We start from the raw sequence: 57,671 nt of genomic DNA on the forward strand, positions 1-57,671 counted from the left end.
TTGGCGAACCAATCAGGGGCCCTTTAGGGCCTGGTCAGTAATAAAGGCTTTCAGCCGCAGAGAAAACCACCCGTTATCACGGGTGGTCGTTATTTTAGGTTCATGACGAGTGGAATTAAATCCTTATCGACTGGCCAGAGCCTGATTTTTGTTTAATTTTGGGTGGTAAGGGTATAACAAGATTAAATAGTAATGCTACAAAAGGAGGAATAATTCATGGGAAAAACATTGCATGGTGTTTATGATTCTAGTTCCGAAGCAAACAAGGAAATCCAGGCGCTTCATTTAAAAGGATGGGATAGTGAGAAAATCACCGTAATCGCGAATAAAAAAGAAGATGTGGCTTTTGTGAACAATAGCCAGAATGAGGACGTCGATATTATCACGAACCAGGATGATGATTCATTCGTAGAAAAAGTGAAACACTTCTTCTTGAATGAAGGATCCGGTGATATCAGAAATCGTTTAGGGAATCTGGGTTTAGCCGATAGTGAAGCCACGGCTTATATAAATGAAGTTGAAGCCGGGAAGTTCTTGATTCTTCTTGACGACGAGACCCCAATAGAGACCGAAGATCATATTACCTCCCAAGAGAATAACCCACTTAAAACCGGTATCGTGAATAATCCGGATCCGAATCTTTTCCCTGAAACGACGGCGAATGCCTATCAAGCAAGTGAAGTAGAGGCACAGCCAGGTAAAGGTGAAGAACTTCATGGGAATTCAACCAACATCTATGATAATCAAGAGATGGGATCGAAACGGGCACAGGAGAAAGAGATGAAGTCGAATTCCACGGAGCAGTATAAGAAACCAAGACCAGAGGATTATGAGGGAACGATAGCGAGCGATCCCCATGTGGATCCCTTTTCCGCTGATACCAAAAATTCTCTGAATGTAGGTGACACACTAAATCAAAACACCGCTCCCCGTGACGGAAAGGTGCCTCAAGATAGTGATGAGAACCCTGACTTAACGGATAAATACATTAAAAATCGTATTAACACCGATCGCTTATAAGCCGAAAAAATAACAGCCGATGATGGCTGTTATTTTTTTAATCCAGATTCAAGAGCCGTAATCATTTCCTGCTTTTCCTGTTCGGATGAATTTTCCCAGATGACCTCGAATAATACGCCAAGACCTGGTAGCATTTTTTCCTCACCATTTTGAATCGCATCGACTATCGTATCCTCTAGCTGTTCTTGCGTATTTCCGGATACATTCTGAATAATGGCATTGCGTAAATTTAAATTCATGATTTTTCCTCCTCTAACACATAATGACTCACATAACTAGCATTTCACAAACAGGCATTCAATATGTATACGAATTACGTTATAATAGGATAATTAGCGTGAAATATTAAAGGAGCGTTTACCTTGAAATATATTGAGTCTGTAAAAAACCCTCAGGTGAAGCAGTGGAAAAAATTATTGACCAAAAAAGAACGGGATAAAACCGGTACGTATTTAGTAGAAGGTTTTCATCTTGTTGAAGAAGCATTGAAGGCAGAAATCGTCATGGAAGTAATCGTAAATGAAGAAACAGAAATGCCGGCCCATTTTTCGCTCGAAGGCACGGATGTCATCTATGTGAAAACTGACATCATGAAGGCGATTTGCGATACGGAGAGCCCACAAGGAATAGCCGCTGTCTGTGAACAGAAAACCATGAGCATGTCTTCCATCAATCCGGACAAACTACTGTTGATCGATGCGGTGCAAGATCCAGGCAATATCGGCACGATGATCCGGACAGCTGATGCAGCCGGAATCGATGCTGTCATTCTAGGAGAAGGGTGTGCCGATTTGTATAATCCGAAAGTGGTCCGTTCCACGCAGGGAAGCCTGTTTCATATGCCGGTGGTTAAAGGGAATCTTTCCGAGATCATTGATCAACTGAAGCAACAAGGCATGCCGGTTTATGGCACGGCCTTAGAAGGTGGCTCGCCCTTTGAAGAGGTGGAAAGGTCTTCGCGATTTGCACTGCTCGTCGGTAATGAAGGCCAAGGAGTTTCCAAGGAATTATTGGCGAAAACGACGAAAAACCTTTATATTCCGATTTACGGGAAAAGTGAATCACTGAATGTCGGGATCGCGGCCGGTATTTTAATGTACTATTTAAGAAAATCAATTTGAAACGGCCGTTCATTTATAATATAATGAAACAGAATTTTATAATGAAAACAACAATGACAAAGAGTAGTAACTTAAGACATCCATAACCAGGGAAAAAATGCCGTGACTGAAAGCATTTTTATGGCACTGCTTAAGGGAATTCACCTTTCGAGTTGGCATTGGGAAGACAGAGTGTCTGAAAAATGTTCCGGTGAAGAGCCGTTATTTTTTATGAGTGAGTGCTTCATGCTTTTTAGCAGATAGCACTAATAAGGGTGGTACCGCGATACATAAACCTCGTCCCTTTCTGGGAGTGGGGTTTTTTTGTGTTCATTTTTACAAAAGGAAAACTAAAGGAGGAAGACATGATGCAGGAACGTTTACTAGAACTGCAGGAAGAAGCGTTGCAAAAAGTTGCCGCAGCTTCCGAACTAAAAGAACTGAATGAAGTCCGTGTTGCTTATTTAGGGAAAAAAGGGCCGATTACAGAGGTATTACGCGGAATGGGGAAATTATCAGCTGAGGAACGTCCGAAAATCGGAGCGCTAGCTAATGAGGTCCGTGGAGCCATCGCGTCGAAAATCGAGGAAAAACAAGCGGCATTAGAAACAGCTGCCATTAATAAGAAGCTTGCAACAGAAACGATTGACGTGACATTACCAGGCCGTCCGGTTAAGAAAGGAAATCTTCATCCGTTAACACGGGTCGTCGAGGAAATTGAAGACCTATTCATCGGTATGGGATACACAGTGGCTGAAGGTCCTGAAGTCGAAACGGACTATTACAACTTTGAGGCATTGAACTTGCCGAAGAGCCATCCAGCACGTGATATGCAAGATTCATTCTACATAACGGATGAGATTTTGATGCGTACCCACACGTCTCCAGTACAAGCAAGAACGATGGAAAAACATAAAGGCCAAGGTCCGGTTAAAATCATTTGTCCAGGTAAAGTGTATCGTCGTGATAATGATGACGCAACGCACTCGCATCAATTCCAGCAAATTGAAGGCTTGGTCATCGATGAAAACATCAGCATGAGCGACCTGAAAGGAACACTTGATGTATTTGCTAAGAAAGTATTCGGCCAAGACCGGGAAATCCGTCTTCGTCCAAGTTTCTTCCCTTTCACGGAGCCATCAGTAGAGGTGGATATCTCATGTAAAATCTGTGGCGGTAAAGGTTGTAATGTATGTAAACAAACAGGATGGATCGAAGTGCTGGGTGGAGGAATCGTTCATCCGAATGTCCTTGAAATGGCTGGATTCGATTCGAAGAAATACTCCGGATTCGCTTTTGGAATCGGTGTAGAACGGATCGCGATGCTAAAATACGGCGTGGATGATATCCGTCACTTCTATACAAACGATGTTCGTTTCTTAAAACAATTCCATCATCATGAAGCATAAATTTTAATTTTAAAGAGGAGGACCTACCATGTTTGTATCATATAAATGGTTGCAGGAATATGTAGACCTTTCCGGCATCAATGCAAGTGAGCTTGCGGATAAAATCACGAAGAGCGGCATTGAGGTTGAAGGGGTAGAAAAGAAAAGTGAAGGGCTTAAAGGGATTGTCATCGGACACGTACTAGAACGCGAACAGCATCCGAATGCCGATAAACTGAATAAATGCCTGGTTGATATTGGAGCGGAGGCCCCTGTACAAATCGTCTGTGGAGCCCCGAACGTGGATAAAGGCCAAAAAGTAGCCGTAGCGACTGTTGGCGCTGTACTTCCAGGTAACTTTAAAATCAAGAAAGCCAAGCTTCGCGGAGAAGAATCTCACGGAATGATTTGCTCGCTTCAAGAATTAGGTTTCGAATCCAAGATTGTATCTAAAGATTATGCAACAGGCATTTTTGTATTCCCTAATGATGTGGAAGTTGGCAAAGATGCACTAGAAGAACTTGGTTTAAGCGATGAAGTGCTGGAACTTGGTTTAACGCCAAACCGATCAGATGCTTTAAGCATGCTGGGTGTTGCTTATGAAGTCGGAGCCATTCTTGGTCGTGACGTGAAATGGCCAGTCATCGAAAAAGAAGAAGCAACGGAAAAAGCCACTGATTATATCAACATCAAAGTGGAAGCAAAAGAAGATAATCCATTATACATCGCTAAAATCATCAAGGACGTAAAAGTAGGTCCATCTCCACTCTGGATGCAGACCCGCCTTATGTCAGCAGGCATTCGTCCGCATAACAATGTGGTCGATATTACGAATTACATTTTACTTGAATATGGTCAGCCACTACATGCCTTTGATTATGATCGTTTGGGTTCAAAGGAAATTGTCATCCGTAAAGCGAACGAAGCAGAAAAGATCGTTACTTTGGATGAAACGGAACGTACATTATCGCCATATCATCTGGTCATCACGAACGGCACCGAGCCAGTTGCGATTGCAGGAGTAATGGGCGGGGCAAACTCAGAAGTGAAGAATGATACAACGACCGTCATTATCGAAAGTGCTTATTTTTCCGGGACAGTTGTACGTAAAGCTTCGAAAGATCATGGATTACGTAGTGAAGCAAGTGCCCGTTTTGAAAAAGGCGTCGATCCAGCTCGCGTGCGTGAAGCTGGAGAACGTGCAGCTCAATTGATTGCACAATATGCAGGCGGAACGATTCTACAAGGAACGGCAGAGGTTGATGAACTGACAATGGAGCCAGCTGTCATTAGCATTACCCTTGAAAAAATCAATACGCTTCTTGGCACGGATATGTCTGTCGCTGAAGTGGAATCCATCTTCAAACGTCTTCAATTTGGAGTGGCTCTGGACAATGAAACGTTCACGATCACCGTTCCTACACGCCGTGGAGATATTACGATTGAAGCGGATTTAGTGGAAGAAGCTGCCCGTCTTTATGGATATGACAACATTCCAGCAACATTGCCGGTTGGTGCCGCTACTCCTGGCCAATTGACGGATTATCAAATGAAACGTCGTAAAGTCCGCCGTACCCTTGAAGGAGCAGGACTGTATCAAGCGGTTACGTATTCGTTGACAAGCGAGGACAAAGCGGCTCAATTTGCATTGAACGCCCGTGATTCCATCCGTTTGGCCATGCCGATGAGTGAAGAACGGAGCCAGTTGCGTTTAAGCATCGTTCCACAATTATTAGAAGTCGTGAAATATAATAATGCTCGCCAGCTTGACTCACTTGCTCTATATGAAATTGGTTCTGTCTTCTTCAAAAAAGACAATCAAGAGCTTCCTGAAGAGAAGGAGCATGTAGCTGGAGTTATTACAGGACTATGGGAATCTCAACCTTGGCAAGGCGAAAAGAAATCGGTTGATTTCTATGTAGCAAAAGGCGTGATCGAAGCAATTTTCGATACGCTGGGGTTAACTGATCAAATCAGCTATCGCCAAGCGGAAATCAAAGATATGCATCCAGGACGGACAGCGGAAGTACTGTTGCATGGTGAGGTAATCGGCTTCATCGGCCAAGTGCATCCAACCGTTCAGAAGGATTTGGATATAAAGGAAACATACATCTTCGAACTTTCATTCAAAGCTATGGCTGAAGCGGAAGTGGCGCCGATTGCATATCAAACGATCCCACGCTATCCATCGACCACACGCGATATCGCGTTAGTAGTCGAGCAAGCAGCGAAAGCCGGCGACATCCAAAATATTATTTTGGAAGCGGGTGGCAAGTTATTGAAAGAAGTCAACATCTTTGACTTATACGAAGGCGAAAAAATGGAAGAAGGCAAGAAATCCATCGCTTTCTCATTGAAATACTTCGATCCGGAACGTACATTGACGGACGAGGATATCACCAAAGCGCATGAAAAAGTGCTTGCAGCGGTTAAAGAAAAAGCCGGAGCAGAATTACGAGGATAAGATAAATCGCATCAAAAAAGGCAGCCTCCTGGCATTTCAGGAGGCTGTTTTTCTGGGTGTAACGCCTTCGTTTGATAGCATGCAAATTTAAAAGAAGACTCTCACTCACTTCTCTAGAATGAAAGGTGGGTGAGAGTCTTCTATTAGGATATGTATCAGTTACTTTGCAATCATGATGGAACTTGCTTTGATGATTGCTGTCGCCTGATCATCCACTTTTAGATCCATCGATTCTGCAGAAGCCGTTGTAATGCTGGATACGATGTCTACACCATTGATACTCATGGTTATTTCCGTTGAAATAGGTCCTGTTTTAACTTCAGTGATTCTTCCACTTAATTGGTTTCTTGCTGATAATTGCATGAAGACCGCCTCCTAATAATATGTACTTTCTTATAGTCGACAAGATCTTCTGAATACATTCATCTTACTATCATAAGAAGCAAGCCCAAAGGCATTTACGTTTCCAATTCCCGTTCTCATTTCCCGTATTTCTTGTGATATATTTTTTTTGCTTTTTCCGTATTGGCAAAATGTGTTTTCGTAAAGTCATTCAAGGCGTCGATCCCTTTTTCATGGATTAAGCGTGCCGCTGCCTCGTCGACGGCAAAGCCTGCTCCTTTGGGGATTCTAAAACCGGCCTTTTCGCTCAATAGGTCAAAGCGTTTCACAAATGCGTAACGAGCGAGAATCGAAGCGGCCGCAACGGAAAGGTGAATGCCTTCCGCTTTCGTGCATAAATAGGTAGCGTTAGCCTGAAAGGGCTCCTGGCCTTTCAAATAATTGAAAAATACATTTGGCTGGGCGAATTGGTCTATCAGGACCGCCTCCGCTTGCTCTGGCTGTATTTTTTGAATAAGGTGCTTGATGGCTTGGTTATGGAGGAGTGCTTTAATCTTTCCTTGAGACATCCCTTTTGCCTGAAGCATATTGTATTTCGGATTATCACACGTCAACAGGCTAAATGGGACAACATCCTTGATTTGTTTAGCAATTTCGATGATTTGTGGATCTTTCAGGTTTTTTGAATCTTGAACACCAAGTTCTTTCAATAAAAGTAACTGTTCTTTTTTTGCATAGGCAGCAACGACGGTGATGGGGCCAAAATAATCGCCGGTCCCGACTTCATCAGAACCAATAACCGACATCGTGGCAATGTTGGCCGGCGGCAAATAACGATGAACTTTGACTGTGGAAGTGGATGAAGAGTCCGGCTTCTTCTTCGGTGCTACTGCATCCTTTTGCCATTTTGCAGCTTCCAATTCTGCATTTTTTCCCTGAAACAGGACCTTTCCGGATTTATAACCGGTTACGGTACAGAGCGGGGGCTTGGCTGAAAATATACTCCCAGGTGGAAGCTTTGCAACTGAGCTATTCATATAATGGACTTTCATTGCTTGGATTTGGACAGGACTTGTAAGTAATACAACATGGGACATAATTAATGGACTCCTCGCTCAATTTGATTTATTAAGGGATCATTCATACTAAAGGAATTTATAACTGACAAATTATTGCAATTTTTATGCGAGAAATGACGATGTACTCTCTTTCATGACGAAAAAGTTCATGATATGATAGAAATAGGATTGTTTAGATTGGAGGCATCATTTTGTCAGACGATAAACGAAATAAAACGACAGTTGACATATACGGACAACCATATACAATCGTCGGTACGGAAAGCGCGAGTCATATGCGCCTAGTTGCTTCGATGGTCGACGAGAAAATGAGAGAAATCAGTATGAAAAACCCACATTTGGATACGAGTAAGCTTGCGGTACTGACCGCAGTGAACACGATTCACGAATATATTAAATTAAAAGATGAACTGGACCAGCTTCAACTGGAATTAAAGAGAGAGAAGGACTGAGTACATGCTTGATTTAGCAATTCTGGCCATTCTTTTAATCGGTGTATTAATCGGTTTGAAGCGTGGCTTTATTTTACAACTGGTTCATATGACAGGTTTTATCGTAGCCTTCATTATTGCCTATGTCTTCTATGGGGATCTTGCCCCCAACTTGAAAATGTGGATTCCATTCCCTTCCATAGGTGATTCTTCGACGCTTAATATGTTTTTCGAATCGGTTGGGCTTGAGACGGCTTATTACAATGCCATCGCCTTTGCCATCGTGTTCTTTGCCACTAAGATTCTTTGGCAAATGCTTGGATCAATGCTCAATTTCATCACCTACCTGCCGATCCTAAAACAGTTGAATCGTTGGGGAGGCGCGATATTGGGATTTGCCGAAGTCTATCTTATCATGTTTATTATATTATACATAGGTGCCTTGCTGCCAATGGATTCCATCCAGGAACCGCTTACCGGCTCCTTCCTGGCAGAATCAATCGTGAAACATACTCCGTTCCTATCCGAACAGGTGGAAGACCTTTGGTTTAATAAGTAAATTCATAAGCGCATTAAATTGGGGTCCATTACCTTTCAAAGTTGTAAACCGTCATCTTTGGAAGGGCGGGCCCTTTTCTGTGGATCAGCCTGGAATTACCTAATCGTTGATTCGTATAAGTAATAATCGAACGGCTTGTACTTTGGCGTTAAGAAAGGTATCTTTAAGAAAGTATCCAAGGGAGTTTCCCTACTAATTTTGGTGGTGAAAAAAATGACAATCAATAAAAAAGATATTATAAAATTATTAGAAAAGATAGCCATATACATGGAACTTAAAGGAGAAAATCCGTTTAAAGTATCGGCTTTCCGCAAGGCGGCTGGTGCATTGGAAACCGATGACCGGAGTCTAACGGCCATCGATGACTTTACGGCGTTGAATGGCATCGGGAAAGGGACGGCATCCGTTATTGAAGAATTTATCAATGAAGGGAAGTCGACCGTTCTTGAAGAGCTTCAGGAGCAGGTGCCGAAGGGCTTGATACCGCTTTTACAACTTCAGGGATTAGGCGGTAAAAAAATCGCCAAGCTACACAAAGAATTACATATTAATGATGTGAATGACCTTAAACTGGCATGTGTGGAGGGGCGTGTCGCGGCTCTGACCGGTTTCGGTAAAAAAACAGAAGAAAAGATCTTATCAGCCATTGCCGAGGCTGGATCAAGGCCTGACCGTCTTCCACTTGCTTTCATGAGACCGATTGCTGACGATATCGAGATGGCGATTGGCAATATGGAGCATATCACGCGCTCATCAAGAGCCGGCAGTATGCGAAGAATGAGGGAAACGGTTAAAGATCTTGATTTCATCATATCCACGGACCACCCCGAAGAGGTGAAGGAACAGCTTCTTTCATTGCCTGGCATTAAGCAAGTCATTGCCGCAGGTGATACAAAGGTTTCGGTCGTCCTTGATTATGAATATGATATTTCTGTCGATTTCCGGATCGTGCAGGATAAAGAGTTCACCACGACTCTTCACCATTTCACCGGTTCGAAGGAACATAATGTCCGTATGCGCCAGTTGGCTAAAGAACGGGGAGAAAAGATAAGTGAATATGGCGTGGAGGTAGCTGAAACGGGAGAAATTCTGACCTTCGAAACAGAAGAGCAATTTTACAATCATTTCGGCATCCCGCTCATTCCACCCGAATTACGTGAAGATGGGACGGAAGTGGAACAGTACAATGAAAGAGAACCGCTTATAACGGTAGAAGATATTCAGGGTGACCTGCATATGCATACCACTTGGAGCGATGGTGCTTATTCGATTGAAGAAATGGTTGAAGCATGTCGGGCCAAAGGCTATAAATATATGGCCATCACTGACCATTCACAATACTTGAAAGTGGCGAATGGCTTGACTGCAGAGCGGTTGCGCGAACAAAAACAGATCATTCATGACATTAATGAAAAATATGATGATTTTACGGTCCTATCAGGAATCGAAATGGATATCCTTCCAGATGGAACCCTTGATTACGATGATGAATTGCTGGCAGAGATGGACTTGGTCATCGCCTCCATCCACTCGAGCTTTTCTCAGCCCCGGGAAACGATCATGGAACGATTAAAAACGGCATTGAATAACCCGCATGTCGATATTATTGCCCATCCGACAGGAAGAATCATCGGCAGACGATCGGGATATGATGTCGATATGGATATGCTAATTGAACTGGCACGCGAGACGAATACGGCACTTGAGTTGAATGCAAACCCGAACCGTTTGGACTTGGCTCCGCCTCATCTACGTAAAGCGCAAGAAGCGGGCGTGACGGTTGTGATCAATACTGATGCCCATAGTATTGATATGCTTGAACATATGCCGGTTGGCGTATCTTCTGCTAAAAAAGGATGGATTAAAAAAACAACGGTTCTTAACGCGATGGATACGGATGGTTTATTGACGTTTTTAAAGAGAAATGACTAATTATTTACTCACTGAGGAGGAGTCTTAACTCCATGCATAATAAAGCTTTAAAGACATTGGAATTTGATAAAATTAGAGAACAATTGGTTTCCCATGCTTCGTCTGCAATCGGGAAGGAGAAGGCACAGCAATTAATGCCTTCCACCGACTTCGAGGAAGTATCGAGATGGCAGGATGAAACGGATGAGGCGGCTAAAATTGTCCGGTTAAAAGGTAATCTTCCATTGGGAGGGATATTCGATATCCGCCTGCAGGCTAAAAGGGCGCAAATCGGTGGCATGTTATCCCCGATGGAATTGATGGAAACGGCTAGCACCATTCGTGCTGGTCGGATCCTGACTCGATTTTTCGAAGAAATCGCGGAACAGGAGATTGAAGTTCCGCTATTGGCTGAGTTTATCGATTCGCTTCATCCCCTGATTGATTTGCAACAGGAAATTACCTATGCTATTAGCGAACATGGGGAAGTGATGGATTCGGCAAGTGATAAGTTGCGCACGCTTCGTAACCAGATTCGCACGAATGAAAGCAGGGTTCGTGAAAAACTCGAAAGCATGATTCGTTCTTCGAATGCAACGAAAATGTTGTCAGATGCCATCATTACGATTCGAAATGACCGCTTTGTCATTCCTGTAAAACAGGAATACCGTAGTGTGTATGGTGGAATCATCCATGACCAATCTTCATCAGGACAAACCCTGTTCATTGAACCACAGGTGATTGTCCAATTGAATAATGTCCTTCAGGAAACACGTGTAAAGGAAACACAGGAAATCGAACGCATTTTGGTCGAGATTTCCGAAAAAGTAGGCGAGTTCACTCCAGAACTATTCCATAACGTCAAGGTGCTTGCCCATGTGGATTTCCTTGTTGCAAAGGCAAAATACGCCAAAGCGATAAAAGGGTCGAAACCACGTTTGAACAATGAAGGCCGCGTGAAACTATTCAAGGCGAAACACCCGCTTATTCCAGCGGATGTAGTCGTTGCCAATGATATCTTCCTTGGAGAAGATTTTACGACGATTGTCATCACCGGACCGAATACAGGAGGTAAGACGGTAACACTCAAAACAATAGGCATTTGTACGTTAATGGCCCAGGCAGGTCTGCAAATCCCTGCTCTTGATGGTTCTGAAACGGCCGTATTCTCCTCCATCTATGCAGATATCGGGGATGAACAGTCAATCGAACAAAGCTTGAGTACGTTCTCTTCCCATATGGTCAATATTGTCGATATATTAAAGAATGTCGACCATGAAAGCCTTGTATTGTTCGACGAACTTGGAGCGGGAACCGATCCTCAAGAAGGTGCCGCACTGGCGATCTCCATATTGGATGAAGTCTACAAGCGTGGTGCGCGTGTGATTGCCACCACCCACTATCCTGAGCTGAAAGCCTATGGGTATGACCGTGAAGGCGTCATTAATGCAAGCGTCGAATTCAACGTCGAGACTTTGAGCCCGACCTATAAGCTCCTTATCGGTGTTCCTGGTCGGAGTAATGCATTTGAAATTTCCAAGCGTCTTGGTTTGGAAGAGAGCGTCATTAGCAATGCCCGTAGCCATATTGGCGAGGATACGAATAAAGTCGAGAATATGATAGCTTCTCTTGAAGATAGCCGTAAGAAGGCAGAAGAAGAGGAACTAGAAGCAGCCGAGCTTCTAAAACAGGCCGACATTCTGCACAAGGACCTTCAAAAGCAAATGGAACAGTATAATGAAGAACGAGATGCGATGGGTGAAAAAGCGGCCAAAGAAGCAGAGGCAATCGTTGAACAAGCGAAAAAAGAAGCGGAAGCGATCATTGCTGACTTGCGCCAACTCCGTTTTGAAAAGCATGCCGATGTAAAAGAGCACGAACTGATCGATGCGAAAAAACGGCTGGAAGAAGCAGCGCCAAAAGTGAAGAAGTCAACCAAAAAAGCAGCTAAGCCTTTGGATAAAACTCTGAAACCTGGAGATGAAGTGAAGGTTGTAAGCTTTGGACAAAAAGGTAGTCTGATTGAAAAAGTCTCAAATAATGAATGGCAGGTACAAATCGGCATCATGAAAATGAAGGTGAAAGAGTCCGACCTTGAATTCATTAAAACGACAAAGGCGAAAGAAACGAAGCCGTTAACCACGATCAAAGGAAGAGATTATCATGTTAGCCTGGAGCTAGACCTTCGTGGGGAACGATATGAAAGTGCATTGTCGAGAGTCGAAAAGTATGTCGATGATGCATTGCTGGCAGGATATTCGCGTGTGTCCATCATTCATGGTAAGGGGACGGGTGCGCTCCGGTCCGGGGTCCAAGAATATTTGAAGAATCACAGATCAGTCAAGAAAATCCGTTTCGGGGAAGCTGGAGAAGGCGGAACTGGTGTGACGGTCGTAGAATTTAAATAAAGGAAAGTGGCCATTCAGGCACGCTGCTTAGCAGGAATGGCCGAATACCGTTAGGGAGTTGTCTCATGGAGAACATATGGGAAAATGAGTATGTGTATATAGCAGCCAGATATAGTGTCGTTATATTATGCATAATTGTTTTTTTAGCCGTTTTTGAACTTGTCACCAAGTACAAAAACTGGGAGGAAATCAAACAGGGGAATTTATCTGTCGCGATGGCCACCGGGGGCAAGATTTTTGGAATCGCCTATGTGTTCCAACAGTCCATTCTCCATCAGAACTCGCTACTTACAATGATAGGCTGGGGTGTATACGGTTTTATCCTGCTACTCATCGGTTATTTTATTTTTGAATTTATGACCCCGGGATTTAAAATAGATGAAGAGATACAAAAAGATAATCGGGCAGTGGGATTTCTTGCGATGATCATTTCAATCGCCCTATCCTTTGTCATCGGCGCTGGAATATCTTAATGTCCTGCATGAGAGGGAGAAAACTGTGGAGAAGCTTGCAAAAGTTTTAATTATTTGTTGCGGAATTTTTTTTCTGCTCGGAATCATCTATATGGTATTCTTGACCTGAAAAGAAGCGGCCGTTGCGTCGCTTCTTTATTTGGGTTCTTTTTTTATATAATTATTTACGAAGCCTAGTACATGGAGGAAGAAATAATGGTTCAGCCTAAACTGATAAGGAAAATTGAAGAGCTATCAATGAACGCTTTGCCGGCATTGCAAACGCAGTTGTGTGATGGGTGGGTTTTACGCTTTGCCGATGGGTATACCAAAAGGGCAAATTCGGTAAATCCCCTTTATCCTTCTTATGAAGATGTGAATAGAAAAATAGAATGTAGTGAAAAAGCTTTCTTGGAACGGAACATCCAGGTGTCTTATAAAATCACTCCACTGGCTAGTCCGGACGATTTAGACGATACCCTTGAAGCCTTGAATTATAGTATCGAAAGTAGGACCAGTGTGCAAGCCTTGACATTAGCACATATGGAAGTACCGAGTGGAACCAATGTGCTCATATATAACGAGATGCCAGAAGCGCGGTTTGCAGATTTTTGTAGATTAAATAACATACACAAAAGAAATCAGCCCATTTTCAGGAAGGTGCTGGAACAAATCATTCCAACTACCTGTTTTATCTTTTTGACGGATGAAAAGGAGAAAACGCTAGCATGTGGACTCGGTGTTCTGGAGGATGAATACCTAGGTCTATTTAATATCGCCACCGAGGAGGCCTACCGAAACCGGGGCTATGGAACGAAACTCGTTACAAATCTCCTGTATTGGGGAAAGGAGAATGGAGCGAATAACGCCTATCTCCAAGTGGTGTTAACGAATGAACCTGCACGGAATCTTTATGCAACATTAGGTTTTAAAGAACTCTATCGATATTGGTTTAGAGTTAGAAACTGAACGAGGAGTCATGCCTAATCCCAAATGTTAATTGAATCGAAAATCCCCTCATGAATATTTTTAATATGAAGGAGTTAAATCCTCTTCAACCGGTTATCCTCCTTTATGCTTATTTTTTCTGAATACAGTAATTGTAAGAAAATACCGGTTGTATTATAATGAGTATGAGTATTAAGAATATTCAGAAGGAGGGGGCAAATGAGCAATAAGCCATGGCAAGCCATGTATCCGGAACAAATACCAACCGTTTTAACCTACGATGATAAACCTCTTTATTCATTATTGAAGGAGGCTGCAGATGAATTTCCAGATAAGGTGTCCATACATTTCCAGGGAAAGGAATTAACCTTCAAAGAAGTTTATGAATCTGCTACGAAGTTTGCATCCTACTTAAAGAGCATCGGTCTCCAAAAGGGAGAGCGTGTTGCGGTCATGCTTCCTAACTGCCCACAGGGAGTCATCAGCTTTTTTGGAATTTTGATGGCTGGTGGAGTGGTCGTCCAAACGAATCCTACCTATACGGAACGTGAATTAGAACATCAAATGAAGGATTCTGGAGCGAAGATCATCATAGCGATGGACATATTATTTCCTCGTGTCACCGCAGTCGCCCGGAGTACGGAAATCGAACATATTATTGTAACCGCTATCAAGGAGTACTTGCCTTTCCCGAAGAATCTTATCTATCCGTTCATTCAAAAGAAGGAATATGGCATAGTGGTCAAAGTGGAGCATGAAGGAAATCATCATTTATTCACGGAAATCATGAAGCGGAAAATGTCAGAAGAAATAGCAGAGCCAATCGATGTGGAGAATGACTTGGCGCTCTTGCAATATACCGGGGGGACAACCGGTTTCCCTAAAGGTGTCATGCTTACCCACAAGAATGTACTTGCGAATACGAAAATGTGCAATGCTTGGCTTTATAGATGTAAACGAGGCGAAGAGCGGATTCTGGCTATCCTACCATTCTTTCATGTGTACGGATTGACGACTGTTTTGATTCTTTCCGTTATGGAAGGAAATACGATGATCATCATGCCGAAGTTTGATGTCGAGTCTACATTGAAAACCATTCAAAAGCAGAGACCGACATTGTTTCCAGGGGCACCTACGATGTATATCGGTCTATTGAATCATCCTGACGTCTCCAAGTATGACCTGTCCTCCATTGAAGCGTGCATGAGTGGATCGGCACCCCTACCATTAGAAGTTCAGGAGCAATTTGAGAAAGTGACGGGTGGAAAGCTAGTTGAAGGTTTTGGTCTTTCGGAGACATCTCCAGTTACCCATGCCAATTTCATTTGGGATCAACCTCGGGTCAAAGGAAGCATCGGTTTGCCTTGGCCGGATACAGACTCAGTGATCCTTTCGTTGGAAACGGGTGAAGAACTTCCGCCAAATGAAATCGGTGAAATAGCGATTAAGGGGCCCCAGGTTATGAAGGGCTATTGGAATCGTCCTGAAGACACGGAAAACACATTTAAAAACGGCTGGCTTCTTACGGGTGATTTAGGTTATATGGATGAAAAAGGGTTCTTTTATGTAGTGGAACGCAAGAAGGATACAATAATTGCAGGTGGATTTAATATTTATCCACGTGAGGTGGAAGAGGTTCTGTATGAACATGAGGCCGTACAGGAAGTAGTAGTGGCAGGAATTCCTGATCCATATCGTGGGGAAACCGTCAAAGCCTATGTTGTATTGAAGAACGGGGCAAGTGTAACGGAAGAGGAATTGAATCAGTTTGTGAGAAAGAGCTTAGCTTCCTATAAGGTACCACGTCTTTATGAATTTAGAGAGGAACTTCCTAAAACGACCATTGGTAAGATCTTGAGGAGAGTCCTAATTGATGAGGAAAAGAAAAAAATCCCACCAGAAAAAAAGGAGGCGTAAACATCTTACGGAGCTGTAATAGTGAGCTCCGTTTGCGGAACAACTGGACAACCTTAAGTAATGAGGGGTAGAATGGAAAAAGGATGTTATGACTCTATGGAAGTTTTTGCTTGACAGTAGAGAGTCATCATTTTATGATAGAAATATGAATGATGATTCATTCATTTTCTGAAAGGGGACATCCAGTGAAACGCAACAAACCAAAGTATAACCAAATTATTGATGCAGCTGTTATCGTCATCGCACAAAATGGTTATTACCAAGCGCAAGTATCAAAAATTGCCAAGCAAGCAGGCGTGGCAGATGGTACTATATATCTTTATTTTAAGAATAAAGAAGATATTTTAATATCATTATTTCATGAAAAAATGGGCTACTTTGTAGAACAAATTGAAGAAGAATTAAAGGGTAAGACATCAGTTTCAGAAAAACTGTTCCTATTAATTCAAAAACATTTTCAAATCCTTTCAGAAGACGTGAATTTAGCAATTGTCACTCAATTGGAATTAAGACAGTCAAACAAAGAATTACGACTTAGGATTAATGAAGTATTAAAAGGATATTTAAATGTAATTGATCAAATCATTACCGATGGGAAAGAAAATGGTGAATTCCTGCCTGATTTAAATAACTTACTCGCAAGGCAAATGATTTTTGGAACGATTGATGAAACAGCAACAACTTGGGTGATGAATGAACAAAAATATTCACTTGCTGACCTTGCGTCAGATGTTCATCGCCTTCTACTCGGTGGTTGTGGCACGAAACGGTAAAGACAAAATAGAGGATGGCCAGAACCATCCTCTAGCCATTTGGCTACCTGCCTTTTACCGAAGTACATAAAGAATTTTCAAAAAAGTTTGACTATGATGGGGGAGATCAATATGGAATACCTTACACTCGCAATCGAAGATCGCGTTGCTATTATATCGATAAACCATGCACCTGCTAACGCTCTTTCTTCCGCTATTGTGGAAGAATTATCACAGGCTTTCGATCAAATCGAAAGCAATGAAGAAGTGCGTGTGGTGTTACTCCATGGTGAGGGAAGGTTCTTCTCTGCTGGAGCGGATATTAAAGAATTCACTAGTGTGGAAAACGGTAAAGCCTTTGTGAAACTAGCCCAAAATGGTCAATCTGTGTTTGAGAGAATCGAATCGTTTTCAAAGCCGGTAATTGCAGCCATTCACGGAGCTGCTCTTGGCGGAGGACTGGAACTGGCCATGGCCTGTCACATTCGGTTAGTAACTGAACGTGCAAAATTAGGTTTGCCTGAGTTGCAACTTGGATTGATTCCTGGATATGCTGGTTCACAGCGCCTACCACGGTATGTTGGAACGGCAAAAGCTGCTGAAATGCTATTTACGAGTGAGCCAATAACGGGTCAACAAGCTGTACAGTGGGGTTTGGCAAACCACGCTTACACTGATGAAGAATTATTGCCTAAAGCAAAGGAATTGGCCGCTAAGATTGTCAAGAAAAGCCCGCTAGCCTTGAAGTCCGCTATCGAACTATTGAATTATTCGAAGGGTGATTCCTACTATAAAGGTGTAGAAAAGGAAACCGTCCTATTCGGAGAAGCCTTTGACAGCGCTGATGCAAAAGAGGGAATCGATGCTTTTATAAATAAAAGGGAACCGGTATTTAAAGGAGAATGATCCTTAAGCCATCTTTTTGATTAGTAAATTTATTACTTATATTTAAAAAAAATGCAGGATTTTAAGGAATTCTGAAGAATACCATTATAAGTATGCCTAAAAAACACAATCTTCAAAACTCAAATTATTCGGGAGGTATTATCGTGAACATTTATGTGCTACTGAAAAGAACATTTGATACAGAAGAAAAAATTACGCTTTCTAACGGGAAAATTAATGAGGATGGAGCAGAATTCATCATCAATCCATACGATGAGTATGCCGTAGAAGAAGCCATCCAAGTGCGTGATGCTCAAGGTGGAGAAGTAACGGTTATTTCCGTCGGTTCTGAAGAGGCTGAAAAACAATTGCGTACAGCGCTTGCTATGGGTGCTGACAAAGCTGTTCTAATAAATATCGAAGACGACATAGAAAATGGCGATCAATTCACGACTGCCAAAATTATTGGAGAGTACTTAAAAGATAAAGAAGCTGATCTGATCATTGCAGGTAACGTGGCCATTGATGGTGGATCTGGACAAGTAGGACCGCGTGTAGCAGAAATATTGGATATCCCTTATATCACAACCATTACGAAATTAAGCATTTCAGGTGGAAATGTAAGCGTTATCCGTGATGTAGAAGGGGATTCAGAAACAATCGAAGCCTCACTTCCACTGCTGGTAACGGCGCAGCAAGGTTTGAACGAGCCTCGTTATCCATCTTTACCGGGGATCATGAAAGCGAAGAAGAAACCGCTTGAAGAGTTGGAATTGGATGATTTGGATTTGGAAGAAGACGATGTCGAGGCAAAAACAAAAACGATTGAGATCTTCCTTCCAGCCAAAAAAGAAGCTGGTAAAGTATTGAATGGTGAGATTCCGAACCAAGTTAGCGAACTTGTTCAATTATTACGCAGTGAAGCAAAAGTAATCTAATAGAAGGATTTCTATTGAAAATAAAACACAACAAAAAGATAAAATAGAGCACAGGAGGTTTTTAAAAATGGCTAGAAAGTTTCTTGTATTGGGCGAAGTACGCGATGGTTCTCTTAGAAATGTATCGTTCGAAGCTATCGGAGCGGCTAAACTTGCTGCAGACGGCGGAGAAATCGTAGGTGTTTTAGTTGGTGACAGTGTTCAGTCTTTTGGAAGTGAATTGATTCAGTATGGTGCCGACCGAGTGGTAGTGGTTGAAAACGATCAATTAAAACAATATACATCAGATGGATATGCTCAAAGTTTACTAGCTATTATCGAGCAAGAAAAACCAGAAGGCATTTTCTTCGGTCATACGGCATTAGGGAAAGACTTGGCTCCTAAATTAGCTGGCAAGCTGGAATCAGGTTTGATTTCAGATGTGACGTCCATTGAAGAAGAAGGCGGAAATATCGTCTTCACTCGCCCGATATATTCAGGTAAAGCCTTTGAAAAGAAAATCGTCACAGACGGTATTGTATTCGCGACCATCCGTCCGAATAACATTGAACCTCTATCGAAAGATGAGTCCCGTTCTGGGGATGTATCTACATTAAATGTGGATATTAAAGATTTACGTACAATTATCAAGGATGTAGTAAGAAAGGCAAGTGAAGGGGTCGACCTTTCAGAAGCGAAAGTGGTCATCGCCGGTGGGCGAGGTGTGAAAAGTGAAGATGGTTTCGAACCTTTGAAAGAGCTTGCTGAAGTTCTTGGGGGAGCAGTCGGAGCCTCTCGTGGTGCGTGTGATGCTGATTATTGCGATTACTCTTTACAAATCGGACAAACGGGTAAAGTTGTTACGCCTGACCTTTATATTGCCTGCGGAATTTCCGGAGCCATCCAGCATTTGGCAGGGATGTCCAACTCCAAAATCATCGTAGCCATCAATAAAGATCCTGAAGCCAATATTTTCAATGTGGCCGATTACGGAATCGTCGGGGACTTATTCGAAGTTATCCCATTGTTAACGGAAGAATTCAAAAAGTTAAAGGTGAATGCTTGATTTGTAAGTTGATATAAAAGAAAAGGCGTCTGTCAGGGAATGAACTGGCAAGCGCCTTTTCTTTTTATGACAATCTATTAGGTTCTAGGCAGTATTTTTTCTCTGTTTATGGACATGCTACCATTGAAGCAAAATAATAGCATCTGTTCCTGTTACAATGTTATACTGTCTATAGTTATTTGAGTACATTTTAGGAGGATAAAATATATGGCTATCGTAAATTCAACTGATCAAACATTCACAGCAGATACTAATGAAGGTGTCGTTCTTGTAGACTTTTGGGCTCCATGGTGTGGACCATGTAAAATGATCGCTCCTGTTCTTCACGAGTTAGATGAAGAAATTGGCGACAAAGCAAAAATCGTAAAAGTGGACGTTGATGAAAACCAAGAAACAGCTGGAAAATTCGGCGTTATGAGCATCCCTACTTTAATCGTTCTTAAAGACGGTGAAGTTGTGGATAAAGTGGTTGGATTCCAACCGAAGGAAGCTCTTGCTGAACTTCTTGCTAAACACGCTTAATTTGAATGAAGGAAGAGCTTCAGGTCTACGGACTTGAAGCTTTTTTTTGTATCTTGATATATAATTGATTGTAGAATGGGAGAACAGGAGGCTGAATGCATGAATCAACGGATAAAGAATAAACTTGCCCTTCTCCCTGATCAGCCTGGTTGTTATTTAATGAAGGATCGTCAGGGAACGATCATTTATGTTGGCAAGGCGAAAGTATTGAAAAACCGCGTCCGCTCATATTTCACGGGCTCACATGATGGGAAAACATTCAGGCTCGTAAATGAAATCGAGGATTTCGAGTATATCGTTACCTCCTCCAATATCGAGGCGCTTATTTTAGAACTGAATTTAATCAAAAAACACGATCCAAAATATAACGTCATGTTGAAGGATGACAAGACCTACCCATTCATCAAGTTGACGGCTGAAAAACACCCGCGTTTGATCATCACGAGAAAAGTCAAAAAAGATAAAGGGAAATACTTTGGTCCTTATCCCAATGCTTTTGCGGCCAATGAAACGAAAAAACTTCTGGATCGGATCTATCCATTAAGGAAATGTAATACGCTTCCAGACCGTGTCTGCCTATATTACCACCTTGGCCAGTGCTTGGCCCCTTGCGTTTATGATGTAGAGGAACGGGAATATAAGCAAATCGTCGATGATATTAACCGATTTTTAAATGGCGGTCATACCGAGATAAAGAAAGAACTCACGGAAAAAATGCTTGAAGCCTCTGAAATGCTCGATTTTGAACGGGCGAAGGAATATCGGGATAAAATTGCCCACATCGAGATTACAATGGAAAAACAGAAAATGATGACGACTGATTTCATTGACAGGGACGTATTCGGTTTTGCCTATGATAAAGGGTGGATGTGCGTACAAGTATTTTTTGTGCGACAAGGGAAACTGATTGAAAGAGATGTTTCGCTCTTTCCGGTCTACGATGAACCGGAACAGGAGCTTCTTACGTATCTCGGACAGTTTTATGAAAAGGCCAATCACTTTAAGCCAAAAGAGATATTGTTGCCGGAGTCTGTTGATGCCGAGCTGGCGGAGAGCTTGCTTGGTGTAAAAACGCTTCATCCGAAAAGGGGCGCGAAAAAGGATATGCTGCAATTGGCAAATAAAAACGCCTCCATCGCCCTTCAAGAGAAGTTCTCATTAATTGAACGGGATGAAGAAAGAACGATCAAGGCAGTGGAGAATTTAGGGGATAAGTTAGGCATCTACACTCCACATCGTATCGAGGCTTTTGATAACTCGAATATTCAAGGAAGTGATCCTGTATCTGCTTTGGTCGTTTTCATTGATGGCAAGCCGGAAAAGCGGGAGTATCGAAAGTATAAAATTAAAACGGTGAAAGGGCCTGATGATTACGAATCGATGCGTGAAGTTGTCCGAAGAAGATATTCACGCGTCTTAAAAGATGGCCTTCCACTTCCTGACTTGATCATCATCGATGGAGGGAAAGGACATGTGGAGGCCGTTCGGGACATTTTGGAAAATGAACTCGGTCTCGATATTCCGCTTTCTGGCCTTATTAAGGATGAAAAACACAGGACATCCCAATTGATGATTGGAAACCCGCTCGAACTGATTCCACTTGATTCGCGAAGTCAGGAATTTTACTTGCTACAAAGAATCCAAGATGAAGTGCATCGGTTCGCGATTACCTTCCATCGCCAGCTTCGTGGGAAAAATGCCATTCATTCACTTCTGGATGATATTCCAGGTGTAGGTGAGAAAAGAAGAAAGCAGCTGTTACGGCATTTCGGGTCATTGAAAAAAATGAAAGAGGCCTCAGTCGAACAGATAATCGAAGCGGGAATGCCTAAAAATGTAGCGGATGGAATCTTTAGAAAATTACAAGAATGACCTTGCGAGTGTCTTTTTCCTATGCTATGCTTAAAAGGGATTTTTAAACAAGACAATTTAAAGTGCTGATAGAGGTGCGGAATTCAATAGTAAAAACCTAGAGAAGTATGAGCTTCAATGAAGGGTTTTGAAAGGGAATGACGCCGAAGGAAAACAAGACTCATACCTTGTTTTTCTGGTCTGACCATTTAAAAGATGGCAGATTGTCAGGGTTGATACCTTGGAGAGCTATCTCACTGTGATTACTGAACGGATACGTAACCACAGCAATGAGATATTCTCATTGCTTTTTTTATTGCCTAAAAAAGATAGAGAGGGTGCATGAGAATGGCACTGATTGTACAAAAATTTGGCGGTACTTCTGTAGGGAGTGTCGAGAAAATCAAACATGTCGCTAATCGTGTAATCGAGGAAGCTGAAAAAGGTAATGACGTCGTTGTCGTTGTTTCGGCAATGGGGAAGACAACGGATGAATTGGTTTCCATGGCAAGAGATATTTCCGCATCCCCTAGTAAGAGGGAAATGGATATGTTATTGACGACCGGGGAACAAGTTACGATTGCCTTGTTAACGATGGCATTGGTGGAAAAGGGGCATGAAGCCGTATCCTTTACGGGCTGGCAGGCTGGGATGCAGACAGAGTCCGTTCACGGAAATGCGCGAATTTTAAATATCGATGCTTCCAGAATTCAAGCGCAGTTACAAGCAAAAAAGATCGTCATCGTTGCCGGTTTTCAAGGAATGGATGAACATGGGGAAATCACGACATTGGGTCGGGGCGGTTCCGATACAACGGCGGTTGCCATAGCCGCAGCACTACACGCAAACCGATGCGACATTTATACCGATGTAACCGGTGTTTTCACAACAGATCCACGCTACATAAAAAACGCCAGGAAATTAACATCCGTATCTTATGACGAAATGTTGGAGCTGGCCCATTTAGGGGCTGGGGTCCTGCACCCACGGGCCGTTGAATATGCAAAAAACTATCAAATCTCGCTTGAAGTCCGTTCAAGCTTAGAAAAAGAATCTGGGACCATCATTGAGGAGGAAGCGAATATGGAAGAGAATTTAATTGTACGGGGTATTGCTTTTGAGGATAGCATCACAAGAGTTACAGTGAACGGCTTGCCTCGATCACTTGGTGTATTATCCACGATTTTCACGACACTGGCGAAAAATCACATAAATGTAGATATCATCATCCAGAGCATGACATCAGAAGATACGACCAATCTCTCTTTCTCTATTAAAAGCGAAGATACAAAAGCAGCTTTAATGGTTCTTGAAAACAATAAAAGCCAGTTGGAATTTGATGGTATAGAAACGGAAGGCGAGTTGGCTAAAGTCTCTATCGTAGGTTCAGGAATGGTTTCCAATCCCGGAGTGGCCGCAGAGATGTTTGAAGTCATGGCGAATACAGGGATCCAAGTGAAAATGGTCAGCACTTCGGAAATCAAAGTTTCTACCGTCGTAAACGAAAAGGAAATGGTCAAAGCGGTCGAAGCGCTACACGAGGCATTCAAACTTGGACAGCACGCCAAAGTCCTTGCCTGATTGATTAAAACTGATGAAAAGATGTACCTAATGCTTTTATAAAGAAAAAGGGCACCTAAAAAAAGGTTGCCCTTTTTCGGTGCCCGGACTCTATGGAAAGATTAAGATTAAAGATAATAGACGGCTAGAGAGAGTAGCATGATACACAACATGATAAGGCCTAAGACCAGGGAAAAGGAAGAGGAAAGGGAGATGATATCGGAAAGTTTAGGGATATCTTCTTTCTCCTCTCCTACATGCTGATTTTGTATTTGGAATACTCTCCGGAAACTATAAAAGACTACGTCGAAAAATCCTCGTTGGACGACGAAAGTAACCAATGCTAGAAGAATCAGTCCTCCACTGATGTAAAAGGTCATATTAATAAAATTCAATAGAGAGAGATCTTGATGGAATATAAGGGATAACAAAATGGATAGCACGATACCAAATCCCGTACCTATAAGTATTTTTTTCATTCTTTTTACCTCGATTTTCTTTTTATAAGTATATCAAAAACACTAAATAAACAAAAATGATTTTTTGAAATAGTATGAAAAAGCGATAGTAAAAAACATAATAGTATTCTAAAAAATCCGATAAAACGGCGTAAGCAGCACTTTAAAGCCTTAAAGTAGTAAAAACCTAGGTTTTCCTTGGTTTTTGAGTATTTTTAATTTTTTAGAAATAATTTATTATTCTAACTTATATACAAAATCAAAAAAATCAGTATAATGAAAATATGATTTTAAAATATAGAAAGAAGGTCAAAGTAGATGAAAAAGTCTAAAATCACAATCTTTGCTGGTCTTATGCTAGTTCTTAGCGTCATTCTAGCAGCATGTGGCGGCAATTCAGATAATTCTGAGAAGAAGTCAGATGGAACGAAATTAGCTGAAAAACAAGAGATTAGTATTATGAGTAAATCGGAAATCCCAGTCATGGATTCCGTTAAAACAACAGATACAGTAGGATTCAACTATTTGAACAACGTGAACGAAGGCTTATATACCATTGATAAGGACGGAGAGACAGTGCCGGCTCTTGTTGACGGAGAACCTGAAGTCAGTGAAGACGGAAAAACATATACGTTTAAATTAATAGATTCAAAGTGGTCGAACGGTGACCCAGTTACGGCAAATGATTTCGTTTTTGCTTTTAAACGGGCGATGGATCCTGAAGTAGCTTCTGAATATGGTCCATATATGATGAATGGCAAAATCGCAGGTGCAACAGAAATTACCAAGGCAGCTGCTGAAAAGAAAAAATACGATTTAGACAGCCTTGGTGTGCAAGCGGTTGACGACAAAACATTGGAAATTACGTTTGAAAAACCACTTGCATACTGGAAAGAGTATTTATCGTTTGCGACATTCTTCCCGCAAAACGAAAAGTTCGTTACAGAACAAGGTGACAAGTACGCTACAAGTGCAGAAACGCTCTTATACAATGGTCCCTTTGTCATGACTTCTTGGAATGGCCCAACTGCGACAGAATGGGAACTTCAAAAGAACAAGAATTACCGCGATGCAGATTCAGTTAAATTAGAGAAAATCACGGTCAATGTTTCAAAAGATAACAATGCGCAAGTTAATGCATTTGAAGCTGGTGAAGCAGACATTACGGATTTACTGACATCTGAACTGGTCCCACAATATGAAGGGGACGAGCGGTTACAAACCAACTTGGCACCAACGGTATTCTGGATGAAGATGAACCAGAAAAATGAAGCACTTAAGAATGTCAATATCCGCGAAGCGCTTGCAAAAGCTTTCAATAAAGAAGATCTTGCATCAAGCGTGTTGGGCGATGGTTCAGTAGCAGCCAACTACTTCGTGCCAAAAGATTTCGTTAGTTATGATGGAAAAGATTTCCGTTCGGCAAATGAAGATTTGATTACGTTTAACGCAAAAGAAGCAAAAGCTGCTTGGGAAAAAGGATTAAAAGAGTTGGGCGTGAAGGAACTTACCCTTCGATATATGGGGGATGAAACCGATTCTGCGAAAAAAATCGGTGAGTATATGAAGAACCAATTAGAGAAAAACCTTCCTGGTTTAACAATCAAAGTCGAAAGCGTTCCATTCTCGATTCGATTGGACCGTACGAAAAAAGGCGATTATGACTTGGTCGTATCAGGTTGGGGACCGGATTATAAAGATGCCATCTCATTTACCGATCTTTGGTTAACAGGTGGAACAAATAATGAAATGGACTATTCTAATCCAGAATACGATGCACTGATCAATAAAGCCACAAACGAATTGACGGACGATCCGGCAGCATATGCGAAAGCCATGCAAGATGCTGAAAAGCTTTTCTTGACTGAAGACTTCGGAATCGCACCAATTTACCAACGAGTAGAGAACATCCTAGTAAATCCTAAAGTCAAAGGAATTGTTAAGAGTGACTTAGGACCACATTATTACTACAAAGGCGTAACAGTAGTAGAATAAGCATCTTCTAAAACAAACTAGAAAAGAGAGTATATCACTAGTATATACTCTCTTTTCACTATAAAACTATTGTCGAAAAAGTGAGAATTTTATTTTGTGAGGTGTACAAATGGCCAGATATCTAACGCAACGGATTATATATATGTTAATTACTTTGTTTATCATCGCGAGCTTGACGTTCTTCCTCATGAAGTTGATCCCGGGCTCTCCATTTGCAAATGCAAGCAAGTTATCGGAGGCTCAATTCCAAATCATGGAGAACAAGTATGGATTGAATGAGCCGGTGCCTGTCCAGTATGGGAAATACATGCTGAACCTAGTACAGGGAGATTTGGGGGTTTCGTTTCAATTCAATAATACACCAGTTACGCAATTGCTGGGCGAAAGGATTCAGCCTTCCTTGGTATTAGGATTTCAAGCAATGTTTTTCGGAACGATTTTTGGGATTATTCTAGGTGTGATAGGAGCCCTCAAACAAAATACATGGGTCGATTATGGAACAACATTCATAGCGGTCTTGGGTAAATCGATACCAAGTTTCGTGTTTGCCGGTTTGCTGCAATATTATGTTGGAGTGAAGATGGGATGGCTGCCCGTCATGTTCTGGAAGGGTTGGGAGTATAGCATTATGCCAACGCTTGCCTTAGCAATGTTCCCTATAGCCACATCGGCACGTTTCATGAGGACGGAAATGATCGATGTACTCGGTTCGGATTATATCACCCTCGCTAAAGCGAAGGGGGCAAGTAATTTTGAAGTGGCGTTTAAACATGGACTGCGAAATGCTCTGATTCCTGTCATAACTGTACTCGGACCATTAACAGTGTCACTTATGACGGGTTCACTCGTCATTGAACAAATATTCGGTATACCTGGAATCGGGGAACAATTCGTTAAATCGATAACGGTGAATGATTACTCGGTAATCATGGGAACGACATTGCTGTTTTCATTCCTCTTTATCGTCATCGTTCTATTGGTTGACATTCTCTACGGTATTATCGATCCACGTATTAGGTTAGCAGGGGGGAAAAAATAATGGCAAACAAAATAGTGAGAATGTCAAAAAGTCAATTTGCGCCTGCCATTATGGACGCCACCATAAGCGAAGCGATTAATAAACCAAGTATAAGTTTCTGGCAGGATTCTTGGATGCGTATCCGTAAAAATAAAGCAGCCCTAGTCAGTATGGTTTTAATTGCTTTGGTCTTTATTTTTGCTTGGGTGGGTCCCCTTATTAGTGGACATGGATTAGATGAACAAGATTTAAAGAGAACCAATTTACCAGCGAAAATTCCAGGATTGGAAAATGTAAGTTGGCTTCCTTTTGATGGTACAAGGACAATGGCCAATGGTAATGTGGTGGATGTTTACGAACAAAAAAACATTGAAGAACATTACTGGTTCGGAACGGACGGACTTGGCCGGGATGTACTTACCCGAGTGGCCAAGGGAATTCAAATATCTTTGTATATCGCCTTTTTAGCGGCTTTGCTTGATATGCTTATCGGTGTAGCGTATGGAGCCATTTCCGGATATTACGGCGGGAAACTTGATAATGTCATGCAACGTATTGTCGAAGTCGTTTCAGGTGTCCCTAACCTAGTTGTGGTCATTTTAATGATCCTTGTTTTCGAGCCTGGCATCATGTCCATCACGATTGCCCTAGCCATTACGAGCTGGACAAGCATGTCCCGTGTCGTTCGTGCTCAGGTGATGAAATTAAAAGAACAAGAATTCGTCTTGGCTTCGCGGACATTGGGAAGCTCAAATTTCAAGATCATTTTAAAACATTTGCTACCAAACTTAGCGAGCGTCATCATCATCAATACGATGTTCACCATTCCAAGTGCGATATTCTTCGAAGCTTTCTTGAGTTTCATTGGACTGGGTCTACAATCACCACTTGCATCCCTTGGGACGTTGATCAACGATGGATTCAAAACGCTTAGACTATACCCACATCTGATGTTATTCCCAGCATTTTTCATCAGTCTGATCATGGTTTGCTTCAATATGATCGCCGATGGGCTTCGTGATGCATTGGATCCAAAAATGCGAGATTAAGAGAAGGAGGAAATGAAATGGAAAACTTATTGGAAGTGAAAGATTTACATGTATCGTTTCATACCTTTTCTGGTGAAGTCCAGGCAATCCGTGGTGTGAACTTTGAACTGAAAAAAGGGGAAACCTTGGCGATTGTAGGAGAATCCGGATCGGGTAAGTCCGTGACATCCAAATCAATCATGAGATTGTTGCCAGCAAATAATTCAGAAATTAAAAGTGGTGAAATCCTTTTTGAAGGAAAGGATCTGGCCAAACTTTCTAATAAGGATATGCAAAAGGTCAGAGGTAAAGATATTTCGATGATTTTCCAAGATCCAATGACTTCGTTGAACCCAACGATCAAGGTGGGCAAACAGATAATGGAGCCCATTTTAAAACATCAAAACGTCAGTAAGGCGGCGGCGAAGCTACGTTCGATCGAACTATTGGAACTTGTGGGCATTCCTAATGCTAAGCAGCGTTTCGAACAATATCCTCACCAATTTTCGGGAGGAATGAGACAACGTGTGGTCATCGCGATAGCTTTGGCGTGTAATCCCAAAGTATTGATTGCTGATGAGCCTACGACTGCGTTGGATGTGACCATTCAAGCTCAAATTCTTGAATTGATGAAGGATTTACAAAAGAAAATAGAAACATCGATTATCTTCATCACCCATGATCTGGGAGTGGTTGCGAACATAGCAGATCGTGTGGCTGTGATGTATGCAGGGAAAATCGTTGAAATAGGTACGGCGGATGAAATCTTTTATAATCCGAAGCACCCTTATACTTGGGGGTTGATCAGTTCCATGCCTAGCCTCGAAGATACGGGGGAACATGAATTGTACACGATCCCGGGCACTCCGCCCAATTTGCTGAATCCGCCAAAAGGTGACGCGTTTGCTCCGAGAAATGAATATGCAATGCAGATTGATTTAGAACAACAGCCACCCGTATTCAAAGTATCCGAAACGCATTATGCAGCCACATGGCTTTTACATCCGGATGCACCTGAGGTGACACCGCCTCTAGCTGTACAAAAACGCATGAAGCAGTTCGTTCAGGGGGTCGCTAAATAATGGAACAACGTGAAAAACTCGTGGAAGTCAAACATTTAAAACAATACTTCAATAACGGAAAGCCTAATATGGTGAAAGCAATCGATGATATTTCTTTTGATATTTATCAAGGGGAAACGCTTGGGTTTGTTGGGGAGTCAGGTTGCGGTAAATCGACAACAGGACGTACAATCATTCGCCTGTATGATGCAACCGATGGCGAGGTGCTTTTCAAAGGGGAAAGTGTCCATGGAAAGAAATCGAGGAAAAAATTGAAAGATATGAACAGAAAGATGCAAATGATTTTTCAAGATCCATATGCATCCTTGAATCCTAAAATGAAGATTGCCGATATTATCGCAGAAGGCATCGATAACCATGGGCTGGCTAAGACAAAAGAAGAGCGCATGGAACGGGTTTACCATTTACTCGAAACAGTCGGGCTAAATCGCGAACATGCAAATCGGTATCCGCACGAATTCTCAGGGGGACAGCGCCAGCGAATTGGAATTGCGCGGGCACTTGCCGTGGAACCGGAATTCATCATCGCGGATGAACCAATTTCAGCACTGGACGTGTCCATTCAGGCACAGGTAGTCAATCTGTTGAAAAAGCTTCAAAAAGAAAAAAACTTAACATATTTATTCATTGCCCATGATTTATCGATGGTCAAGTATATCAGTGACAGAATCGGCGTCATGTACTTTGGGAAGTTAGTGGAGCTTGCACCAAGTGAAGAGCTTTATAACAACCCGATACATCCGTACACACAATCCCTGTTATCTGCGATTCCGCTTCCGGATCCAGAATTGGAACGGACTAGGCAACGGAAGGGCTATAATCCCGCTACACATGCTTATACGGCGGATGAGGAAGTCAAAATGCGAGAAGTGAAACCAGGACACTTCGTGTTATGTTCAGAACGAGAATTCCTTCAATTTCAAAGTAATGGTGTTAAATGATTATCGGTCATGAAAAAAAGGAGTCCGATAACCTGAGTCCGAGAGTGAGGGGGACTCAGGTTATTTGACTCCTTTTGTTTAAATCAAGGTAGAATCTATCCAAAAAAGATTACTTTCTTCTTATTATATAGCCATTAGGAAAAGAAGATTTTGAATTACACACCTATAACTTCTATTTTATGTATCATATATGCTGTTTTGTGTTATGGATGTGAGTACTAGTTAAAGAATCACTCATGGAAGAAGACCACTTGGAAATAGTCAAACTTGACCCAGGTTCCTTACATTTCAACCATTTTGATGAAGCCGTTAAATGGGATCTTTCGGATCCCAGCAGATGGTGAAGTCGACTTTTTTTGCACGACGTTTGACTTCTTCCGTAGCTTCACTGATGAACCTTTTTTGTAAGGTAAATTGTTCGGCAAGAAACCCTGCTTCAAGTTGAAAATGACTGTCGGGATATAGATCCAGACGACGGGCGACCATTTCTCCTGACAAGGATAACTCCATCTCGGATTTGGAAAGCTTTATGATTTCAAGATGGCCCCAGCCTGCATTATGGAAAAATGCAACCAATTCCTGATCGCCATTCAAAGGGAATTTCCTTGCGAGTTGTTTACCCGCCCAATATAAGATTTGATAAGAATCTTTCCCAAGGATATCGTTCAATAAAGTTTCCCTGATCAGTTCATACCCGAAAGCTGGAACTTGGAATTCATCTGTTTGGATTTCTTCTTCTATAGCTGCAGCAATATTTTTTTTCATGTATTATCGCCTCTTTCTGTAAATCTATTATAAACGTTTTCCTTTTGCGATTTATACAGTTTTTTTTAATATTTCAACAGAAAAATGTAAAAATATGTTAAATTATCTCAATATATTAAAAAAATAGTTAGTTTTTTCATATTACTTGTAAATGAACACCCAAAACCTTAGTAATTTATTGATAATATTTATTCTAAAAAAGAGAAATCTTGTATCCGTTTTCTTGACGCACATTGAAGTCAGGAGTAAAATGGACATGTCACATAATTGTAAGAAAGTATAGAGAGCGGTTTAACTCTATACTTTATTTTCACGCGGAGATAAAAGGTAACCATCTTCGTATGAGTTTTGACAAATTAAGGGGGGGCACTTAGTGGCAAAGAATCGTGAGTTTGGGAATCGTAGGCTTCATTCACTTCTAGGGGTATTACCAATCGGTCTATTCCTAATTTTCCATTTATCGGTTAACTTTATGGCAACAAAGGGAGCAGAGACATTCAACGGGGCAGTTCAATTAATCGAATATACTCCATTGAAAATCGTGGTGGAATGTGTAATCATCTATCTACCATTAATTTTCCATGCTATTTATGGGATTTATATCGCCTTTACAGCAAAGAACAACTTAGGAAGATTCAGTTTCTTCCGTAACTGGATGTTCATGCTACAACGTTTATCAGGAATCATAACTTTGATTTTCCTTGTTTGGCACATCTGGGAAACAAGGGTTCAAGCAGCTTTTGGGGCAACAGTAGACTTTGATATGATGGCAGAGATTTTCTCTAATCCATTCATGATCGCGTTCTACATTGTTGGTATTGTTTCTGCTATTTTCCATTTTGCCAATGGATTATGGTCATTCGCAGTAAGTTGGGGACTAACAGTTTCACCTAAATCGCAAAGAGTTATGACATATGTAACTTTAATCATTTTCGTTCTTCTTTCTTATATAGGAATTAGTGCAGTTTTCGCTTTCGTATAAGTAGCAGAAGAAATTAATTTATACGTACTAGGAAAAACATAGCTTTTCTAATGGAATAAGGGAGTGACACAATTGGGTAAAGGTAAAATTATTATCGTCGGTGGAGGTCTAGCTGGTTTAATGGCTACGATCAAAGCAGCAGAGTTAGGACAACATGTTGATTTATTCTCATTAGTTCCAGTAAAACGATCTCACTCTGTTTGTGCTCAAGGCGGAATCAACGGGGCAGTAAATACGAAAGGTGAAGGCGATTCTCCATGGCTTCACTTTGATGATACAGTATATGGTGGGGATTTCTTAGCAAATCAACCTCCAGTTAAAGCAATGTGCGATGCAGCACCATCTATTATCCATATGTTTGACCGTATGGGTGTTATGTTTAGCCGTACGCCGGAAGGCCTACTTGATTTCCGCCGTTTTGGTGGAACACAATTTCACCGTACTGCATTTGCTGGTGCAACAACTGGTCAGCAATTACTTTATGCATTGGACGAGCAAGTTCGTCGTTACGAAGTACAAGGCCTTGTAACGAAATATGAAGGCTGGGAATTCCTTGGAGCTGTTATCGATGATGATCAAACAGCACGTGGTATCGTAGCTCAGAACTTGACTTCAATGGAAATTCAATCATTCCCTGGCGACGCAGTCATCATGGCGAGCGGTGGCCCTGGAATCATTTTCGGTAAATCTACTAACTCTATGATCAATACAGGTTCAGCAGCATCTATCGTCTATCAACAAGGTGCACATTATGCGAACGGTGAGTTCATCCAAATTCACCCGACAGCAATCCCTGGTGATGATAAACTTCGCTTAATGAGTGAATCCGCTCGTGGTGAAGGTGGACGTATCTGGACATATAAAGACGGAAAACCATGGTACTTCCTAGAAGAGAAATACCCGGCTTATGGTAATCTAGTACCTCGTGATATTGCAACACGTGAAATTTTCGACGTATGTATTAATATGAAATTGGGTATTAACGGAGAAAACATGGTCTACCTTGACCTTTCACATAAAGATTCACATGAACTAGATGTTAAATTAGGCGGAATCATTGAAATCTATGAGAAATTCGTCGGTGAAGATCCTCATAAAGTACCAATGAAAATTTTCCCTGCGGTTCACTATTCTATGGGTGGACTTTGGGTAGATTATGACCAAATGACAAACATTAAAGGCCTATTCGCTGCTGGTGAGTGTGATTATTCACAACATGGTGGTAACCGTTTAGGTGCGAACTCACTTCTTTCAGCCATTTATGGTGGTTCTGTGGCTGGTCCGAATGCTGTTAAATACATTCAAGGACTTGATAAAACATCAGATTCTCTTCCTTCTTCATTATATGAAGGCTACCAAAAACAAGAACAAGAGAAATGGAATTCTATCATGTCTCTTAATGGTAATGAAAACGCATATATCCTTCACAAAGAACTTGGTGAATGGATGACAAACAATGTAACTGTAGTTCGTTACAATGACAAACTTAAAGAAACAGACAATAAAATTCTTGAGTTGATGGAACGTTACAAAAAAATCAACATCAACGACACGGCTAAATGGAGCAATCAAGGTGCTGCCTTTACTAGACAGCTTCAAAACATGATGCAATTGGCACGTGTAATCACAATCGGTGCTCTTAACCGTGATGAAAGCCGTGGAGCGCATTACAAACCTGACTTCCCAGAACGTAATGATGAAAAGTTCATGAAAACAACAATGGCTACATTCCAAGGAGCAGACAAAGCTCCTGCATTCCATTATGAAGATGTTGATGTATCACTGATTGCACCACGTAAACGTGATTACACGACTACACATTAAAGAGGGGGAGCATAAAAATGGTTGAAACTAAATCTGAGACTAAAACAGTTCGTTTTATTATTACTCGCCAAGATACACCGGATTCAGCTCCTTATGATGAGGAATTTGAATTAGCATACCGTCCAAATATGAACGTCATTTCCGCTTTGATGGAAATTCGTCGTAATCCGGTAACGGTAGAAGGTAAACATACAACTGCAATCGCATGGGACATGAACTGTCTTGAAGAAGTTTGTGGTGCCTGTTCAATGGTCATCAATGGTAAGCCAAGACAATCTTGTACAGCCCTTATTGACCAGTTAGAACAGCCTGTACGTCTTGCTCCAATGCGTACTTTCCCGGTTGTGCGTGACCTTCAAGTCGATCGTAGCCGTATGTTCGATTCATTGAAAAAGGTAAAAGCTTGGATTCCAATTGATGGTACGTATAATCTTGGACCAGGACCACGTATGCCAGAAAAGAAACGTCAATGGGCATATGAATTATCTAAATGTATGACTTGTGGCGTATGTTTGGAAGCTTGTCCGAACGTAAATGACAACTCCAACTTCATGGGACCACAACCATTATCACAAGTTCGTTTATTCAATGCACATCCAACTGGTGCAATGAACAAAGCAGAACGTTTAAACACAATCATGTCAGATGGCGGCCTTGCAAACTGCGGTAACTCACAAAACTGTGTGCAGTCTTGCCCTAAAGGTATTCCATTGACAACCTCGATTGCAGCGTTAAACCGTGATACAGCGATTCAACAATTCCGTAACTTCTTCGGAAGCGACGAAGTTTAATAAGTAGTAACCCCCTATCCTTTGGATAGGGGGTTTTTTTATATTAGCTCTACAAAAAAATACTCATCAATTTTAAAGAATAAGCCTGTATTTATTAGAAGCGGAAGATGAATATAGGTGAAGTGGGGTTAAGTAAATTTCCCTCTGGGGTATCTTACCTGAAGAATACATTTCAATATAATAGCTCTGTCTTATAAGTTTCAAATAATAAGCAGTATTTTTTCCGTTTTCAAGGAGATTCTACCTTTATAGGAGGGTCAGAAGTATGAAAAACGGCTCTGTTCAAAAAATTTCTTTCTTTTTAGTTATATTTAGCTTGGTGTTTATAAGTGCCTTTCTCCTTTTAGGCAATGCAAAAGCTACGGTCTTGTTGGAAATGGTGGAAGATCCAAAAGGAGGTAGTGGAGTAGATGCTTCTTCTAAATCTGAAAATAAGGAACTCGACTTGACAGTTTTATACACGAACGATACTCACGCTCACCTAAAAGATATTCCACGAAGGTTTACAGCAATCAATAAAATAAGGAATGTAAAAGAAAATGTCCTTTTACTCGATGCGGGAGATGTTTTTACAGGCTCTCTTTACTTTAAGCAATATCTTGGTCAAGCAGATATACAGTTTATGAATAAAATCGGATATGATGCAATGGTACTCGGTAATCATGAATTTGATAAGTCATCGGTCATACTAAGGGACTTTATAAAAGCTGCAGAATTTCCTATTGTTGGTGCTAATATTGATTTTTCTAAAGATGAAGAATTAAAAGATCTGTCTCGAATAGAAATCGATACAACAGGCTGGAAGGGTACTATCCATCCTTCAGTAGTCAAGAAAATCAAAGGGCAGAGAGTGGGGATTATTGGTCTTACGACGCAGAGGACGACCCTTTTATCAAATCCTAATAAGGATATCGTGTTTGAAGATGCTTTCAAGAAAGCGAAAGAAACAATTAACGCACTTGAAGCTAAGGGAGTTAATAAAATCATTGTCCTTTCACATCTTGGTTACAGCAACGATAAAAAGTTAGCTAATACAGTTGACGGAATAGATGTTATTGTTGGTAGTCATTCACATCATAAACTGAAAGAACCTGACGTCATTAATCAAAAAAAGAAACCGACCCTAATAGTACAAGCGGGTAGGTATGGGAGATTTCTTGGCCAGTTGGATGTTACGTTTGATGATAAGGGGAAATTGACAATGTGGAACGGAAAACTCCTTGATATAACGGATAAAAATGAAAAGGGAGAATTTATTTATAAAGAAGATAAGTGGGCCAAGTATTTTCTTGAAGAGCTTAGCGTGCCAATCAAGGAAATAAAAAAGAAAAAAAGGGTTCATGAAAAATAAGGTATTAGATAATGTGGGATTGTTTATTACTCTCTATATAAGTAAGTCAAAAAAGGAAGGAGTTATTTCTTCCTTTTTAATTAATTTTCTGAAGTAAATTAATTATAGATAGAAATATCTTCCCATTTTTTCTTTTTTCTTATAAAATGAATGAATAGTCATTCATTAAGGAGGAGTTCTCACAGTGAGTAGAATATCATATATCGATAATATAAAAGAGTGGAGCAATGGATTTTCTTTTAAGCATGAGATTAAAGTCCGTTTTTCAGAAACTGACATGTTCGGACACCTCAATAATACGGTTCCATTCACTTACTTTGAAGAGGCACGGATCGAGTATTTCAATAGTATGGGTTTCATGGTGGACTGGTCTTCGGCAGAAAGTGATGAAATTCCGGTTGTTGCCGATTTACAATGTGATTATATTCAGCAGGTGTTTTTTAACGAACAACTGACGATCCATGTGAAAGCGGCCCACGTGGGCAACTCATCGGTGGACATTCATTATATGGGAACGAAAGAGGATGGGACGATTTGCCTCACTGGCAGGGGAACGGTCGTCCAAGTATCGAAAACGACCGGGAAGCCGGTGCCACTGGCTGAAGAAATGAAAAAGTGGATGTCAAAAACAAGTGTCAAACAACTTTAAAAGTAAAATTTCAATTAGACAAGTAAATGAGTCACTCCCTTGCCCTAGCCGACATACTATATCTTGACTAAATAGACACCCACTCCGGGTTTTATGCTGGTGAAGGCAAGGAGGGTAACATTACTTGAAGGAGAACGAATTCACTCATAAGCCACTACTCACCAAAAGAGAAAAAGAAGTATTTGAGTTACTAGTACAAGACAAAACAACAAAAGATATCGCAGGTGAATTGTTTATTAGCGAAAAAACAGTTCGAAACCACATTTCGAATGCGATGCAGAAGCTTGGAGTCAAAGGACGTTCACAGGCAGTTATAGAGCTCCTTCGTATGGGAGAACTTAAGCTATAATGTGTTGCTTTATTAATACGTAAGCCTTATATATCTTTACTCTCCCGTTCATTTGCAGCATATAAGGAAGGGTGAAACATTTCCATGTTTCCACTTCTTTGGATGCTGCTTATTTTTTATGAGAAGGTTTTCCAGGGCTCGTAAAACTTCTGTCTTGAAATTTATTTCACTTTCTCCCAAAATGGTAGTATGATAAGTTTCATGAAGTAAGCGAGAAGCTTAGGTATAGGTTTTCTTCATAGAGAATATCATCATGAAATGAAAGAAAAATGAGGCGAGATTTTTGAAACAACCAATTGGAATTATTGATTCGGGTGTCGGTGGTTTGACTGTGGCTAAAGAAGTCATGCGCCAGTTACCGAATGAAAATATAATATACTTAGGCGATACGGCCAGATGCCCGTATGGACCAAGGTCAAAAAAGGATGTCAAAAACTTCACATGGCAGATGACCCGGTTCCTGATGAAACAGGATATCAAAATGCTAATTATAGCCTGTAATACAGCAACTGCAGCAGTGCTGGATGAAATCAGGGCGATTCTTCCGATTCCTGTACTCGGTGTCATCCTTCCAGGGGCAAGGGCAGCTTTAAAGGTTTCTAATTCCCTACATATTGGCGTGATTGGTACAGAGGGAACGGTGAAGAGCAAAGCCTATGACGATGCACTCGTTTCCATAAACTCGGGTGTGGAAGTGGATAGTTTAGCCTGTCCGAAATTTGTCCCAATTGTGGAAAGCGGAGAGTTTCAGGGGGAAATCGTCGACAGGGTCGTGGCGCAAACGTTGAAGCCGTTAAAGAAAATCAACATTGATACGCTCATTCTCGGTTGTACCCACTATCCTCACTTAGGACCCGTGATTTCGAAGTTCATGGGGGATAAGGTACAAGTCATTTCCTCTGGGGAAGAGACGGCCCGTGAAGCGAGTGTCATTTTAGATTACTACCGACTAAGCAATAGAAGCAAAAGGGTTCCTGTACACCGTTTCTATACAACGGGTTCCAAAGATATATTTGGTGCAATCGCATCGAGTTGGCTCGGCATAGAAATTGATACGATAGAGACCATCAAGATCGACCATCTATAAGACTTCCCTATGGAGGTCTTTTTGGTTTGGTTGAATGGGCGGGTGGCAGTAGTTGCCTAAAGAGAAAGGAAAATAATTGGTCTATTTTTGCCTTGGGCTCGTATAAATAGGAGTACAAACTGTCCTAGGAGTGATTTTATGTCCAATAAATCAAAAGTAACAGCAGCAGTGACAATCCTGGCTTCTTCTCTTTTTCTTTCTGGCTGTGGCTTGTTCGGAGCGGGCGAGAAAACGGAAATCGATCCCCCTAAGGATGTTTCTTTAGTGGAGGATGAATCTTCATTGGAAGAGCCGAAAGGGGAGCAACAGCCTGTAGATGAAGGAGAAGAGGCGTCAACTGAAAGTACAGTTAAGACCGAGCTTTATTTAATTGATAAAAGTGGATATGTAGTTCCGCAAACAATGGAGCTTCCTAAATCCGAAGCGGTCGCAAAACAGGCATTGGACTATTTAGTGAATAATGGACCTGTCACAGATAAGCTGCCAAATGGGTTCCGCGCAGTGATTCCGGCAGATACGTCGATAAGTGTAAACATAAAGGAAGGTGTGGCTGTTGCCGATTTTTCACCAGAGTTTAAAAACTATCAAAAGGAGGATGAACTCAAGATCCTGCAAGCCATCACCTGGACTCTGACCCAATTTGATTCGGTCGATAAAATCCAATTGAGGATCAATGGGGAAGATATATCGGAAATGCCGGTAAATGGTACGCCAATCGATGATAATATCTCCCGTGCTTCAGGAATCAATGTCGATGCAAGTGATGTGGTCGATATCTCTAACTCGAAAGCTGTGACGGTCTATTACATCGGTGGGGACGAGGAGTATTCTTATTATGTACCAGTGACACGCAGGGTCAGTGAAACGGAGTCGGATAACGTGACAGCGGCCATTCAGGAATTAACGAAGGGGCCGGCAGGTTCTAACTTGCAAACAAGCTTCATGAGTGACGTAGCGTTGCTTGATCAGCCTAAGGTAGCGGATGGTAAGGTCGTCCTGAACTTCAATGAAAATATACTTGGAAGCTTCAAGGAGAAAAAGGTTTCCCAGGATGTACTTGATGCCCTGGTTTTATCACTAACGGAGCAAAAAGGAATTGAAAGCGTGGAAGTTCATGTTAAGGGGAGTGCAGACCTTCTAAATGAAGAAGGTAAGCCATTATCGGAACCAGTAATCCGTCCTGAAAAGGTGAACACAGGTAGTTTTTAAAGAAACGAGTTGATACCTATAAAAAATGGAGGCAGGCTTTCAGCTGCCTCTTATTCTATTTTTCAAAATAGAGAGGATTTATTTCTAAAAAGCAACCTCATAAGTTTCCGGATTATTGAAGAAGCTGAATTTGTGATAAAATTAACTTATCAAATAAAGTTCGATCTTCCTTGTGGTCATCAAGCTGTCCCGACAGGAAGCGGAGAACGAAGTGAACTACGAGTGAGGAACATACTTAATATTTACATAAGACAAGCACCCAATTTACTTGTTCGAACGATGAATAAGTCCATATCGTATTCGGAAGTCAAAGGGGCAAGAGGGAACTCAGTGAAGATAAACGAAAAGGATGAGATGAATTGATGAAAACAGTGATTATTGCGACGAAGAATAAAGGAAAGGCCAACGAATTCAAGAACATGTTTGCGGCAAAAGGTTATGAAGTCAAGACTCTCCTCGACCTGCCGGATGCACCGGATGTCGAGGAAACTGGAACGACGTTCGAAGAGAATGCAATTCTTAAAGCGGAAGCGATTGCCCATAAGGTAGGCCACTTTGTCCTCGCAGACGACTCGGGGCTGATCGTAGATGCGTTAGACGGCCGACCTGGCGTATATTCTGCCCGTTATGCCGGTGAAGATAAGGTTGATGAAGCGAACACGGAAAAAGTATTGAGGGAACTAGAGGGTGTACCAGAGGAGGAAAGAACGGCTAGGTTCTATTGCGCATTGGCATTGGCCTCTCCCAATCAAGAAACGATAACGGTTTCAGGTACGATGGAAGGTTTCATTACGAAGCAACCGATAGGAACCAATGGATTTGGCTATGACCCAATCTTTTTTGTGAAAGAACAGGGCAAAACAAATGCTGAATTGACAAAAGAAGAAAAAAATAATATCAGTCACCGTGCAAACGCATTGAAAGCGTTGGATGAGAAATTGGAAGAATTCCTTAAACGGGAAGAAGGAATGTGATCATGAAGGTCCTGATAATGAGTGATAGCCACGGGCTTACTCATGAAATAAGCATGATCACCGCTCGTCATAAACAAGAAGTCACAGCGATGATACATTGTGGAGATTCGGAACTTGAAAGCAAGGATCCACTTTTGAGAGGGTATTTAGCGGTACGTGGGAACTGTGACCATGATCATGCCTTTCCTAACGATCTCATTCAAGACATTGCTGGCAAACGCTTCTTCATTACCCATGGACATCTGTATAATATTAAGATGACACTTATGAACTTATCATATAAAAGTGAAGAATCCGGTGCTGATATCGTTTGTTTTGGGCATTCTCACGCAGCGGGATCTGAACGTATCGATGGAAGGTTATTCATCAATCCTGGCAGTATTCGCCAGCCTCGGGGGCGAAAAGAAAAAACGTATGTAATTTTGTCTATTGAAGAAAACGTACTTGAAATCACGTATTACGATCTTGAAGGAAACACGGTCGAGGAACTAAATAAAGCTTATAAAACCAACTGACTTAAGGTATAATGAACAGGAAGCATTCTGTGCTTCCTGTCTGCAAAAAAAATTATTAAAACCATTGACTTTCTTTTAATATGCTAATATAATAAGAATTGTCCTAAGGGATCTTAAGTAAGGTTAATACATAAGTGTTACCGCAACTTATATCATAAAATGTCTCAGTAGCTCAGCTGGATAGAGCAACGCCCTTCTAAGGCGTCGGTCGGGAGTTCGAATCTCTCCTGGGACACTACCAAACAGTCAAATCCTTTTAGGGTTTGGCTGTTTTTTTATTGAATATAAATCTTCTGGTGAAAATAAAAAATGTTGACTTTCTTATTATATTTCACTATAATAAGAGTTGTCTTAAATGACCAAGAATTTTCATACATAGTGTTACACAATGTCTCAGTAGCTCAGCTGGATAGAGCAACGCCCTTCTAAGGCGTCGGTCGGGAGTTCGAATCTCTCCTGGGACACTATCAAAAACAGCCAAGGCCTTTTGAAGGGTTTGGCTGTTTTTTCGTTATATAAAGGATTGTCATGGCATTTTATAATGATATGTTTGTTTCCCCTATCATTATTCCCATAGGATTCAAGAGGGGAACAATTCACTAGAGGATATGGATGAAGAATACTGTTGATCATGGAGACAATGATTTGAGGCCATAGATCTATTGCCTTTTAGTTTCTTTTCTAACTTGTTTATATTTCTATTTTTAGAGAAGGTGGATTCTCTTTTATGTCGAACTGTATAAGAATAAGGGAGATGTTTAGATGAATAAAGATAGCTTATTTAAATTCATTCAAACTTCCACGCGGGGGAATTTCTTTTCAGTAGAGATAGCCCAAGATGGAACCAAAGTAGTTCAAATGGCCAAGGAGTTAGAACAAGAAGGCAGAATCAAACTAAGAGAGTGTAAGTCGCAAAATCAAGGCGTTTACCTTGAAGGCATCCTTAAATTCATTCCTAGTTAATACCATCGGTTCAGTTAGGAAGAGGAAAAAAGCATCCAACGAGTTGGATGCTTTTTTCTGTGTCTGATTCATTCAATTCTTATTTAACGTTTCGCGGTTTTTATTGATGATTTCACGGTTTTTGATTATGGCGGTATTTATTTCTTCAAGCGGTGTTCGGATGACATCTTGTTCATTTCCAAATGGTGTGAGATTAGATTGATCTTTCAATAATATATCAATGGTATCGCGTAACTGAAGCATTGATATATTGAATTTTTCCGAAACGCCTTGTAGGGCTTTATGTATTTCAGGGTTCTGGATAGAAGAAACAACCTTTCCGGAATCAGAGTTCAATAATATATCCTCCTCTAAAGCTTGATGTGAATATACATAGCTTATTATTGAGATATGGTAATTATACATGGAAGACATGTTTTTTTCATGGGGAATTAAACTCAATTTGGATTTCACGCAGAATAAAATATTATAGGAGGATATTATTAGACCAGCTGCTAATTTCATCAAGAGGGTGTGAAAGGGATGAGATCCTCTCTTGAGTGAGTAACGGGCAGGCGTCGGTTATATAGATCTGATTTCTATAATGGTAAATAAAGTAAATTAAAAGTATAATGAAAAAGTGAGTTTGAGTTTTGATGAAGGAGGCGTAGCGATGGAAAAGGATGAAAGCTATTTGAAAGCAAAAAAAAGGGTGGAGAAATTAAAGGGTTTTTATATCCATTTAATCGTTTACATCTTGGTGAATCTTTTGCTTATAATGATAAACTTATTGACCGATGCTAGTTATTTGTGGTTTCTCTATCCCCTTGGCGGCTGGGGAATCGGAATTCTTATACATGGTATAACAACATTTGCGAGCGGGAACTTCGGGTCGCAATGGGAAGAAAGAAAAATTAAAGAATATATGAAAAAAGATAATAAGGACCTTTAATAAATACTTGTAACTAAGGAGGCTATATTGGCTTCTTTATTTAATTTGGCTCGATAATGATGGTTGAAACTTTGACTTTATCAAGATTTTGGACCATTTGTCTTTTGAATATAGTAAAATGGAGGCTAAGAGCTTAATAAATAATCATTTTATAGGAGTTGCTCATGAAACAGTTTGGTTGGTTTGTAACGGGAATCGGGGTTTTGATCGCATTGTTTGCCCTTCTTTATCCCTTGAATGTTATCAGTAAAACAGTTTGCATATATTTACTGCTCGGAGGATCGGGTCTTATGTTCGTTGGATCTATGTTTAGGGCCTTTTCCCTTCTTAAGAGAAGCGAATAATGACCGGTTGGGTTGATATAGTGGGGTGACTCTATGTACAATTGGGGAGTCTCCTAAATATCAGCCTTTTTTTTAGGGGAGATTTTTAAAAAAATAAGGTGATGAAAAATGGACAAGAACCAATTGAAATATGCACAGCAGCATTTGGCCAATGAACGAACTTTTTTGGCGTGGATCCGAACTGTGATTGCAATTGTGGGGGTGGGTTTTCTAACAACAAGTTTGCATTTTACGATAGGTGTGTACCGAGATGCCCGAATCGATTTGATCAGTATCGTGCTTGGGATGTTCACCTGCTTTTTAGGTCTAGTGATCACCATATTGGCAACGGTTAGTTATCTTCAGAAGAAGAAGCAAATTAATGAGGAGACCTTCAAGCCTTCCTCGGCCCAAGTCATTCTCATTGCGGTCTTTATGCTCATCTTACTATTGATGGTCATTTTATATTTTCTTTTTATCAAACTATAACCATTTGTCCCTATTTGTTAGGGCTTTTTTTTATGGGGTGTTGCGGGTTATTATCTTTACGAAAACTTTTTTCTGTTTACAATCCTCTAGTATAGGTTAGAAGTAAGGGGAGGGATCACTCAGATTTATAAAGTCTATGCGAATTCCAATTATTTGTTTAATAACCAGATTGTGATATATGATAGGAAATATAAAAGGAGGTCATCAAGATGGTAGATATCCAAAAAGGTGAAGGGTCATTTTTTGTCAAGGACTCTGGTGAAAAGCTGGCTGAAATTACGTTCTTTAAATCAGGTGATCACGAAATCACGGTGGATCATACGGTTGTATCCGACAAACTACGCGGACAGAAGGTTGGGAATGCGCTTGTTGAAAAAGTGATTGAACTAGCGCGTAATGAAAATCTTAAAATCGTTCCGGAATGTACATTCGTTCAAAAGCAATTTGGAAAAAATGCAGCATATGAAGATGTATTGGCTAAGTAACGATATAGGGCTGGATACTAGGAAAAGGAATGGATAACCATTCCGATCCTATGTATTCAGCCTTTTCCCTTTGTTTTTTATAAAGTGTCTGGGGGAGGGTGCTAAGGGGACACCGCTTCTTGTAATTACCAATAAAATGCAGAAATAGCCTTTCAAAATAAACATTGGTTGCAGGCAGATTGGATGTTGGGTAAGAATATGGAATGCATTATGCTTTAGTTTGTATCTTTTTTCATTATTTTCAAACTAAAAAAATATTTTTTTAAAATGTGAAAATAGGATAATGGTAGGGATGAAAGCGTATACAACAAAACTTATAATTTAGAATTATCTAAAAATTCATTAAATGCCTGTTGACTACACTCCAAAATGCGAGTAAGATAATCTCAAATACAAGACATCAAACATTAGCGTTTCAAAAAATATGAATAATGAGAAAACATTGAAAAGGATAAGTAGTCTTTTTTCAAGACATTCACAGAGAGCCGGGTTGCTGAGAACCGGTATTGTCCCAAAAGATGAACTCACCTTGGAGTTTCAGCTTGAACGTTATACTAGTAGGGCTGAACGGGTGCGTACCAGTACCCGTTACCAAAACAGAGAATAGTTGTATACTATTCAAAGTGCGCATGGAAGTTCATGCGAAAAAGGGTGGTACCGTGGAGCGGCTGATTAAGTCTTTTCACCCCTTTAACTTGCTAAGTGCAAGTACATTTGGGGTGAAAAGGCTTTTTTGTATGCCTAAAAATCCGAATATTATGAATTTAATCAAGTGAGAAAGCGGAGGAGGTCTTTACGAATGACACAAAAAGCAGTAGTGGCTGATCGAAAAAGTGGAAAGACACATTATAGTGGTGCCGAATTTTTGATGGAAGCATTGAAAAAGGAAAATGTTGAAGTCATCTTTGGGTACCCTGGTGGTTCTGTATTGCCGATATATGACAAGCTTTATAGTTCAAAGCTTTTTCATATATTGACACGACATGAGCAGGGTGCAATCCACGCAGCAGAAGGGTACGCCAGGATTACTGGCAAACCGGGAGTGGTCATTGTCACGTCCGGTCCTGGAGCAACGAACATTGTAACCGGCCTAGCGGACGCAATGATTGATTCTCTTCCACTTGTTGTTATTTCGGGTCAGGTAGCTACTAGCGTAATTGGTTCGGATGCCTTTCAGGAGGCAGATGTACTCGGGATTACAACCCCAATTACAAAACATAACTATCAAGTGAGAAAGCCGGAAGACCTCCCACGTATCATCAAAGAAGCATTTTATATCGCTTCAAGCGGACGACCGGGACCTGTTTTAATAGATATTCCTAAAGACATGGCAATCTTGGAAGGGGTAGCGACGGAAGAGGATCCAGTGATGGACCTGCCAGGCTATCAGCCAACGACAAAGCCGAATTACTTGCAAATAAGAAAGCTTGTTGAAGCGGTAAGTGGTGCGAAAAGGCCCGTCATCCTTGCTGGAGCAGGTGTCCTTCATGCAAAGGCATCTCATCTCTTGAAGGAATATGCCGAACAACAAGGCATACCAGTAGTTCACACCCTCCTTGGCCTTGGTGGTTTCCCAGCCGAGCATCCGCAATTTATTGGAATGGGTGGCATGCATGGTAGTTTTGCGGCAAACATGGCGTTATCGAAATGTGATCTGTTGATTAATGTGGGGGCAAGGTTCGATGATCGCTTGACCGGAAACTTAGCCAAATTTGCACAATATGCAACTGTTGCCCATATCGATATTGATCCAGCGGAAATCGGAAAGAATGTACCAACCAAGATTCCTGTAGTCGGCAGCGCAAAAGAAGCTTTAACGGAGTTGATTGCCCAAAGTGGTAAAAAGCCTGACATTACGGAATGGACTGAACAGTTGAATGAGTGGAATGCAGAATTCCCATTACGTTATACCCAAGAAGAAGGGGTGCTGAAACCTCAACGTGTCATTCAAATGCTCCATGAAAAAACGAAGGGGGAAGCCATTGTCACGACGGATGTTGGTCAGCATCAAATGTGGGCGGCCCAGTACTATCCATTTAACAAGCCTAATTTATGGGTCACATCCGGTGGCCTGGGTACGATGGGCTTTGGCTTACCGTCCGCACTTGGAGCACAAATGGCCAATCCAAAAGCGACAGTTCTTTCGATATCTGGCGATGGTGGTTTTCAGATGTGCCTTCAAGAACTTTCGGTCATTGCGGAAATGAATCTGCCGATTAAGATCATCATCATTAATAACGGTGCGCTTGGAATGGTAAGGCAATGGCAGGAACTCTTCCATGACAATCGCTTTTCACACAGTGTTTTCCAGTCTCAACCCAATTTCGTTAAATTGGCTGAAGCATATGGAATTCCAGGGTTTAAAGCGACTACCGAGGAAGAAGCCAATGCATGCCTCGATGAAGCATTCACGATAGATGGACCGGTTTTGATCGATTTCCGTGTCAAACAAATGGAAAATGTCTTTCCGATGGTAGCATCAGGAAAAGGGCTGGATGAAATGGAAGGAGTTTAAGCAATGAGGGGAATTCTTAGCCTTACCGTGAACAATAGACCAGGCGTCCTTAACCGGATCACGAACCTGTTCACGAAAAGGAATTATAACATTGAAAGCATGACAGTCGGGCAATCCGAGCAGGAGGGCATTTCAAGGATGACCTTCGTGGTCGATGTTGATGACGAAACGGTCATTGAGCAAATCACAAAGCAATTAAATAAGCAGATAGAAGTGCTTAAAGTGATTGATATCACGAATCAATCGATTGTAGCCAGGGAACTGGCGCTCATCAAGATATTGGTGACAAGCCAGACCCGACCTGAAATCTATTCGGTAATTGAGCCTTTCCGGGCCTCTGTTATAGATGTAAGTAAAGATAGCCTGACGGTTCAAATCACTGGGGAATCAGACAAAATCGAAGCCTTCATTGAACTGATCAAACCGTATGGCATCAAAGAGTTGGCAAGAACCGGGACGGCGGCCTTCCCTCGCGGAATGCAGTTGTCACATGCAAAAAGCGCAACAATCGTATAAAAACAACCAAAAAAAACTATGGATATGAAAAGGGAGATGTATTAATAATGGCAAAAGTATATTATAACGCAGAAGCAAACGAGAATTTTTTCAACAATAAAAAGGTAGCGGTAATCGGATACGGTTCACAAGGACACGCACATGCTCAAAACTTACGTGATAGCGGTGTGGATGTAATCATCGGAATCAGAAAAGGTAAATCATTCGATAAAGCTGTAGAAGATGGATTCAATGTATATACAGTTAAAGAAGCGGCAGAACAAGCAGATGTAATCATGAACCTTTTACCAGATGAAACGCAACCAAAAGTATACCAAGAAGAAATCAAACCTGTGTTGCATGCAGGTCAAGCATTAATGTTCGCACACGGATTCAACGTTCACTTTAACCAAATTGTCCCACCAGCCGACGTGGATGTATTATTAGTGGCTCCAAAAGGTCCAGGACATCTTGTTCGCCGTACATATGAACAAGGTGCAGGGGTACCGGCATTATTCGCAATCTACCAAGATGTGACGGGTGAAGCGAGAGAATTGGCACTTGCTTACGCTAGAGGAATCGGAGCACTAAGAGCGGGTGGATTGGAAACGACATTCCAAGAAGAAACAGAAACAGATCTTTTTGGAGAACAGGCAGTGCTTTGTGGCGGATTGACTTCCCTTGTAAAAGCTGGGTTTGAAACATTGACGGAAGCTGGATACCAACCGGAAGTTGCATACTTCGAGTGTTTACATGAATTGAAATTAATCATCGACCTTATGTATGAAGGCGGTATGGAAAATATGCGTTATTCCATCTCTGATACGGCTCAATGGGGAGATTTCGTTTCAGGACCACGCGTTGTGACAGAGACGACAAAAGAAGCGATGAAAGCCATTTTAAAAGACATCCAAGACGGGGAATTCGCAAAAGGATGGATCCTAGAAAACCAAGCGAATCGTCCAGTCTTCAATGCTATCAATAACCGTGAAAACAAACACCAAATCGAAGTGGTAGGTCGTGAATTAAGAAAAATGATGCCATTCGTCAAACCTCAACAAACAGAGAAAGAAGTGGTAGCCGTTGCGAAAAATTAATATTTTTGAAACAACACTTCGTGATGGGGAGCAATCGGCCGGTGTGAACTTGAATTTTACCGAAAAGCTGGAAATTGCTTATCAGCTTGAAAGGCTTGGTGTGGATATCATCGAAGCCGGTTTTCCGGCAGCATCCAAAGGGGACTTCAATTCCGTACAGGAAATCGCGCGCAAAATCAGAAACAGCTCTGTTACAGGGCTGGCGCGCGCTGTAAAGGGAGACATTGACGCTGCGTGGGACTCATTGAAAGTCGGAGCAGAACCAAGGTTGCATACATTCATCGCCACGTCTCCGATCCACCGTCAATACAAGTTGAAAATGTCAAAAGAACAAGTGATTGAAAAATCAGTTGCCATGGTCAAGTATGGGGCAGAGCGTTTCCCAATCGTACAATGGTCTGCCGAAGATGCCAGTCGAACTGAACTTGACTATCTGGCTGAAATAGTCGAAGCGGTCATTCAGGCGGGGGCGAAGGTTATCAACATTCCGGATACAGTGGGATATGCCGCCCCGATTGAATACGGAAACATCTTCCGTTACCTACGTGAAAATGTTCCTTCCATCGATAAGGTGAGCCTATCGGCTCACTGCCATGATGATCTTGGAATGGCAACAGCTAACTCATTGGCTGCCATTGAAGGTGGGGCTACCCAAGTCGAGGGAACGATAAATGGAATTGGCGAACGTGCCGGCAATGTGGCCCTTGAAGAAGTGGCGATGGCTCTTTATATCCGAAAAGATTTCTATCAGGCGGAGACGGGTCTTGTCTTGAATGAAATCAAAAGAGCTAGTGATCTGGTTAGTCGTTTAACGGGAATGCAGGTACCTGCAAATAAAGCCATTATCGGGGCCAATGCCTATGCGCATGAATCCGGGATTCACCAAGATGGCATGTTGAAAGAAAAAACGACGTATGAAATTATCTCACCGGATCTGGTCGGTGTGTCTGCCAATTCGCTTGTTCTAGGTAAGCATTCTGGACGGCATGCTTTCAAAGAGAGATTACAAGAATTGAATTTCTCTGTAACGGATGAAGAAATGAATTCTTTATTTGTCCAGTTCAAAGAATTGGCGGATAACAAGAAAACCATGACGGACGAAGATATCGTAGCTCTTGTCCTTGAAGAAAAAGCGACGGATATCAGTTTTTATGACCTGATTTCCTTCCAAATATCTCATGGTACCCATCAAGTTGCCACGGCAACGGTTACGTTGAAAAAAGGCGATAGTGAAGAAATACAGGAAGCGGCAACGGGTGCTGGTAGTGTTGAGGCCCTCTATAACACGCTTGAAAGATGTTTGGGTAGTCAAATCAACCTCCAGGATTACAGAATCCAATCTGTGGGAGCTGGGATGGATGCCTTAGCACAAGTTTTCGTAAAAATCGATTACAACGGTGTGGAAACGAGTGGACGTGGATTGGACCAGGACGTATTGGAAGCCTCGGCAAAAGCTTATTTAAACGCGGTGAACCGTGTAGTCATCATGAAGGAATTAGAAGAAAAAGCAGTCATGCAGTAGGAAGGGGAGATTTCGATGAAAAGGAATATTGCGGTGCTTCAAGGAGATGGCATCGGTAAAGAAGTGACTAGAGGCGCTGTAGAAATTCTTGAAGCCGTTGCTCAACGGTACGGGCATGATTTTGAATTTCAATATGGCGAAATTGGTGGTAGCGCTATCGATAACACGGGATCGCCACTACCGGACGGGACGGTAGAGATTTGCAAGAATAGCGACGCGGTATTATTAGGGGCGGTCGGGGGACCGAAGTGGGACACTCAACCTGCGCACCTAAGGCCAGAGCGTGGTTTATTGAAAATCCGCAAAGACCTGAATCTCTATGCTAACATCCGGCCAATTAGCTATTATTCCAGCTTGTCGGAGTCTTCACCTCTTAAAAAGGAATTCATTGAAGATGTCGATTTCGTTATTGTACGCGAGCTGACAGGCGGCCTTTATTTCGGGAAGCCGAGTGAGCGGGTGGAACGAGAGGGGAAGGATGCGGTCGTCGATACTCTTTTTTATCAGAAAGATGAAATGAAGCGCATCATTGAACTTGCATTTAAATTAGCCTCTGACCGCAAGAAAAAAGTGACATCGGTCGACAAAGCCAATGTCCTGGAATCCAGTCGGATGTGGCGTGAAACGGCTGAAGAAATCGCCAAAGATTATCCAGAAGTGGAACTTGAACACATGCTTGTTGATAATGCTGCGATGCAGCTCATAAAGAATCCGAAACAATTTGACGTTATCGTGACGGAAAATATGTTTGGTGACATTTTAAGCGATGAAGCATCCGTCTTGACTGGTTCACTTGGCATGTTGCCTTCCGCTTCGATCTCTACGGAAGGTCCCAATTTATATGAACCGATCCACGGATCTGCCCCTGATATTGCAGGAAAAAACCTAGCAAATCCTATTGGGACGATTTTATCGGCAGCATCGTTGTTACGCCTATCATTCGGATTGGAAAATGAGGCCGACGCGGTCGAGCAAGCGGTGGAAACGGTACTGAACTATGGATTAAGAACCGGTGATATTGCTAATGGTCAATCATCAATCACGACGACGACAGAAATGATTGCCCAAATAAAAGCAACTCTATTAGACCAGGAAGCCATCTCCAACATCATGGGAGCTTATGCATAACCTTCTTTCACGGCCTAAATCTAGGCCGTGTTTTTTAAAAAATATAAAATTGATCGAGGTGGATATAAGTGGGTAAATCTATAATTGAAAAAATATGGGATCGCCATATTATATATGAAGAGGAAAATAAACCGGATTTATTGTATATAGATCTTCAATATATTCATGAAGTAACATCCCCTCAAGCATTCGAAGGTTTGAGATTGAAAGGGCGTAAAGTAAGAAGGCCCGACCGGACTTTCGCAACAATGGACCATAATGTGCCTACTATAAATCGCCATTTCATTTCGGATGATATTGCAAGAAAACAGTTGGAGGCACTCGATAAAAACTGTAAGGAATTCGGTATCCGTCTTGCTGACCTAGACAGCCCAGAACAAGGAATCGTTCATGTCATCGGTCCGGAATTAGGTCTTACACAACCTGGTATGACGATTGTTTGCGGGGACAGCCATACATCTACGCATGGGGCGTTCGGATCGATTGCTTTCGGGATCGGAACAAGTGAAGTGGAGCATGTTTTGGCCACTCAATCCCTATGGCAGACTAAACCAAAAACGCTCAAGCTTGAGGTTAATGGGAAACTCGGTCATGGAGTCATGGCGAAAGATGTCATTTTATATGTTATATCCAAATTCGGTGTCGACTTTGGGACAGGACATATCATTGAATATTGTGGGGAAGTTTTCGATGCCATGTCAATGGAAGAAAGAATGACCGTATGTAATATGTCAATCGAAGGCGGTGCTCGTGCTGGGCTAGTGGCACCAGATGAAACGACCTTCTCCTATTTGAAAGGTCGTAAATATGTATCAAAAGGTGAAGAGTTTGAGCGTTGCGTTCAGGACTGGAAGGCACTTGTTAGTGACGCAGATGCGGTTTATGACCGGGAAATCGTCCTTGATGGCAGCTTGATTTCGCCAATGGTCAGCTGGGGAACAAATCCGGGCATGGCTAGTGGAGTGGATGAACGGGTACCGACTTTTGCAGAGGATATCACTAATTCGAAGGAACTCGGCCGCGCGCTTGAATATATGGGACTTCAAGAAGGAATGGCGATTACGGATATTCCGGTTCAACATGTATTTATCGGTTCTTGTACCAATTCCAGAATTGAAGATTTACGTCAGGCTGCTGAAATGATTGAAGGCAGGACGGTTCATAAAGGTGTTCGAGCAATGGTGGTACCAGGCTCACAAAGTGTCAAGAAGCAAGCGGAAGATGAAGGATTGGATGAAATTTTTAAATCGTCAGGCTTTGAATGGCGGGAATCAGGTTGTAGCATGTGCTTGAGCATGAACCCGGATGCGGTGCCTCCTGGTGAACACTGTGCCTCCACGAGTAACAGGAATTTCGAGGGACGACAAGGGGCAGGGGCCAGGACCCATTTAGTAAGTCCAGCCATGGCAGCGGCTGCGGCCATATACGGGAAGTTCGTTGATATAAGAAACTTGAAAAAAGCTGAGAGAGTTCAGTAAATACAAATTAATAGGAGGTGCACAATGGAAATGGAACCCATTACTATATATAAAGGAAGAGCGGCGGCACTAAATCGGAAAAATGTGGATACCGATCAAATCATTCCAAAGCAATTTTTAAAACGGATTGAACGAAGCGGCTTTGGCGAATTCCTGTTCTATAACTGGCGCTTTGATGAAGAAGGAAATGAACGCCCTGATTTTGAATTGAATCAGCCTCAAAATCGTGATACCTCGATTTTGATTGCGGGTGAAAACTTTGGCTGTGGATCATCAAGGGAGCATGCACCATGGTCGTTGAAAGATTATGGTTTCGATATTGTCATCGCACCATCTTATGCCGACATATTCAAAAGCAACTGCATGAAGAATGGAATGGTTCCCATCGCATTAAACCATGAGCAAGTCCAGTACCTGATGGAGAGGGCCGCTTCCCCTGATTATGAACTGACTGTCGATTTACCGAATCAAACGGTGAAAGATGGCCAAGGGTTTGAAGCAAGCTTCGAGATTCATCCATATTGGAAGGAAATGCTCGTTAAAGGCTGGGACGAAATATCGATCACCCTTCAATATGATGAGAAAATAGCAGCTTATGAAAAGCAAAAAGATGCAGTTTCTAATGCGTAATGAATTCAAAAAAAGGCTTCCTATCCAATAAAATAGGAAGCTCTTTTTTGTGGAGTTTTAAATTACATATAAGTGGAATGGATACCTTGGAAGGTGACTGTTTTTTGAATTTCATTCTATTACATGCTAAACTATTTTCCAAAAGCGAACGGCGAGGTGAATATTGATGGTTGGGAAACGTGGAAAGAGCACAGAGGATCCGAAGGTCGTCCCATTTCCTAATCTAGGGGAACGGTTAATCATAAAGGGCCTCGACGAGCTTGGAAAAAGGAACTTTAAAGACGCAGCCCGGCTCTTCAGTCAAGCACGGGAATTTGAGCCGGATAATGATGAAGTATGTATGGGCCTTGTCGTTTCCCTGGTTGAGCTCGAGTATTATGAAGAGTCCAAAGAATTGTGCCAAGAGATGCTTAATAAAGGAATCGGTGACTATTTCCAATTGATTAACATCTATTTAATGGTGCTACTCCAATTGAATGAACATCAGGAAATGATTACGACAATTGAACTTTTATTTGATGAAAACCAGATCCCCTTCGACAAAGAGGAGCATTTTGAAAAGATGCTTCACTTCAGCAAGCGGGCCCTTGAAGATAAAAAAGAGGAAACCGAAAGGGAATTACAGCTGCGGGAAGAAGAATTACAGAAGGAAGAGTTATTCGCAGGGAAATCGGATAAAGAAATGCTACTTGTGATTTCTAAACTTACGAATCTTAATATTCGACCTTTTGTCCCCCAAATCGAGCAGTTTCTTCAAGACCGTGATGGACACCCATTTTTTAAAACGATGCTATTAAACATCCTTATAAACCAGGAGTATAATGAAGAAGTAACCGTTTGGAAGTTCACCCAGTCCAAGATTGTCAATCCAAAAGAGCTGGTGACCTTGAAGGAAACAAGCTTCCATAAAACGATCATGAACCTGACAGAAGAGGAAATCAGTCATAAAAATCCGAGTTTATTTGAAATGGTGCACAGCCTAATTGAGCGGCATTCCTTTTTATTGTATCCATTCGAACCAGAATCAGATATGATACCGGCATGGGCGGCTGCCTATCATGCGTTAGCCGAAGAGTACATGACAGGGGAAGATAGGATCCAAGAAATAGCGAATAGTTATTCCGTTGATGGGGAAGCGGTTACGAATATTCTAGCCACTATAAAAGAAATCGAAGAAATTTCTTATCCCATTATTTAACCTATTGCTGTTGTAACGGTTTGAACCTGTGTTATAATGTAGTGGTTGTAATGTATAATCGTCTAATTTTGACGAATTCCCAATTTTTTTTTCTTGGGTATATTTGAAGGATGACTTGTTAACACTTGCAAAGCATATTCATCCAATGCTTATTATTGAAGTATATAGATCTTTTTGGAGGGAAACACATGTCTGTAAAATGGGAAAAACAAGAAGGTAATCAAGGCGTATTAACAATCGAAGTAGAAGCTGTAAAAGTAAACGAAGGTTTAGACGCAGCATTCAAAAAAGTAGTTAAACAAGTAAACGTACCTGGCTTCCGTAAAGGTAAAATGCCACGTCAAATGTTCGAAAAGAAATTCGGCGTAGAATCATTATATCAAGATGCTCTTGATTTCATCCTTCCTGATGCATATGCAAATGCTGTCGAAGAAGCTGGAATTCAGCCTGTAGATCGTCCAGAAATCGACATCGAGAAAATGGAAAAAGGTGAAAACCTAATCTTCACGGCTACTGTAACAGTTAAGCCTGAAGTTAAATTAGGAGATTACAAAGGTGTTGAAGTGGAAAAATTCAATACTGAAGTAACTGACGAAGACGTTGATAACGAATTGAAATCAATGCAAGAACGTCAAGCTGAACTTGTCGTTAAAGAAGAAGGACAAGCTGCAGAAGGCGATACAGTCGTTCTTGATTTTGAAGGATTCGTTGATGGTGAAGCATTCGAAGGCGGAGCTTCAGAAAACCATTCACTAGAAATCGGTTCTAACTCATTCATCCCTGGTTTCGAAGAGCAACTTGTTGGTCTTGAAACAGGCGCTGAAAAAGATATCGAAGTTACATTCCCTGAAGAATACCATGCTGCTGAACTTGCAGGTAAACCAGCTGTATTCAAAGTGAAAATTCACGAAATCAAAACAAAACAACTTCCTGAGTTGGATGATGAATTCGCGAAAGACGTTGACGAAGAAGTTGAAACGTTAGCTGAACTTAAAGAAAAAACAAAACATAAATTAGAGCATGACAAAAAACACGAAGAAGAAAACTTCGTACAAAACACTGTAATCGGTAAAGCTGTTGAAGGTGCAGAAATGGACATTCCTGAAGCTATGATTTCTAACGAAGTAGACCGCATGATGAATGAGTTCTCTCAACGCATTCAATCTCAAGGCCTAAACTTAGAACTTTACTACCAATTCTCAGGTCAAGACGAAGAAGCATTAAAAGCACAAATGAAAGAAGAAGCTGAAGGACAAGTTCGTACAAGCTTGACTCTTGAAGCTATCGCTGAAGCTGAAAAAATTGAAGCAACTGATGAAGACGTTGAAGCTGAACTTGCAGAAATGGCTACAATGTACAACATGGAAGTTGAAGCAATCAAACAAGCTCTTGGAAACTTAGAAAGCATCAAAGGCGATCTTAAAATTAAGAAAGCAATTGACTTCTTAGTGGAAAACAGCAAAACTGTTGAAGCAAAATAATTTATTTTAAGTAAGTGTTTACTAATATTTTCTTCAAAGAAACAAGGCGCGAGTAATCGTGCCTTGTTTTATACATATTAAGAATTTGTTGGTAATTTTAACTATCGGATAGTTTCTGATTGATTTTTTTTTCATTTCAGTGTAGATTAATTCTAATGCTGCATATACATATTTATACAGAAAAACCTTATTTTAAAAACCGAAAAGTTTGGACATACTGGTAAATGGAAACATACATATGAAATGAAAATTTGTACTTATTGGACAACTTGTGGGTGAGCGTTTTTGTTACAAAATTTCCAAGAACGTGATAGAATGCAAAACATACTAGGAATTTTGGAACGCTAAAGTATTTGTGTGTCTTTCCTATAGCGGATTTGACACCTTTACATCACTAGAGTTGGAAGAGTATTTAAAGGGGTGAACGTTCATGTTTAAATTTAATGATGAAAAAGGACAATTAAAATGTTCTTTTTGCGGAAAAACTCAAGAACAGGTCCGCAAACTGGTAGCTGGTCCAGGTGTATATATTTGTGACGAGTGTATCGAACTTTGTACTGAAATCGTTGAAGAAGAGCTAGGTACTGATGAAGAAGTAGAATTTAGAGATGTACCTAAACCTAAGGAAATTCGTGCGATACTAGACGAATACGTAATTGGACAAGAACAGGCTAAAAAGTCTTTGGCCGTCGCTGTTTATAATCATTATAAACGTATCAATTCCAATAGCAAAGTTGATGACGTCGAGTTATCCAAGAGTAATATCGCTCTTATTGGACCGACAGGAAGCGGGAAAACGCTACTTGCCCAAACATTGGCGCGTCTATTGAATGTACCTTTTGCCATTGCTGACGCAACTTCATTAACGGAAGCTGGTTATGTTGGGGAAGATGTAGAGAACATCCTTCTTAAGCTGATTCAAGCGGCTGATTACGATGTGGAAAAAGCGGAAAAAGGCATCATTTATATCGATGAAATCGATAAAGTGGCCCGTAAATCCGAGAACCCATCGATTACACGCGATGTATCCGGTGAAGGTGTACAGCAGGCCTTATTGAAAATTCTTGAAGGTACCGTGGCAAGCGTTCCGCCACAAGGAGGACGTAAACATCCTCATCAAGAATTCATCCAAATCGATACGACTAATATCTTATTCATCTGTGGTGGTGCTTTTGACGGCATTGAACCAATCATCAAACGCCGTTTAGGCCAAAAAGTCATTGGCTTTGGTTCTGATGTTAAAAAAGATGATATCGCAGAAAAAGAATTGCTTTCTAAAGTTCTTCCAGAAGATTTACTGCGTTTCGGTCTAATTCCGGAATTCATCGGTCGTCTTCCTGTCATTGCTACACTAGAGCAATTGGACGAAGCCGCTTTGATTGAAATCCTTACAAAACCGAAAAATGCTCTTGTGAAGCAATATCAAAAATTGCTTGAGCTTGACGACGTGGAATTGGAATTCGAACAGGAAGCACTTAGTGAAATTGCTAAAAAGGCGATTGAACGTAAAACAGGTGCGCGTGGACTCCGTTCCATCATTGAAGGAATTATCCTTGAAGTGATGTTCGATCTTCCATCACGTGATGATGTTGCCAAATGTGTAATTACAGGAAGCACAATCGCGAAAAACGAAACACCAAAGCTTGTCCTGAAAGATGGTACAACCATTCAGGGACAAGGGAAGAAAACATCTGCTTAATCGATTAGTGAAAAAACTGCCAGTTCTTCTGGCAGTTTTTTTATGTTCTTTTTCATTACCTCAGTGCTTCTAAGTTTATATCTCAAAACACCAAAATTTACATCCCATATTTATTGGATTATTTCGCCCTCCCCTAGGAGATACTATCAGAAATGACAAGGCAGTAGCAGGAGGGAAAACGATGAACTGGACAGGAATAGCGTTATTTATTCAGCTGTTTTTTGGTATTGTGATTGGTTTGTATTTTTTGAATTTATTAAAAGGCCAACGGACACAAAAAGTTTCGATTAACCGTGATTCACGAAAGGAAATGGATCAGCTACAAAGGATGAGGTCCATCTCCCTAACAGAGCCATTGTCAGAAAAGGTGAGGCCGATTACATTTAAGGATATCATCGGTCAGGAGGACGGCATCAAATCTCTAAAAGCAGCTTTATGCGGTCCGAATCCTCAGCATGTGATCATTTATGGCCCTCCAGGAGTGGGGAAAACGGCAGCTGCAAGGATCGTTCTAGAAGAAGCCAAGAAAAATGGGAAGTCTCCTTTCAAGAAGTCGGCAGTCTTTATCGAACTGGATGCAACGACTGCTAGATTCGATGAACGGGGAATAGCCGATCCGTTAATAGGTTCAGTGCACGACCCTATAT

The 57,671-nt window shown here is 41.4% G+C and carries 56 protein-coding genes, 2 tRNA genes, 1 riboswitch and 2 other annotated features (1 of these 61 running past the window's edge); of the genes, 52 read left to right on the forward strand and 6 right to left on the reverse strand.

Annotation, left to right across the window (positions count from 1 at the left end; all coding sequences use genetic code 11):
• The first annotated feature begins 216 nt into the window (after positions 1–216).
• On the forward strand, positions 217–1,020 hold the full coding sequence (locus ACIQXQ_RS13460) for a general stress protein (RefSeq protein WP_402958080.1): 804 nt from the start codon (positions 217–219) through the stop codon (positions 1,018–1,020).
• Positions 1,021–1,049: 29 nt separating this feature from the next.
• Here ACIQXQ_RS13460 and sspI read toward each other — a convergent pair whose 3' ends face one another.
• Entirely contained in the window at positions 1,050–1,259 is a 210-nt protein-coding gene (sspI, locus tag ACIQXQ_RS13465) for a small acid-soluble spore protein SspI (protein ID WP_402874477.1), read from the reverse strand.
• Between the two features lie 123 nt (positions 1,260–1,382).
• On the opposite strand from sspI, the gene ACIQXQ_RS13470 reads away from it, so the two are divergent.
• The 3 genes from ACIQXQ_RS13470 to pheT all read left to right on the forward strand — a co-directional run bounded on the left by ACIQXQ_RS13470 (position 1,383) and on the right by pheT (position 5,972).
• Positions 1,383–2,141, forward strand: a complete 759-nt coding sequence (locus ACIQXQ_RS13470) for a TrmH family RNA methyltransferase (protein ID WP_402958082.1) — start codon at positions 1,383–1,385, stop codon at positions 2,139–2,141.
• Between the two features lie 44 nt (positions 2,142–2,185).
• Positions 2,186–2,428 (forward strand) — a binding site (T-box leader).
• Between the two features lie 60 nt (positions 2,429–2,488).
• Positions 2,489–3,529, forward strand: coding sequence for a phenylalanine--tRNA ligase subunit alpha (gene pheS, locus ACIQXQ_RS13475; protein WP_402958084.1), 1,041 nt, complete (start codon positions 2,489–2,491; stop codon positions 3,527–3,529).
• Between the two features lie 28 nt (positions 3,530–3,557).
• On the forward strand, positions 3,558–5,972 hold the full coding sequence (gene pheT / locus ACIQXQ_RS13480; RefSeq protein WP_402958086.1) for a phenylalanine--tRNA ligase subunit beta: 2,415 nt from the start codon (positions 3,558–3,560) through the stop codon (positions 5,970–5,972).
• Positions 5,973–6,131: 159 nt separating this feature from the next.
• Here the strand turns inward: pheT and ACIQXQ_RS13485 are convergent, their stop codons facing one another.
• Complete coding sequence (locus ACIQXQ_RS13485) at positions 6,132–6,335, reverse strand: TOBE domain-containing protein (protein ID WP_402874489.1); 204 nt, start codon at positions 6,333–6,335, stop codon at positions 6,132–6,134.
• A 116-nt stretch (positions 6,336–6,451) separates the two neighbouring features.
• A complete protein-coding gene (gene rnhC, locus ACIQXQ_RS13490; protein ID WP_402958088.1) occupies positions 6,452–7,411 on the reverse strand; it encodes a ribonuclease HIII in 960 nt (319 codons plus the stop codon).
• Positions 7,412–7,584: 173 nt separating this feature from the next.
• Between rnhC and zapA the strand changes: the two genes are divergently transcribed.
• From zapA to ACIQXQ_RS13560, 14 genes are all read left to right on the forward strand, one after another.
• The gene (zapA, locus tag ACIQXQ_RS13495) at positions 7,585–7,845 is read left to right on the forward strand and encodes a cell division protein ZapA (protein WP_402874495.1); all 261 of its coding nucleotides are present in this window, start codon (positions 7,585–7,587) and stop codon (positions 7,843–7,845) included.
• Between the two features lie 4 nt (positions 7,846–7,849).
• A complete protein-coding gene (locus ACIQXQ_RS13500; RefSeq protein ID WP_402874498.1) occupies positions 7,850–8,383 on the forward strand; it encodes a CvpA family protein in 534 nt (177 codons plus the stop codon).
• 213 nt (positions 8,384–8,596) lie between these two features.
• The gene (gene polX, locus ACIQXQ_RS13505; RefSeq protein ID WP_402958091.1) at positions 8,597–10,315 is read left to right on the forward strand and encodes a DNA polymerase/3'-5' exonuclease PolX; all 1,719 of its coding nucleotides are present in this window, start codon (positions 8,597–8,599) and stop codon (positions 10,313–10,315) included.
• A gap of 32 nt (positions 10,316–10,347) precedes the next feature.
• A complete protein-coding gene (locus ACIQXQ_RS13510) occupies positions 10,348–12,702 on the forward strand; it encodes an endonuclease MutS2 (RefSeq protein ID WP_402874504.1) in 2,355 nt (784 codons plus the stop codon).
• 65 nt (positions 12,703–12,767) lie between these two features.
• Positions 12,768–13,175 (forward strand): DUF350 domain-containing protein, encoded by a 408-nt coding sequence (locus tag ACIQXQ_RS13515; RefSeq protein WP_402874507.1) that lies wholly within the window; start codon positions 12,768–12,770, stop codon positions 13,173–13,175.
• A 195-nt stretch (positions 13,176–13,370) separates the two neighbouring features.
• Positions 13,371–14,123, forward strand: a complete 753-nt coding sequence (locus ACIQXQ_RS13520; RefSeq protein ID WP_402958093.1) for a GNAT family N-acetyltransferase — start codon at positions 13,371–13,373, stop codon at positions 14,121–14,123.
• A gap of 198 nt (positions 14,124–14,321) precedes the next feature.
• The gene (locus ACIQXQ_RS13525; RefSeq protein ID WP_402874512.1) at positions 14,322–16,019 is read left to right on the forward strand and encodes an AMP-binding protein; all 1,698 of its coding nucleotides are present in this window, start codon (positions 14,322–14,324) and stop codon (positions 16,017–16,019) included.
• Between the two features lie 185 nt (positions 16,020–16,204).
• Positions 16,205–16,792 (forward strand): fatty acid metabolism transcriptional regulator FadR, encoded by a 588-nt coding sequence (locus ACIQXQ_RS13530; protein ID WP_402874515.1) that lies wholly within the window; start codon positions 16,205–16,207, stop codon positions 16,790–16,792.
• A 111-nt stretch (positions 16,793–16,903) separates the two neighbouring features.
• Positions 16,904–17,677 carry an enoyl-CoA hydratase gene (locus ACIQXQ_RS13535; protein ID WP_402958095.1) on the forward strand — a complete coding sequence of 258 codons (774 nt, stop codon included), beginning with the start codon at positions 16,904–16,906 and terminating at the stop codon, positions 17,675–17,677.
• 143 nt (positions 17,678–17,820) lie between these two features.
• Positions 17,821–18,594, forward strand: a complete 774-nt coding sequence (locus ACIQXQ_RS13540) for an electron transfer flavoprotein subunit beta/FixA family protein (RefSeq protein WP_402874521.1) — start codon at positions 17,821–17,823, stop codon at positions 18,592–18,594.
• A gap of 67 nt (positions 18,595–18,661) precedes the next feature.
• The gene (locus ACIQXQ_RS13545; RefSeq protein WP_402874524.1) at positions 18,662–19,639 is read left to right on the forward strand and encodes an electron transfer flavoprotein subunit alpha/FixB family protein; all 978 of its coding nucleotides are present in this window, start codon (positions 18,662–18,664) and stop codon (positions 19,637–19,639) included.
• A gap of 207 nt (positions 19,640–19,846) precedes the next feature.
• Positions 19,847–20,161, forward strand: a complete 315-nt coding sequence (gene trxA, locus ACIQXQ_RS13550) for a thioredoxin (protein ID WP_402874527.1) — start codon at positions 19,847–19,849, stop codon at positions 20,159–20,161.
• Positions 20,162–20,260: 99 nt separating this feature from the next.
• Positions 20,261–22,033, forward strand: a complete 1,773-nt coding sequence (gene uvrC, locus ACIQXQ_RS13555) for an excinuclease ABC subunit UvrC (RefSeq protein ID WP_402874530.1) — start codon at positions 20,261–20,263, stop codon at positions 22,031–22,033.
• A 61-nt stretch (positions 22,034–22,094) separates the two neighbouring features.
• Positions 22,095–22,272, forward strand: a riboswitch (Lysine riboswitch).
• A gap of 88 nt (positions 22,273–22,360) precedes the next feature.
• Entirely contained in the window at positions 22,361–23,593 is a 1,233-nt protein-coding gene (locus ACIQXQ_RS13560; protein ID WP_402874533.1) for an aspartate kinase, read from the forward strand.
• A gap of 107 nt (positions 23,594–23,700) precedes the next feature.
• Here ACIQXQ_RS13560 and ACIQXQ_RS13565 read toward each other — a convergent pair whose 3' ends face one another.
• Positions 23,701–24,051, reverse strand: a complete 351-nt coding sequence (locus ACIQXQ_RS13565) for a DUF3899 domain-containing protein (RefSeq protein ID WP_402958097.1) — start codon at positions 24,049–24,051, stop codon at positions 23,701–23,703.
• A 297-nt stretch (positions 24,052–24,348) separates the two neighbouring features.
• Between ACIQXQ_RS13565 and ACIQXQ_RS13570 the strand changes: the two genes are divergently transcribed.
• The 5 genes from ACIQXQ_RS13570 (at position 24,349) to ACIQXQ_RS13590 (ending at position 30,094) form a co-directional block, all read left to right on the forward strand.
• Positions 24,349–26,025, forward strand: coding sequence for a peptide ABC transporter substrate-binding protein (locus tag ACIQXQ_RS13570; protein ID WP_402958099.1), 1,677 nt, complete (start codon positions 24,349–24,351; stop codon positions 26,023–26,025).
• Between the two features lie 109 nt (positions 26,026–26,134).
• Entirely contained in the window at positions 26,135–27,064 is a 930-nt protein-coding gene (gene opp3b / locus ACIQXQ_RS13575) for an oligopeptide ABC transporter permease (protein WP_402874541.1), read from the forward strand.
• Complete coding sequence (opp3C, locus tag ACIQXQ_RS13580) at positions 27,064–28,092, forward strand: oligopeptide ABC transporter permease (protein WP_402874544.1); 1,029 nt, start codon at positions 27,064–27,066, stop codon at positions 28,090–28,092. The genes opp3b and opp3C overlap by 1 nt, the downstream gene beginning before the upstream one ends.
• 17 nt (positions 28,093–28,109) lie before the next feature.
• Positions 28,110–29,153: an ABC transporter ATP-binding protein gene (locus ACIQXQ_RS13585; protein ID WP_402874547.1), complete on the forward strand. Its 1,044-nt coding sequence runs from the start codon at positions 28,110–28,112 to the stop codon at positions 29,151–29,153.
• Entirely contained in the window at positions 29,153–30,094 is a 942-nt protein-coding gene (locus ACIQXQ_RS13590; protein WP_402958101.1) for an ABC transporter ATP-binding protein, read from the forward strand. The genes ACIQXQ_RS13585 and ACIQXQ_RS13590 overlap by 1 nt, the downstream gene beginning before the upstream one ends.
• A gap of 309 nt (positions 30,095–30,403) precedes the next feature.
• Here the strand turns inward: ACIQXQ_RS13590 and ACIQXQ_RS13595 are convergent, their stop codons facing one another.
• Positions 30,404–30,859, reverse strand: a complete 456-nt coding sequence (locus tag ACIQXQ_RS13595) for a YslB family protein (RefSeq protein WP_402958103.1) — start codon at positions 30,857–30,859, stop codon at positions 30,404–30,406.
• Positions 30,860–31,232: 373 nt separating this feature from the next.
• On the opposite strand from ACIQXQ_RS13595, the gene ACIQXQ_RS13600 reads away from it, so the two are divergent.
• The 14 genes from ACIQXQ_RS13600 to ACIQXQ_RS13665 all read left to right on the forward strand — a co-directional run bounded on the left by ACIQXQ_RS13600 (position 31,233) and on the right by ACIQXQ_RS13665 (position 41,553).
• Positions 31,233–31,841 carry a succinate dehydrogenase cytochrome b558 subunit gene (locus ACIQXQ_RS13600; RefSeq protein WP_402874556.1) on the forward strand — a complete coding sequence of 203 codons (609 nt, stop codon included), beginning with the start codon at positions 31,233–31,235 and terminating at the stop codon, positions 31,839–31,841.
• A gap of 72 nt (positions 31,842–31,913) precedes the next feature.
• Positions 31,914–33,665, forward strand: coding sequence for a succinate dehydrogenase flavoprotein subunit (gene sdhA, locus ACIQXQ_RS13605; protein ID WP_402874559.1), 1,752 nt, complete (start codon positions 31,914–31,916; stop codon positions 33,663–33,665).
• A gap of 17 nt (positions 33,666–33,682) precedes the next feature.
• Positions 33,683–34,456, forward strand: coding sequence for a succinate dehydrogenase iron-sulfur subunit (sdhB, locus tag ACIQXQ_RS13610; protein WP_402874562.1), 774 nt, complete (start codon positions 33,683–33,685; stop codon positions 34,454–34,456).
• Positions 34,457–34,721: 265 nt separating this feature from the next.
• Positions 34,722–35,807, forward strand: coding sequence for a metallophosphoesterase (locus ACIQXQ_RS13615; RefSeq protein WP_402958105.1), 1,086 nt, complete (start codon positions 34,722–34,724; stop codon positions 35,805–35,807).
• Between the two features lie 184 nt (positions 35,808–35,991).
• Positions 35,992–36,456, forward strand: a complete 465-nt coding sequence (locus ACIQXQ_RS13620) for an acyl-CoA thioesterase (RefSeq protein WP_402874569.1) — start codon at positions 35,992–35,994, stop codon at positions 36,454–36,456.
• A gap of 124 nt (positions 36,457–36,580) precedes the next feature.
• Positions 36,581–36,805 carry a helix-turn-helix domain-containing protein gene (locus ACIQXQ_RS13625; protein WP_402874572.1) on the forward strand — a complete coding sequence of 75 codons (225 nt, stop codon included), beginning with the start codon at positions 36,581–36,583 and terminating at the stop codon, positions 36,803–36,805.
• Between the two features lie 283 nt (positions 36,806–37,088).
• A complete protein-coding gene (gene racE, locus ACIQXQ_RS13630) occupies positions 37,089–37,892 on the forward strand; it encodes a glutamate racemase (protein WP_402958107.1) in 804 nt (267 codons plus the stop codon).
• 138 nt (positions 37,893–38,030) lie between these two features.
• On the forward strand, positions 38,031–39,101 hold the full coding sequence (locus tag ACIQXQ_RS13635; protein ID WP_402958110.1) for a GerMN domain-containing protein: 1,071 nt from the start codon (positions 38,031–38,033) through the stop codon (positions 39,099–39,101).
• A 132-nt stretch (positions 39,102–39,233) separates the two neighbouring features.
• Positions 39,234–39,464, forward strand: coding sequence for a hypothetical protein (locus tag ACIQXQ_RS13640; protein WP_402874579.1), 231 nt, complete (start codon positions 39,234–39,236; stop codon positions 39,462–39,464).
• Positions 39,464–40,075 carry an XTP/dITP diphosphatase gene (locus tag ACIQXQ_RS13645; protein ID WP_402874582.1) on the forward strand — a complete coding sequence of 204 codons (612 nt, stop codon included), beginning with the start codon at positions 39,464–39,466 and terminating at the stop codon, positions 40,073–40,075. The genes ACIQXQ_RS13640 and ACIQXQ_RS13645 overlap by 1 nt, the downstream gene beginning before the upstream one ends.
• Positions 40,076–40,077: 2 nt before the next feature.
• Positions 40,078–40,590 (forward strand): metallophosphoesterase family protein, encoded by a 513-nt coding sequence (locus ACIQXQ_RS13650; RefSeq protein ID WP_402874584.1) that lies wholly within the window; start codon positions 40,078–40,080, stop codon positions 40,588–40,590.
• A gap of 161 nt (positions 40,591–40,751) precedes the next feature.
• A tRNA-Arg gene (locus ACIQXQ_RS13655) sits at positions 40,752–40,825 on the forward strand.
• Positions 40,826–40,980: 155 nt separating this feature from the next.
• Positions 40,981–41,054: transfer RNA gene (locus tag ACIQXQ_RS13660), tRNA-Arg, on the forward strand.
• Between the two features lie 298 nt (positions 41,055–41,352).
• Positions 41,353–41,553, forward strand: a complete 201-nt coding sequence (locus ACIQXQ_RS13665; protein WP_402874587.1) for a hypothetical protein — start codon at positions 41,353–41,355, stop codon at positions 41,551–41,553.
• A 72-nt stretch (positions 41,554–41,625) separates the two neighbouring features.
• Here ACIQXQ_RS13665 and ACIQXQ_RS13670 read toward each other — a convergent pair whose 3' ends face one another.
• The gene (locus ACIQXQ_RS13670) at positions 41,626–41,889 is read right to left on the reverse strand and encodes a hypothetical protein (RefSeq protein WP_402958113.1); all 264 of its coding nucleotides are present in this window, start codon (positions 41,887–41,889) and stop codon (positions 41,626–41,628) included.
• Positions 41,890–42,205: 316 nt separating this feature from the next.
• Between ACIQXQ_RS13670 and ACIQXQ_RS13675 the strand changes: the two genes are divergently transcribed.
• The 15 genes from ACIQXQ_RS13675 to lonB all read left to right on the forward strand — a co-directional run.
• The gene (locus tag ACIQXQ_RS13675) at positions 42,206–42,484 is read left to right on the forward strand and encodes a 2TM domain-containing protein (RefSeq protein ID WP_402958116.1); all 279 of its coding nucleotides are present in this window, start codon (positions 42,206–42,208) and stop codon (positions 42,482–42,484) included.
• Positions 42,485–42,648: 164 nt separating this feature from the next.
• Entirely contained in the window at positions 42,649–42,828 is a 180-nt protein-coding gene (locus ACIQXQ_RS13680) for a hypothetical protein (protein WP_402874596.1), read from the forward strand.
• Between the two features lie 108 nt (positions 42,829–42,936).
• Positions 42,937–43,296: a YidH family protein gene (locus ACIQXQ_RS13685; RefSeq protein WP_402874599.1), complete on the forward strand. Its 360-nt coding sequence runs from the start codon at positions 42,937–42,939 to the stop codon at positions 43,294–43,296.
• A 209-nt stretch (positions 43,297–43,505) separates the two neighbouring features.
• Positions 43,506–43,781 carry a GNAT family N-acetyltransferase gene (locus ACIQXQ_RS13690; protein ID WP_402958118.1) on the forward strand — a complete coding sequence of 92 codons (276 nt, stop codon included), beginning with the start codon at positions 43,506–43,508 and terminating at the stop codon, positions 43,779–43,781.
• 433 nt (positions 43,782–44,214) lie between these two features.
• Positions 44,215–44,474, forward strand: a binding site (T-box leader).
• Positions 44,475–44,580: 106 nt separating this feature from the next.
• Positions 44,581–46,296, forward strand: a complete 1,716-nt coding sequence (gene ilvB, locus ACIQXQ_RS13695) for an acetolactate synthase large subunit (RefSeq protein WP_402958120.1) — start codon at positions 44,581–44,583, stop codon at positions 46,294–46,296.
• A gap of 3 nt (positions 46,297–46,299) precedes the next feature.
• Complete coding sequence (gene ilvN / locus ACIQXQ_RS13700) at positions 46,300–46,812, forward strand: acetolactate synthase small subunit (RefSeq protein WP_402874607.1); 513 nt, start codon at positions 46,300–46,302, stop codon at positions 46,810–46,812.
• Between the two features lie 47 nt (positions 46,813–46,859).
• On the forward strand, positions 46,860–47,888 hold the full coding sequence (gene ilvC, locus ACIQXQ_RS13705; RefSeq protein WP_402874610.1) for a ketol-acid reductoisomerase: 1,029 nt from the start codon (positions 46,860–46,862) through the stop codon (positions 47,886–47,888).
• A complete protein-coding gene (locus tag ACIQXQ_RS13710) occupies positions 47,875–49,410 on the forward strand; it encodes a 2-isopropylmalate synthase (protein ID WP_402874613.1) in 1,536 nt (511 codons plus the stop codon). The genes ilvC and ACIQXQ_RS13710 overlap by 14 nt, the downstream gene beginning before the upstream one ends.
• A gap of 15 nt (positions 49,411–49,425) precedes the next feature.
• Positions 49,426–50,538 (forward strand): 3-isopropylmalate dehydrogenase, encoded by a 1,113-nt coding sequence (leuB, locus tag ACIQXQ_RS13715; protein ID WP_402874616.1) that lies wholly within the window; start codon positions 49,426–49,428, stop codon positions 50,536–50,538.
• Between the two features lie 68 nt (positions 50,539–50,606).
• On the forward strand, positions 50,607–52,016 hold the full coding sequence (gene leuC, locus ACIQXQ_RS13720) for a 3-isopropylmalate dehydratase large subunit (RefSeq protein ID WP_402958123.1): 1,410 nt from the start codon (positions 50,607–50,609) through the stop codon (positions 52,014–52,016).
• A 30-nt stretch (positions 52,017–52,046) separates the two neighbouring features.
• Positions 52,047–52,646, forward strand: coding sequence for a 3-isopropylmalate dehydratase small subunit (gene leuD / locus ACIQXQ_RS13725; protein ID WP_402874644.1), 600 nt, complete (start codon positions 52,047–52,049; stop codon positions 52,644–52,646).
• A gap of 166 nt (positions 52,647–52,812) precedes the next feature.
• The gene (locus ACIQXQ_RS13730) at positions 52,813–53,844 is read left to right on the forward strand and encodes a tetratricopeptide repeat protein (protein WP_402958125.1); all 1,032 of its coding nucleotides are present in this window, start codon (positions 52,813–52,815) and stop codon (positions 53,842–53,844) included.
• Positions 53,845–54,032: 188 nt separating this feature from the next.
• Positions 54,033–55,325 carry a trigger factor gene (tig, locus tag ACIQXQ_RS13735; RefSeq protein WP_402958127.1) on the forward strand — a complete coding sequence of 431 codons (1,293 nt, stop codon included), beginning with the start codon at positions 54,033–54,035 and terminating at the stop codon, positions 55,323–55,325.
• Positions 55,326–55,755: 430 nt separating this feature from the next.
• Positions 55,756–57,024 carry an ATP-dependent protease ATP-binding subunit ClpX gene (gene clpX, locus ACIQXQ_RS13740; RefSeq protein ID WP_402874628.1) on the forward strand — a complete coding sequence of 423 codons (1,269 nt, stop codon included), beginning with the start codon at positions 55,756–55,758 and terminating at the stop codon, positions 57,022–57,024.
• Between the two features lie 181 nt (positions 57,025–57,205).
• Positions 57,206–57,671, forward strand: the start of a protein-coding gene (gene lonB, locus ACIQXQ_RS13745; RefSeq protein ID WP_402874629.1) for an ATP-dependent protease LonB. It continues 1,205 nt past the right edge of the window; 466 of the gene's 1,671 nt are visible here — the first part of the coding sequence; the start codon lies at positions 57,206–57,208; its stop codon lies off the right edge, out of view.

This window comes from Peribacillus sp. NPDC097198 (assembly GCF_044762055.1).
In the GTDB taxonomy this organism is placed as follows: domain Bacteria; phylum Bacillota; class Bacilli; order Bacillales; family DSM-1321; genus Peribacillus.

Coding starts and splice junctions, on each gene's coding strand:
- rnhC (WP_402958088.1), bottom strand. CDS start 7,411: ATGTCCCATGTTGTATTACTTACAAGTCCTGTCCAAATCCAAGCAATG.
- trxA (WP_402874527.1), top strand. CDS start 19,847: ATGGCTATCGTAAATTCAACTGATCAAACATTCACAGCAGATACTAAT.
- ilvB (WP_402958120.1), top strand. CDS start 44,581: ATGACACAAAAAGCAGTAGTGGCTGATCGAAAAAGTGGAAAGACACAT.
- ACIQXQ_RS13515 (WP_402874507.1), top strand. CDS start 12,768: ATGGAGAACATATGGGAAAATGAGTATGTGTATATAGCAGCCAGATAT.
- ACIQXQ_RS13650 (WP_402874584.1), top strand. CDS start 40,078: ATGAAGGTCCTGATAATGAGTGATAGCCACGGGCTTACTCATGAAATA.
- ACIQXQ_RS13500 (WP_402874498.1), top strand. CDS start 7,850: ATGCTTGATTTAGCAATTCTGGCCATTCTTTTAATCGGTGTATTAATC.
- ACIQXQ_RS13595 (WP_402958103.1), bottom strand. CDS start 30,859: ATGAAAAAAAATATTGCTGCAGCTATAGAAGAAGAAATCCAAACAGAT.
- ACIQXQ_RS13730 (WP_402958125.1), top strand. CDS start 52,813: ATGGTTGGGAAACGTGGAAAGAGCACAGAGGATCCGAAGGTCGTCCCA.
- ACIQXQ_RS13690 (WP_402958118.1), top strand. CDS start 43,506: ATGGTAGATATCCAAAAAGGTGAAGGGTCATTTTTTGTCAAGGACTCT.
- ilvN (WP_402874607.1), top strand. CDS start 46,300: ATGAGGGGAATTCTTAGCCTTACCGTGAACAATAGACCAGGCGTCCTT.
- sspI (WP_402874477.1), bottom strand. CDS start 1,259: ATGAATTTAAATTTACGCAATGCCATTATTCAGAATGTATCCGGAAAT.
- ACIQXQ_RS13645 (WP_402874582.1), top strand. CDS start 39,464: ATGAAAACAGTGATTATTGCGACGAAGAATAAAGGAAAGGCCAACGAA.
- ACIQXQ_RS13460 (WP_402958080.1), top strand. CDS start 217: ATGGGAAAAACATTGCATGGTGTTTATGATTCTAGTTCCGAAGCAAAC.
- ACIQXQ_RS13525 (WP_402874512.1), top strand. CDS start 14,322: ATGAGCAATAAGCCATGGCAAGCCATGTATCCGGAACAAATACCAACC.
- ACIQXQ_RS13510 (WP_402874504.1), top strand. CDS start 10,348: ATGCATAATAAAGCTTTAAAGACATTGGAATTTGATAAAATTAGAGAA.
- ACIQXQ_RS13590 (WP_402958101.1), top strand. CDS start 29,153: ATGGAACAACGTGAAAAACTCGTGGAAGTCAAACATTTAAAACAATAC.
- ACIQXQ_RS13665 (WP_402874587.1), top strand. CDS start 41,353: ATGAATAAAGATAGCTTATTTAAATTCATTCAAACTTCCACGCGGGGG.
- clpX (WP_402874628.1), top strand. CDS start 55,756: ATGTTTAAATTTAATGATGAAAAAGGACAATTAAAATGTTCTTTTTGC.
- sdhB (WP_402874562.1), top strand. CDS start 33,683: ATGGTTGAAACTAAATCTGAGACTAAAACAGTTCGTTTTATTATTACT.
- uvrC (WP_402874530.1), top strand. CDS start 20,261: ATGAATCAACGGATAAAGAATAAACTTGCCCTTCTCCCTGATCAGCCT.
- pheS (WP_402958084.1), top strand. CDS start 2,489: ATGCAGGAACGTTTACTAGAACTGCAGGAAGAAGCGTTGCAAAAAGTT.
- ACIQXQ_RS13680 (WP_402874596.1), top strand. CDS start 42,649: ATGAAACAGTTTGGTTGGTTTGTAACGGGAATCGGGGTTTTGATCGCA.
- pheT (WP_402958086.1), top strand. CDS start 3,558: ATGTTTGTATCATATAAATGGTTGCAGGAATATGTAGACCTTTCCGGC.
- ACIQXQ_RS13675 (WP_402958116.1), top strand. CDS start 42,206: ATGGAAAAGGATGAAAGCTATTTGAAAGCAAAAAAAAGGGTGGAGAAA.
- opp3C (WP_402874544.1), top strand. CDS start 27,064: ATGGCAAACAAAATAGTGAGAATGTCAAAAAGTCAATTTGCGCCTGCC.
- ilvC (WP_402874610.1), top strand. CDS start 46,860: ATGGCAAAAGTATATTATAACGCAGAAGCAAACGAGAATTTTTTCAAC.
- ACIQXQ_RS13520 (WP_402958093.1), top strand. CDS start 13,371: ATGGTTCAGCCTAAACTGATAAGGAAAATTGAAGAGCTATCAATGAAC.
- polX (WP_402958091.1), top strand. CDS start 8,597: ATGACAATCAATAAAAAAGATATTATAAAATTATTAGAAAAGATAGCC.
- ACIQXQ_RS13485 (WP_402874489.1), bottom strand. CDS start 6,335: ATGCAATTATCAGCAAGAAACCAATTAAGTGGAAGAATCACTGAAGTT.
- tig (WP_402958127.1), top strand. CDS start 54,033: ATGTCTGTAAAATGGGAAAAACAAGAAGGTAATCAAGGCGTATTAACA.
- ACIQXQ_RS13560 (WP_402874533.1), top strand. CDS start 22,361: ATGGCACTGATTGTACAAAAATTTGGCGGTACTTCTGTAGGGAGTGTC.
- ACIQXQ_RS13685 (WP_402874599.1), top strand. CDS start 42,937: ATGGACAAGAACCAATTGAAATATGCACAGCAGCATTTGGCCAATGAA.
- ACIQXQ_RS13535 (WP_402958095.1), top strand. CDS start 16,904: ATGGAATACCTTACACTCGCAATCGAAGATCGCGTTGCTATTATATCG.
- ACIQXQ_RS13570 (WP_402958099.1), top strand. CDS start 24,349: ATGAAAAAGTCTAAAATCACAATCTTTGCTGGTCTTATGCTAGTTCTT.
- ACIQXQ_RS13545 (WP_402874524.1), top strand. CDS start 18,662: ATGGCTAGAAAGTTTCTTGTATTGGGCGAAGTACGCGATGGTTCTCTT.
- ACIQXQ_RS13615 (WP_402958105.1), top strand. CDS start 34,722: ATGAAAAACGGCTCTGTTCAAAAAATTTCTTTCTTTTTAGTTATATTT.
- leuD (WP_402874644.1), top strand. CDS start 52,047: ATGGAACCCATTACTATATATAAAGGAAGAGCGGCGGCACTAAATCGG.
- ACIQXQ_RS13585 (WP_402874547.1), top strand. CDS start 28,110: ATGGAAAACTTATTGGAAGTGAAAGATTTACATGTATCGTTTCATACC.
- ACIQXQ_RS13565 (WP_402958097.1), bottom strand. CDS start 24,051: ATGAAAAAAATACTTATAGGTACGGGATTTGGTATCGTGCTATCCATT.
- opp3b (WP_402874541.1), top strand. CDS start 26,135: ATGGCCAGATATCTAACGCAACGGATTATATATATGTTAATTACTTTG.
- ACIQXQ_RS13635 (WP_402958110.1), top strand. CDS start 38,031: ATGTCCAATAAATCAAAAGTAACAGCAGCAGTGACAATCCTGGCTTCT.
- leuB (WP_402874616.1), top strand. CDS start 49,426: ATGAAAAGGAATATTGCGGTGCTTCAAGGAGATGGCATCGGTAAAGAA.